This is a genomic window from Streptomyces sp. NPDC086023, from assembly GCF_044540325.1.
In the GTDB taxonomy this organism is placed as follows: domain Bacteria; phylum Actinomycetota; class Actinomycetes; order Streptomycetales; family Streptomycetaceae; genus Streptomyces.
Map to the genome: position 1 here is coordinate 397095 of NZ_JBITRX010000002.1, position 57508 is coordinate 454602.

The window sequence follows — 57508 nt, forward strand, 5'->3', positions numbered from 1 at the left end:
CTTCACCGTCCGCCCCGGAGAGCGGGTCGCCGTCGTCGGCGAGAACGGGTCGGGCAAGTCCACGCTGATCAGGCTCCTCGCCGGCCTCGACGCCCCCGACGAGGGGGAGATCACCGTCCGGGCCGCCGGCGGGATCGCGCACCTCGCCCAGACCTCGGCCCTGCCGCCCACGGCCACCGTCCAGGACGCCGTCGACGCGGCACTCTCCGAACTGCGCGCACTGGAACGCGCCCTGCGCCGCGCCGAGGAGAACCTCGCGGACGCCGGCCCCGCCGAACTCGCCCGCTACGGCGGGCTGCTGGAGGACTTCGGGCGCCGCGGCGGGTACGAGGCGGACGCGCGGATCGCCGCCGCCCTCGACGGCCTCGGGGTCGGCGGCATCGGCCGGGACCGCCCCCTGGACACCCTGTCCGGCGGCGAACGCTCCCGGCTGGACCTCGCCGGCGCCCTCTGCTCGGGTGCCGGGCTGCTGCTCCTGGACGAGCCCACGAACCACCTCGACGGCGACGCCGTGCACTGGCTGCGGCGGCGCCTGGCCGCCCACCGCGGCACCGTCCTGGTCGTCACCCACGACCGGGCGTTCCTGCGGGAGTACGCCACCACCGTCCTGGAGGTCGACGCCGACACCCGCACCGTGCGCCGGTACGGCGACGGCTGGGACGGCTACCGGGCCGCCCGCGAGGCCGAGCGGCGCCGGCTGGCGCAGGAGCACCGCGCGTGGCGGGAGGCGACGGCCCGGGCCGAGGCGCTCGTCGACGCGTCCGGCACCCGGCTCGCGGGGACCGGCAAGAACCCCCGGCAGGGCTTCGGGAAGCACCGCAGGTCCTCGGAGGCCAAGCTGTCCGGCCGGGTACGGGCCGCCCGGGCCCGCCTGGACGACCTGCGGGCCCACCCGGTGCCGCCGCCCCCGGTGCCGCTCCGCTTCACCGCCGAGCTGCGCACGGGGCCCGCGGTGGCTCCTCCCGGCCCGGGTGCGCGGGCGGTGTCCGGTACGTGGGCGGTGCCGGGTGCGGGCGGCAGGTCGGACGCGGGCCGGGTGCCGGAGGGCTTCGCGCCGGGTGCGGTTCAGGCCGGGGAGCCCGGCGTGCCCGGCGCCGAAGGGCCCGTACCGCCCGTGGCCGAGGCCGAGGGCGTGGTGGTCGGGGACCTGCTGCGGGTGCCGGCGCTGCGCGTGCCGCCCGGCGGCCGCCTGCTGGTGTCCGGCGCCAACGGGGCCGGCAAGTCGACCCTGCTGCGGCTGCTGGCCGGCGTACGGCGGGCGGACGCCGGGCGGGTCACGGTCAGGGCGCGGGTCGGCTACCTCCCGCAGGAGCCGGCGGCGCTGCCCGCCGGGCCCGGCGCCACGCTGCTCTCCGGGTACGCGGCCGGGCGCCCCGGTCCGGCGGCGGAGCACGCGGCGGAGCTCCTGGCCATGGGCCTGTTCCGGGCCGAGGACCTGCTGCTCCCGGCCCGGGGCCTGTCGGCGGGCCAGCGGCGCCGGATCGAGCTGGCCCGCCTGGTGTCCCGGCCGGCCGGGCTGCTCGTCCTGGACGAGCCGACGAACCACATCGCCCCGGCGCTGACCGACGAGTTCCAGGAGGCGCTGGCCCGCTACCCGGGCGCGGTCGTCCTCGTGACCCACGACCCGGTGCTGCGGGACGCCTTCCCCGGCGACCGCCTCCACCTGGTCGCGGGCCGCCCCGCAGCACCCTGACGCGGGGTCGGAATCGCGCCACGGTGGCGGAACAGAAGCCTCCACACGCCCTGTTGCGGGGCTCCGGTGCGATGGCATGATCACGATCTGGAGAGCGGAAGGGAGCACCCGTGGGAGAGACCCTGAGCGTGTGCGTGATCGGTGCGGGCCTGTCCGGACTGGCGGCCGCGCACGCGCTGGCGGCCGACGGGACGGCGTTCGTGTGCCTGGAGAAGTCGCCGGGCGTCGGCGGCATCTGGCGCCGTCCCGGAGCCGGGGAGACCGGTCCCGGGTACGCGTCGCTGCACCTCAACACCGCCCGGCAGCTGACCGGTTACACCGACTTCCCGATGCCGGACACGCTCCCGCAGTACCCCCGGCACAGCGATGTCGCCGCCTACCTGCGGTCGTTCGCCGAGTGGGCCGGGCTGCTCGACCGCATCGAGTTCGGCACCGAGGTGCTCTCCGTGCGCCAGGAGCCGGACGCGAGCTGGACCGTGGTCAGCCGGGACGCGTCCGGGGTGCAGGCCTCCCGGAGCTTCCGGCACGTGGTCGTCGCCTCGGGGCACAACGACGTCCCGACCCTGCCGAAGCCCGCGCCGCCGGGCGCCGACTCCTTCGCCGGAACGATCCTGCACGCCCTGGACTACCACGACGGCGCGGACTACCGCGGGCAGCGCGTCGTCGTGGTGGGTCTCGGCGCCTCCGCCGTGGACATCGCCGCCGACCTGTCCCGGCACGCCGCGCGGACCGTGCTCTCGGTGCGCCGCGGGCTGCACATCGTCCCCAAGCAGCTGTACGGCAGATCCGTCGACCAGATGGCCGAGGAGCCCTGGTTCACCGCGATGTCGCTGCCCGAGCAGATCGCCTTCGTCGAGCGGGCCCTGCTCTGTGCCCGGGGCAGGCTCTCGGACTACGGGCTGCCCGAGCCCGACCACCCGATCTTCTCCTCGCCGGTGACCATCTCGGACGAGCTGCTCAGCCGGATCCGGCACGGGGCGGTGACGCCCCGGCCGGCCATCGACCACCTCGACGGGCAGCGGGTCGTCTTCACCGACGGCAGCTCGGAGGAGGCCGACGCGATCGTCTACTGCACGGGCTACCGGATGGACTTCCCGTTCCTGGAGGCGGGCTGCCCGGTCGGGCCGTCCGGTGCGGTCGAGCTGTACCGGCGGGTCGTCGCCCCCGACCGTCCGGGCCTGCACTTCATCGGCCTGGTCCGCCCGGTGGGCGCCATCACCCGCCTCGTCGAGGCCCAGTCGCGCTGGGTCGCCCGCATCGTCGCGGGCACGGCGGACCTGCCCCCGGCCGCGGCGATGCGGGAGGAGATCACCGCGTACCTGACCGGCATCGCCGCCCGCTACGGCACGGCGGAGGGCGGCACGTCGATCCAGGTCGACGTGGGCCCCTACCTGCGGGAGATGGGGTCCCTGCTCGACCGGGCCGCGCAGCGCATGTGAGCGGCGCAGGTCAACCGCCCCCAGGGGGAGGGGAAATCGGCTCGACCCGCAGGCCGGCCGGGTGGCAGGGTGCGGCTCATGACGCCCCAGTACCAGATCCGTGCCGACCACGACGCCCACACGATCGTGGTCTACCAGGCGTACTCGCCTGCCATAGCCGACGCGGCACTGCGGGCGGGCCGTTTCGTCGAGCCGTTCTCGTTCCACCGGATGACGTGGATCAAGCCGTCGTTCGCGTGGCTGATGCACCGCAGCAACTGGGCCCGCAAGCCGGGTCAGGAGCGTGTTCTCGCCGTGCGGATCACCCGGGAGGGCTGGGAGGACGCCCTCTCGCGGGCCGTGCTGACGACCGCCGCCCCGGAGGCCGTCGCCCGGGCGGCCGTACACGTCCAGTGGGACCCGGAACGCTCGCCGCGCGGGGCGGCACTGAACCACTACAGCATCCAGGTCGGCATCGGCCGCCGCCTGATCCGCACGTTCACCGACGACTGGGTCGTCGGTCTCACCGACCTCACCCCGCAGGTCCGCAAGGCCGCGGCGCTGATGCAGGCCGGGCACGCCGCCAGGGCACAACGGCTGTTCCCCGCCGAGCGCCCGTACCTCCTGCCGCAGAAACTGCAGGCTGCCGTCTGCCCGGGCAGATGACGGGGAGCCCGTCCGTCGCTCAGAAGTCCGGGCCGACACCGCGGCTGCGCACGGCGTCGACCCGGCTCACGGGCTGCGCCGGACTACGGGCCGGCAGCCCGCGGACACGGACGCGGACACGGACGCGGTGATGCGTACCGCGTCGTCCCGTTCGATCACGTCCCCGGAGACTCCCACCCCCGACGGACCTACCGCGCCGCGGCGTGCAGGGGCGGGGACGGGGGGCGGACCGCGTACGCCTCCGACGACACGTAGGCCGTGATCCTCGGCGGGCAGCCGCGCTGGTGGGCCAGGGCCAGGTAGGCGATGAGGCCGGTGCCGTCGGTCAGCCGGCGGGCGGTGAGGGCGGAGAGGGCGCGGGCGAGCGGGGCCGGGTCCATGCCGTACCGGCCGAGCAGGGCCTCGGCGCGGGCGAGCGCCTCGGCGTCGTCCCGTACGTGGTCCCGCACCGGGATGTGCAGGGTGAAGCCGCTGGGCAGGCCGGCGCCCGCCTCGGTGAAGGAGTGGCAGGACAGGCCGGGCCGCCGGTCGAGCGGCAGGCTCCAGCCCTGGCCGCCGGCCTCCGCAGCGCCCGCGGAGACGCCGAAGAACTCCTCGACCTCTTCGGGGCCGGGGCCCGGGGCCATCCGGCACAGGCCGCCCGCGTCGGCCGCCGACAGCCCCAGGTGCCTGAGGTAGACCTTCACCCGGGGCGCGGCCCAGTCACCCAGGTCCAGGGCGAGGAACGGATACCCGTCGGCCCCCGGCAGGGACGCGTACGCCCGGTCGTGGCCCAGCCGCCGCAGCGCCTCCCGCACCGTCCCGGCGGAACGTTCCTGCCCGGACGCCGCGGGGTTCAGGTACACCTTCACCCGGGGCACGCCGCCCGGCACCAGCTCCAGCGCGCACCAGAGCGCGAACGGCCCCTGGGGATCCGCCGGGAAGAAGAGGTCGGCCAGGTCGTCCAGCCGGTCGGTGGAGAAGTTCCAGAGGCGGGCCATCTCCCGGACGGCCCGCAGCCCGGCCCGCCCGTTCTCCGCCGGGCTGCCCACACCGCAGCCCGGCTCCAGGAGCACCCGCAGCGCCGGCGTGCCGCCCCGCGTGAACGACAGGGAGAACTCGACCGGCGTGTGGTCGTCGGAGAGGTACGTACGGTTCGGCGGCGGCAGGTCCAGCGGGCGCTCGGCCGCCGGACCCAGCGCCGACACCAGCGTGTGCGCGTACGCCTCCGCGTCGTCCGCACCCAGCCCCGCGACCTCGCACAGCCGCAGCAGCTGCTCCGCCGTGAACCCACCGAGCGTGCCGGCCCCCGGCAGCACCCCGCCGGCGGCCCCCGTCAGGGAACGGGGGCCACAGGACGACACCCGCCGGCGGGGGCGGGTGTCGGGGCGCTGACCGCCACGGTGGGCCGGTATCCAAACGACGTCGGTGGATCTGTGGTCCACGGGAACTCCTCAGCATCGGCGGCATCACGGACAACAACGCGGTGATCATTACCCCGTGTTCGAACCGTCATGCCGCCATCCGGAGGCTGCGGTTCACTCCTGCCTCACTTCACCAGCCACTTGAGGAACTGGCTCCAGCGGCCGCTGCGTTCGCCCTTCGCGGCCGCCCCCGGCTCCTCCTGCGCCGCGGTCCCGCCGGACCCGGTGCCGTCGGCGCGGGGGGGTGCCGAGACGGGGGTGAAACGGGCCGGCAGGGCGGCCAGGGCACGGTTGAACGGGCCCGGACGCCACACCAGGCTGTCCTCCGGGACGGCCAGCTGGACGTCCGGCAGCCGGTTGAACAGGTGCTCGACGGCCGTGACGGTGATGTGCCGCGCCGGGTCCTTCGACGGGCAGCCGTGCGGACCCGCGCTCCACGCCAGGTGGGACCGGTTGCTCCCGGCCTGGCGCGAAGCGGCCAGTGCCGGACCGGTGTTGGCCGCGGCGAAGCTGACCAGCATCAGGTCGCCCGCGCGCACGTGCTGCCCCGCGAACTCCATATCGGCGGCCGGGTAGTGCGGTGCGTAGTTGGCCATGGGCGGGTTGTCCCACAGCGTGTCGTCGAGGGCCTCGCCGATCAGGCCGCCCCCGTCCGCGTACCGGTCGTCGGTCAGCAGCCGGTGCAGGGTGTTGCCGATGAGGTTGCGCAGGGGCTCCGCCCCCGCGCCCAGCAGCAGCGCGAGCTGGTGCACCATCTCCTCGTCCGTCAACCGGGCCTGATGCTGCATCAGCCACGAGGTGACGTCCTCGCCGGGCCGGGCGCGCTTCAGCGCGACCAGCTCGTGCACGGCCTGGAACAGCACCTCGGTCGCCTTCTCGGCGTTGACCCCGTCGAACATCCCGGAGATGCCGAACAGCACGCGGTCGCCCACGTCCGCGGGGCAGCCGAAGAGCTGGTTGAACACGAACAGCGGCAGCTGCCGCGCGTAGTCGCCGAGCAGGTCGGCCGAGCCGCGCGCACCGAACTGCGAGATCAGGTAGTCCGAGATCTGCTCGGTGCTCCTGCTCAGCCGGTTCATGTCGACGCGCGCCATGCTGTCGGTGATCGCCTGACGGAGCCTCAAATGCTCGGCGCCGTCGCTGAACATGCAGTTGGGCCGGTACGCCAGGAGCGGCGCGACCGGGCTGTCCGGCGGGACGAGGCCCTCGTTGAAGGCCCGCCAGCGGCGTGCGTCCTTGCGGAACGAGCCGTTGTCCTGGAGCAGGTGGAGCGCGGTCGGGTAGTCGGTCACCAGGGTGGCCTCGACGCCCGGGGCCAGCTCCACGGGCGCGGTCGGCCCGTAGTGGCGCAGGTAGTCGTAGTACGCCTGCGGGTCCGCCGCGAACTCCGGTCCGTACAGCGGAACCCGGCCGCCCGGAGTGTGGGCGGGGCAGCCGGGCGGCGGGACCGGAGTGGGGGTCTGAGCGTCCATGGGGGGATCAATGCTCCTGTTGGGCACGGTCGAGCAGGTAGCGGACGAGGGTGGTCAGTGCGGCGGCGGACGACCGCTCGTCGCGCGCGTCACAGGTGACGACGGGGGTGTCGTCGAGCAGGTCCAGCGCCTCGCGCAGCGCCGCCTCGTCCCGGACCGGCGTACCGTCGAAGTGGTTGACGGCCACGGCGTAGTCCAGTCCGTACTGCTCGATCAGGTCGACGACCGCGAACGAGTCCGCGAGGCGCTCGGGGTCGACGAGGACCAGCGCACCGAGGGCACCGCGCGCGAGGTCCTCCCACATCTGGACGAACCGCACCTGTCCGGGGGTCCCGAACAGGTACAGCACGATGCGGTCGCTTATGGTCAGGCGCCCGAAGTCCATGGCCACCGTGGTGGTGGTCTTGCTCCGGACCCCCTTGAGGTCGTCGATGTGCTCCGCGGCGCGGGTCATCGTCTCCTCGGTGGACAGCGGCTCGATCTCGGAGATCGCGCCGATGAACGTGGTCTTGCCCACGGCGAAGTGCCCGACGACGAGGATCTTCACCGGGATCTGCGTCGCACCGCCGCGGACGTAGACCTGTTCAGCCAAACTTGGCGCGGAGCCCATTGAGCACCTCCTGGAGGATCTCCTTGTCGGCGAGGGCGGCGCGCTCCACCGGGGGACGGGTGACGAGGTAGCCGCCCTCGGCCAGCGAGGCGAGGACGATCTTCACCACGCCCAGCGGCAGCCGCGTGTGCCCCGCGATCTCGGCCACCGACAGGTAGCCGGCGGAGCAGATGTCCAGCAGCCGCTGCTCCTCGGGGGACAGCCGGGTCGGCCGCTGCCCGCCCTCGGGCGCCGCCGTCACCAGCGTGATCAGGGACAGCTGCTCCTCGTCGGGCAGGCCGCGTCCCTTGGTGATGACGTACGGACGCACTAAATCCGCGGCCTCGGGACCCCACTCCTCGCGGCCCGTCATGAGTACGTGCCGAGGTTCTCGCGCGGCGGCGTGGTCAGCGCCTTGCCGAGCTGGCCGACGAGTTGCTGCATACGGAAGGTGATGTCCGCCATGTCGACGTCCTGCGTGGCGGAGACGCCCAGGTAGGCGCCCTCCCCGGCGGAGATGAGGAAGACCCAGCCGCCGTCGAACTCGACCAGCGTCTGCCGCCACTGCGCCCGCGGGTCCTCACAGAAGAACCCGAGCGAGCGGCTCAGGGACTGCACGCCGCTCATCGCCGCGGCGACCCGGTCGGCGTTGTCCTTGTCGTAGTCCTTCGTACGGGCCATCAGCAGCCCGTCCGCGGAGATCAGGACCGCATGCAGCGCCCCGGGTATCTCCAGGGCGCTGTCGAGCATCCATGACAGATCGTCGTTCACGAAACCTCATGTCCTTCGCTGCTTGGGCCGTGTGTGGTGCTGGTCGGGTCCAGGGCGTCCGGGTCCGTGGCCCGGCCGGACCTCGTCCCCCGCTGGAAGGCGCTCATGATCGCGGCGGTCTCCGCACCGCTGCGGCCGGGGGCAGGTGCGGCGGGCGTGCTGCTCGGCACGATGGACATGGGCCGCTTGCGGCGGCGCTTCGGCAGTCCGTCGGCCGTCGCGGAGACCGCGGGGGCGGGCTCCGGGCCGCTCTGCGGCGGCAGCGAGCCGGCGGCCACGGCGGGCGCGGGCGCCTTCTGCTCGGGCATGCCGGTCAGCAGTTCGTGCGGCAGCAGGAGTACGGCGCGCACACCGCCGTACGGGGAGGAGGAGTCCACCGAGACCTCGAAGCCGAACCGCTCGCACAGCACGCCGATCACGGCGAAGCCGAACTGCGGCGGGTTGCCGAGCCCGGAGACGCCCGAGACGCGGTTGCTGGTCAGCAGCTTCTCGGCGCGGGCCCGCTCCTCGTCGTTCATGCCGACGCCGGCGTCGTCGACGACGATGCAGACGCCCTTGGGAACGGTACGGGTGTTGATCTCGACGACGGTGTCCGGGCTGGAGTAGCTCGTGGCGTTGTCGAGCAGCTCGGCCAGCGCCAGCGCCACCGGTTCCACGGCGCGGCTGGTGATGCCGAAGTCGACCCGGGAGAGGATCTCGACGCGCCGGAAGTGCCGGATCCTGCCCTGGGCGCTGCGGACCACGTCGTACACGGACGCGATGTCGCGGTGCCGGCCCAGCCAGCCGTCGCACAGGACGGCGATGGACTGCGCCCGGCGGCCGAACTGGGAGTTGGCGTGGTCGATCTCCAGCAGGTCCTGGAGCATCGCCGACTCCCCGTACTTGCTCTGCAGCCGCGAGATGATCAGCTGCTGCTCGGCGGCGAGGCCCTGGAGCGTCCGCATCGCGGACTTGAGGACCGTCTTGGTCCCCTCCTCGGCCTCGTCCTGCGCGGCCGCGACGGACTGCGTGTAACGGTTCTCCAGGGCGGAGTAGTGGGTCCTGAGCCCGTCGATCTCGTGCCGCAGGCCCCGCGCGGACCTGCGCTGGCGGACGATGACGGCGATGGCGGCGAGAACGAGGACCAACAGAGCCCAGAGCACAGGGTTCTGCACGTATTCCGTCATAAGACTCTCTTCAGGCGACCGGCGGCCAGTGGCTGATTCCCGCCTCTGCGGGTGGGCCGGCGACCGCCCGCACGGGGAGGCCGCCCGGGCCGCCCCTGAGTCGGCGTGTCGCCTTGCGCTCAGCCGCCTGCCCTGTTTTGCGCGGTGATCGTATCACCGAGCGCTTACATGACAATCCGTCAATAGGTAGGAAGGCGTAAATGATTCGGTCGATCCGGACCCCGTTTCCGGCCCGGAAAGTGGCCCACTTCACGTCGGGTGCGGGGGCGCCGCCGGCGGCGGCCGGACGCCGGGCGGGGGCCGGGTGGTGCGCACCCCCGGCGCATTCGGGCTCGCGTACGAGCGCTCCTTCCCCAGCGGGAAGCACCCCGGTGAAGTTCCCCAACTGGCCGTCCGCGGGCGGAGCGTGCGGTCTAGCGTGGATTCCCGGTGATCAACGCCGGGTCCCCGCGACCCGGTTCCCACGTACCGAACGCACCGAGGACGACGATGTCCGGACTCCGCGACAGCGCGGCCCGCCCCGATCGCGCGGCACGACCCGACCACGCGGCGCGGCCCGACCGCGGCCCGGGACGGGCCGACCGCCGGGACGGCGGCCGCCGTGCCCGCACCCCCGCCCGTCACACCACCTCGCCGCGGACCGCGTCCCCCGGAGCCCCGCGGCGGATCACGCCGCTGCTGGTCCGGGCCGCCGTGCTGCCCACCCTGGCCGCCGGTTCGAGCGGCGCCGCCGCCGTGCTCTCCACCCTCCGGCTGGGCGCCCGGCCGGACGGCCGTCTCTGGCTGGTTCTGAGCGGTTGCGGGCTCCTCTTCGCGGCCGCGCTCACCGCCGCCCTGCTCGGAGCCCACCGCGCCGCACGCGCCGTACGCGACCGCTGCGAGGCCCTGCGCCGGTCCAGCGCGCGCGGGCAGCAGGAGCTGCGGACCGTACTGGACCGGCTGGAGCGGGGCGAGACCGTGCCGGAGCGCCGGGCGGGCGGGGCCCTCACCGGGGGACCGGGCCGGACCCGCGAGCCGGGCCGGGCGGCCGAGCCGGCGGGGCCGGACGAGTTCGCCGCACTCTCCGGGGAGTTGCGGGAGGCCAGGGAGCAGGCGCACGCCGCTCTGGTGCGCGCGGCCGACCTGGCAGGGCGCTCGGACAGCGACCAGAAGGTCGAGGTGTTCGTGAACCTCGCCCGCCGCCTGCAGTCACTGGTCCACCGCGAGATCCAGCTGCTGGACGGCCTGGAGGACACGGTCGAGGACCCGGACCTGCTGAAGGAGCTGTTCCACGTCGACCACCTGGCCACCCGGATCCGCCGCCACGCCGAGAACCTCGCGGTGCTGGGCGGCGCGGCCTCCCGGCGCCAGTGGACCCGGCCGATCGACGTCAGCGAGGTGCTGCGGTCCTCGGTGGCGGAGGTGGAGCAGTACACGCGGGTGAAGGTCGTGCCCCCCGCGGCCGGCAGCGTACGCGGGCACGCCGTCGCGGACGTGGTGCACCTGCTGGCCGAACTCGTCGAGAACGCCACGGTGTTCTCGCCGCCGGACACGGACGTCGTGCTGCGCGCGGAGCGGGTCACGGCCGGCATCGCGATCGAGGTGGAGGACCGGGGCCTGGGCATGCCGGCGGAGGAGCAGCACCGGATGAACGCGCTGCTCGACGACCCGGACCAGGTCAGCGTCCGGCACCTGCTGGCCGACGGCAGGATCGGACTGTTCGTCGTCTCGGCGCTGGCCCGGCGGCACGGCATCGCGGTCGAGCTGAAGTCCAACATCTACGGGGGAGTGCTGGCGGTGCTCGTGCTCCCGCGGGACCTGCTGGGCGCCGACGCGGCCGACGCGACGCGCCCCACCGTCACGGGTACGGGTACGGGCCTGCCCGTGCCGCCGCTGGAACCGGCCAGGGGGCCGGTGCCGGGGCCCGTTGCCTCCGGCGTCGGGGCCGCCGTGGGTGGTGCGGAGTTCCGGGAGGGCCGGGCGGCGGCGGTGGCGGGGGGCGGGGGCTCCGGCGTCTTAGGGGACGCGGGGAGTTCGCGTGCCTGGGGTGCGCGTGCGGTGAGCGGTGCCGGCGCGGGCCGCGAGGAGGCGGGCACGGGCACGGCTGCGGGCACGCGTACGGGCGCCGGTACGGGTGGGCACACGACCACGGCCACGGCAAGGGACGCGGCTCCGGCTCCGGTCACGTCCTCCGCCGACGACGCGGTGCGGCGCACCGCACTGCCCCGCCGGGTCCGCGCTTCGGCAGTGGAACAGGCGGCCATCCCGCAGCAGGCGCGCAGCGCGCCCCGCCCGGCGCCGGGCGGAGACACGACGGCCGGCCCGCGGCACGGTGACCGGCGAGAGGTGAGCGCGTCCGTCCCCGCGCCGGGCGCCGTGGCTCCCGTACCGGGTCCCACGGCTCCCGTACCCGGTCCCGCGGCTCCGGGTCCGACCCCGGGTACCGGTCCGGAGCGCGAGCCACGCCGCACAGACGGGCCCGGTGCCGATGCGGCGCCCGCGCCCGGGTACCTCCCGCAGCCCGGGGCGGGCGTGGAGGCCGCCGCTTCGGGGCCCTCCCTACGGGCGGACGCCGCTGTCGCGCCCGGCGCACCGTGGGGCGCCGCCCCCGATGCCTGGCCCCCCGATGCCTGGACCTCCGCGTCCGGGGCTCCCGGCGAGTCCTGGGCTGCTGCCTCCCCGGACCTCGTCGGCGCCGGTCCCCGGCCGGTCGCGCCCGTGGGTCCCCTGGGCAGCACGACGCGGACCCCGGTCTCCGTGCAGCACGCCGACACCGATCCCGTATCCCCGAAGCCCGGCGGGACCGGGCCGGCGTCCCGGACCCCCGCCCCGGCCGGGGCCCAGCCGCCCGTACGGCCGGCAGGTCCGGTGCCTCCGGAGCCGGAACCCGGGGCGGCTCAGCCGTCCGTGCGGCCCGCGGGCCCGCCGTCCACGGAGCCGGTACCGGACGCCGTCCCGCGTCCCGCGCACGAGCCCGCCGGTGCCGCGGCCCGGCCCGCGCTGCCGCGGCGGCGGGCGCAGGAGCACCTCGCGCCGCAGCTGCGCGACGCGCCGGGGCCGGTCGTACGGGCCGGGGGCGGCGGCGAACAGCCCGTCCACGATCCCCAGCTCATGGCCGCGTTCCGGCGCGGCTTCGGGCTCGCGCAGGCAGCCGCGGAAGAGGACCGGGACCCGGACCCGGACCCGGACTCCTGACGGTCCCGCTCGCCGGGCCCCCGCGGACCCCGGGGCGCCCCATGACCGCAGGGAACCGTCGAACACCGCAGGGAACCGCCGAGCACCGCCGAACACCCGACACAACCGCCGAGAACCGCCGAACACCCCACAGAACCGCCGAGAACCGCCGAGAACGCCGAGAACCGCAAGGAGCACACCCCCCATGCCCAGCGACGTGAAGACCCCCCAGCTGTCCGAACTCGACTGGCTGCTCGGCGGACTCGTGCAGCGCGTCCCCTACACCCGCAGCGCCGTCCTGCTCACCGCCGACGGGCTGGTCACCTGCGTCCACGGCCTCGACGCCGACAGCGCCGACCACATGGCGGCCCTCGCCTCCGGCCTCTACTCCCTCGGCCGCAGCGCCGGCGCCCGTTTCGGCGACGGCGCCGAGGTCCGGCAGGTGGTCGTCGAGCTCGATTCCGCCCTGGTCTTCGTCTCCGCCGCCGGCTCCGGGACCTGCCTGGCCGTGCTCGCCGACCGGGAGGCCGACGCCGGCGTCCTCGGCTACGAGATGGCGATGCTGGTCAAGAGCGTGCGGCCGTACCTCGCCGCCCCGCCCCGGCAGCCCGCAGGGACCCCCGAGTGCGCCCGCCCCGAGCAGTGAGGGCCCCCGCCACGCGCCCCCTCCCGCACGACATGCCCTGGCTCGACGACTCGGCGGGCCGGGTCATGCGCCCGTACACGGCGAGCGGCGGCCGGACCCGGCCCAGCACCCCGCTGGACCTGCTGTCCCTGCTGACCGCGACCGGCGTCCGCCCCGGCGACCGGCTCGGCGCGGACCACGCCCTGGCGCTCCGGCTCTGCGCCGCGCCCGCCGGGCCGGTGTCCGTGGCGGAGGTCGCGGCACAGCTCCGGCTGCCCGCCGTGGTGACCAAGGTCCTGCTGTCCGACCTGCTGGAGTGCGGGGCCGTCACGGCACGGTCCCCGCGCTTCCCGGGGGGCGGCGCGGCCGACGACCAGAACCTGCTGCTGGCGGTGCTCGATGGCCTGCGACGACGACTCTGAGACGCTGCCCGCCACGCTGAAGATCCTGGTCGCGGGGGGCTTCGGCGCGGGCAAGACCACCTTCGTGGGCGCGGTCAGCGAGATCGAGCCGCTCAGCACGGAGGAACTCCTCACCGGTTTCGGAGAATCCACCGATCCGCTCACCGGCGTGGAGGGCAAGACGGCCACCACCGTCGCGCTCGACTTCGGCCGGATCACCCTCGACACCGGCCACGTGCTGTACCTCTTCGGCACGCCGGGCCAGGAGCGCTTCTGGTTCCTGTGGGAGGAGTTGTGCGCGGGCGCGCTCGGCGCGGTCGTGCTCACCGACACCCGCAGGCTGGACGACTGCTTCCCGGCGGTCGACTTCTTCGAGCGCCGGGGCATCGCGTTCGTCGTGGCCGTCAACGAGTTCGACGGCGGCCACCGCTACACCGCGGAGGAGGTGCGGGACGCCGTCGGCCTGGCCCCGGACGTCCCGGTCGTACGGTGCGACGCGCGCCGCGCGGACTCCGGCATCCGCATCCTCGCGGCCCTGGTCGGGCACCTGCTCGCCGCGACCCACGACACCAGCACCACGATGGAGGGGGAACCGCCATGACGTACTACGAGTCCACGGGCCACCTGCTGCTCACGCCGGTGGACCGGGAGGCGCCGGCCCGGGTGGCCCGGCTGCGCGAACTCGGCCTGGGGGAGCGGGCGGACCCCGGGCTCGACGCCTTCGCGCGGCAGGTCGCGGAGACCACCGGGACCCCGTACGCGGCGGTCAACTTCATCGACGAGGAACGCCAGTTCTTCGCCGGCCTGCACCACCGGGCCGACGCCCCGGCCGGCGCCTACACGGGCCGGGTGCTGGCCCGCGACCACGGCTACTGCCCGCACGTGGTGGTGCGCCGCCGGGCCCTCGTCCTGGAGGACGTACGGGACTTCGCACGCTTCGCACCGAACGCGGTGGTCGAGGAGGACGGCGTACGCTCCTACCTCGGCGCTCCCTTGACGGACCGTCAGGGGTTCGTGCTGGGCACGGTCTGCGCGGTGGACCTGGTGCCGCGGCGGTGGGGCCGGGAGGGCCTGGAGACCATCAAGGGCCTGGCGGCGGAGCTGGTGAAGGTCCTGCACGCCCGCGAGGACGCGGCGGGCCTGGACCCGGACCCTGCCTAGAGGGAGGCGGCGGGGGCGAGGAAGGCGGTGATCCGCTCGCGCAGCCCCCGCGCGTCGAGACCGTGCGCCGCCGTGTGCTCCTCCGCCGTCCCGTACTTCCGCAGCTCGGCGCGGCCCACGCCCAGCCCCCGTACCCGGTGCGGCAGGTCGGCGAGCGCGTCGTTGGCCGCGGCCGTCGACGTTCCGGCCAGGTAGGGCTCGACCAGGACCACCTCCGCCCGGTCCTGGCGGGCCGCGGCCGCGCGCAGGGCCGCACCGTCGAAGGGCCGCACGGTGCTCGCGTACAGCACGGTCACGTCCAGGCCGGCCACCGCCGTCAGGACGTCGTCCAGCACCGGTCCGACCGCCACGACCACCCCGGCGGAGCCCTCGCGGACGGTCAGGAAGCGGGCGCCGTCGACCGGCCGGGCGGCCGCGTTCGACAGGTTCGACAGCCGGACGTACACCTTGTCGTCTCCGGCGGCCGCCGCGTGCCGCAGCAGCGCCTCCGCCTCGTCCGGATGTCCCGGGACGTGGACCGTCCAGCCGTCCAGGGTGTCCATCAGCTGCACGTCGCCCGGCGCCATGTGGGTCACGCCGCCCGCGGCCCAGTCGTACGAGGCGTTCGCGCTGACCAGGATCCCGCCCACGCCCTGGTGCCCGAAGTCCAGCTTGACCTGCTCGAAGGGCCGCTCCACCAGGAAGCTCGCGAACGTGTGCATGATCGGCCGCAGCCCCGTCAGGGCCATCCCGGCCCCCGCCCCGACCAGCAGCTGCTCGCGGATGCCGACGTTGACCACGCGGTCCGGGTGCTGCTGCTGGGCGGGCCGGAAGCCGTCCATGGTGATCTCGGCCAGGACCAGGGCGAGCCGCGGGTCCTCGTCCAGGAGGCGGGAGGTGGTGGAGATGAACCGCTCGCGCATGGTGTCCATGAGATGTCTTCCTCGTTCCGCTTCGGTGGATCAGTTCTTGGGCTCGACGCGGGCGACCACCGCGTGCGGGCGGCCCGGGTGGGCCAGGGTGTAGGCGGCCTCCAGGGCCGCGTGGTCGCGGCCGTCGACCGTGACGGCCGACCAGCCGGCCGCCTCGAAGCGGGAGGCGATGCCGCCGGACCAGCCGTGGGTGGCGGACTGGTTGTCGATCACCAGGGTGTGCAGCCGCTCCAGGCCGGCGGCTCCCGCGTAGGCGAGGGCCTCGTGGTTGCTGCCCTCGTCCAGCTCCGCGTCGCCGATCAGCACCCACACGGCGGGATCGGCCAGCCCCTGGGCGCGCAGCCCCAGCGCCGTCCCCACGGCCAGCGGCAGCCCGTGGCCGAGGGAGCCGCTGCCGATCTCGGCGCCGGGCACCAGCAGCCGGTCCGGGTGGTGGCCGAGCGGGGAGTCGTACGAGCCGAAGCCGTCCAGCCACTCCACCGGGAAGAAGCCCTTGGCGGCGAGGATCGCGTAGTACGCCATGGGCCCGTGCCCCTTGGAGAGCAGGAACCGGTCGCGGCCCGGGTCCCCGGCCGTCTCCGGCGCCACCCGCAGCACCCGGTCGTACAGCACCCACAGGGCGTCGAGGGTGGAGGTGGCGGCCGGGCCGTGCTTCTCGGCCCCGGTCATCCGCGCCATCAGGGCGGGGAGGTCCTCGTAACGGAATGCGATGTCCGCTGTCGTCTGCGTCATGACACACACCTTGCAACCTCAAGTTCGCTTGAGGTCAAACCCCGTCCGGAGGCCCCACGGGTCCCGCCCGTCCCGCGCCGCGGAAAGGTGCGCGCGACCACCCCGAGAAGTGCGGTATTGTTCTCGTGCGCGTTCGGCCAGGGGAAACCCGCAGGTCAGCGAGCATCGGGACGTGGCGCAGCTTGGTAGCGCACTTGACTGGGGGTCAAGGGGTCGCAGGTTCAAATCCTGTCGTCCCGACCATGCGGAAACGCAGGTCGGAGGCCGTTCTCTCATCCGTGAGGGGGCGGCCTTTCGTATGTCCGGCGCGTCGCGCGCGTCGCGCCGGAGCCCTGTCACGCTTCGTCGCGGTCGTCTGTCCCAGGGGCGTCACCGGTACCGAGGCCGGTGCCCCGGGTACGGGTGCGGAGGCGGCCGGCTGCTTCGAGCCGGGTCAGGCGCCGCTGCTCCCGCGAGGCCCAGCGCCGCACGCGGTCGGGGTCGAGGGGGGTGCCGTGGCCGACGTGGAGCCGGGCGGGGTCGAGGGCCAGCATGCTCCGCAGGCTGGCGAGGTTGAGCAGCGGGTCGTCGTGGAAGGGCGGGTTGGCCGGGCGGCCGCGGAGCAGGCCGAAGAAGGAGTTGGCGATCAGGTCGCCCGCGACGAGGTCGCCCTGGGCGGTCAGGACGGAGACGGATCCGGCGGTGTGCCCGGGGGTGGGCATGATGCGGGCCGTGATCCCGAAGTCCTCCAGGTCGGTCTCGCCGGTGACGAGGACGTCGGGTTCGAACGGTTCGACCTGCATGTGCAACTTCTCGCTCCGGGCCATGAGGCGGCCCATCGGCCCGGTGGGGAGGTACGGTTCCCGGACCCGGCCGGTGCGGAAGGGGCCGAGGTCCGCGACGTGTCCGGCCACCGGCGCCCCGGTGAGGCGGTGCAGTTCGGCGGCCGAGCCGAAGTGGTCGATGTGGCCGTGTGTGACGACGATCAGCGACACGTCGGCGGGGTCGACGCCGTGGGCGGCGACCTGCTCGCGGATCCTCCGGCCGCTGCCGGGCGTGCCGGCGTCGACGATGACGGGCCGGCGGCCCAGCAGCAGGTAGGCGTTGACGTTGTGCCGGCCCATCACGGGGATCGGGACGACCTTGGTTCGGGACACTCTTCTCTCCTCGGGCATGACGGTCTTCCGCCGCGCGGTGGTTCGCGGGCGGTGGGGAGGGGGGGCCGGACCTACCGGAAGCGGCGCCGGTATTCGGCGGGGGTGGTTCCGAGGCGGCGGCGGAAGGAGCGGTGCAGGGTCTCCACGGAGCCGAGGCCGCTGAGGGCCGCGATCTCGGGCAGGCCGTGGCTGCTGTCCTGGAGCAGCCGCCGCGCGGCCTCCAGCCGGACGGACTCGACGTAGGCGGCGGGAGTGGTGCCGGTGCGCCGCTGGAACAGACGCGAGAGGTGGCGCACGCCGAGGTGCAGCCGCGCGGCCAGGACGTCGGCGGACAGGTCCTCGGTGAGGTGTTCGCCGATCCACGCGCGCAGGTCGCCGATCCGGTTGCCGGGGTCGGCAGGAAGCGCCAGCGGGACGCTGAACTGGCTCTGGCCGCCCGCGCGTTTGACGTACATGACCATCGTGCGGGCGGTGTCCAGGGCGAGTTCGGGGCCGTGGTCCTCGGCGACCATGGCCAGCGCCATGTCCATCCCGGACGCGATGCCGGCGCAGGTCCACAGGCGGCCCTGACGGATGAAGATCGGGTCCGGGTCGACGGTGACCCGCGGGTGGTCGGCGGCCAGCCGCGCGGCGGTGCGCCAGTGGGTCGTCGCCGACAGCCCGTCCAGCAGGCCCGCCGCGGCGAGCAGGTGCGTGCCCGAGCACACGGAGGCAAGCCGGTGGGTGCCGGGTGCCGCCTCCCGCAGCCAGTCGATGATCCCGTCGTCGAGCACCGGCTCGACTCCGCGGTCGTGCACGCGGACGGCCCCCGACACGAGCAGGGTGTCCACGTCGCCGTGCACGTCGTCCAGCGTCAGGTCGGCCATCAGCCGGATGCCGCCGGCGGTGGCCACGGGTTCGCCGCCGGGGGTCGCGATGCGGACGGTGTACCCGGGCCGGCGGGTTCCGGCGACCCGGGTGGCGACCGAGAACACCTCGGCCGGGCCGGTGACGTTGAGCAGTTCGACGCCGGGGAAGGCGGCGATGACGACCCTGTGCGCTGGGAGCATGACCCGATCATGTCGCCCTGCCGGAAGGGCCGCAATGACCATGTTCTGTCACATCCGGACATGGGCTGGGGCGGGCCGGAAGCCGGGGCAGGTGCCGTCCGGCACCTGCCCCGGGTCGCGTCAGGAGACGGTCAGGAACCTGGCGAGGCTCGGTACGCCCTGGGCGTCGAGGGCGAAGAGCATCCAGTTGCCCGGCAGGACGACGCCGGGGTCGGAGGGCAGGGACACCGTGTACGTGCCGGTGCCGGTGCCCGTGGCGGTGGAGGCGAGGGGGACCCGCCGCTGGTCGTTGTCGGTGGAGTGGGTCGCGGCCGCGGCCCGCATGAGGACGAACGACGCCACCGGGCCCGTGGTGGTCACCGAGAGCTGGGCGCCGGGGGCGGCCCGGGGCGGCACGCCTCCGGTGACCACCGGACGCGGCTTCGGCGATCCGTCCGCGTTCAGCAGGTAGGGCGGGGTGAAGACGGCCCCGTCGGCGTGGTTGGTCGCACAGTCGCCGCACAGCCCGCCGCCACCGGAGAAGATCCGGCCGTCCGGCAGCAGGTTGGCCACGCTGTGGTAGTTCCGCGGGATCGCCATGCTGGCGAGGGGGGTGAAGCGCCCGGTCGCCGGGTCCCACAGTTCGGGGGTGAGTACGGACGTCGCGTCGCTGAAGGGCACCGGGTACGACTGCCCGCCGAACACGGCCACCTTGCCGTCGGGCAGGACGACGCTGTTGGCGAAGGCGCGGGCGAAGCCCATGTCGCCGGTGCGGGCGGCCTGGACCTGGCTGCCCGAGACGCCCACCGTGTACGCGCGCCGGGTGGCCGGGGTCTTCTCGTAGGCGGGCGAGCCGCCCAGGGTGAGCAGCCTGCCGATGTCGTAGGCGACGGCGTTGCCGGTCATGGCGTCCTGGCTGTCGGCCCGGGTGCCGGCGGACGTGATGCCGCCGGTGCCGGACGTCGAGATCCAGTTCATCTGCCGGCTCGGGCCCAGCTGGAGCACCTTGCCGCCCGAAGTGGCGTGCAGCCACATGTGGTTGTCGGCGCGGTAGGCGCCGGCCGGGTCGGCCGTCAGCGCCGGGGTGGCGGGCACGCCGGTGAGCGTGCGCCAGGTGCGGGTGGCCGGGTTCCAGACCTCGCCGGCCTTGTCGCCGGTGGCCCCGCTCCAGGAGCCGCCGAGGACGAAGGCCTCGCCGGTGGAGAGCAGCGTCATCGCCTGGTACCCGCGGGCGATGTTCATGTCGGTGGTGGCGGACCACTGGTCCGTCGCGGGGTCGTAGATGCTGGCCTTCTCCGCGTTGCTGCCCCCGGTGACGAGGACGCGGCCGTCGGCCAGCATGGCTATGCCGGGGCAGAACATGTCGTGGCCGGTGTTGTCGACGCGGCGCTGCGTCACCTTCCCGGTCTTCAGGTCCAGGATGGCCGTCTGGGTGTAGCCGTTGCTGCCGCCGAAGCGGTCGACGGCGTACGCGGACCAGGCCAGCAGCTTGTCGCCCGGCAGGACGGCGGTCGCCACCGGCACGAGCGGGAAGCCGGTGACGCGGCCCCAGGAGCCGTGGACGGCGGGGTCGGCCGGCCCGCTCAGGCGTATCTCGGCGGCCGAGCTCCAGGGGCCGCGGCCGCCGGCCTCGCTCAGGGCCGTCAGGCGGACGTACCGGGTGCTCTGCGGCCGGGTGAACGTGGCGGTCTTGACGGTGTCGTCGTCCCGCCAGGTCCCGGACGCGACCGGGGTGCCGAACGCCGTGCCGTCCGTGCTGAGGGTGACGGAGTACCGGCCGATGCGGCCGTTGGGGCCGTTGGAGCGGGGCTGGTAGACGAGTGCGGAGACGGTGGTCGTGCTCTTCAGGTCGAGGGTGATCGTGTGCGGCAGGGGTGCGGCGGTGCCGGACCACCGGCTGTGCCAGATCGTGCCGTCGTCGCCGTCGAGCACGTTGGCCGCCCGGCCGTTCTCGGCTGCGGTCTCCTCGTCCCCGGCGGTCGCCGTCCAGCCCGTACGGGGCAGGTCGACCGTGGCGGCCGGCGTGCCGGGGTCGCCGAGCAGGTTGATCTCGGCGGCGGAGGTCCACGGCCCGCGGCCGCCGGCCTCGGTGAGCGCCGTCAGCCGTACGAACCTGGCCCCCTGCGGGGCGAACCCGAGGGTCTTGGTGCCGGCGTCGTCGGCCAGTGTTCCGGTGGCGACGGGTGCGCCGAAGGTGGTGCCGTCGGTGCTGAGGCTGATGCCGTACTCGCCGATGCGCCCGTTGGGTCCGTCGGTGCGGGGCTGGTAGACCAGGGCGGAGACGACGGTCGTGTTCTTCAGGTCGAGGGTGATGGTGTGCGGCAGGGGCGCGGGGGTGCCGGTCCACCTGCTGTGCCAGATGGTGGCCGCGCTGCCGTCGAGCACGTTGGCCGCGCGGCCGTTCTCGCCGACGGTCTCCTCGTCGCTCGCCGCGGCCGTCCAGCCGGTGCGGTCGAGGACCGGTGCCGTGGGCTCCATCGCGTTCGCCGGCGCCACGCCGTGGTGGGGCGACCGGTCGGCGGGCCGCTGGTCGGCGGGCCCGGGGCGGGGCGCCGGTGCCCGCGCGGCCGCCGCCGGGCCCGCCACCCCGAGCCACGGGATCAGGCCGACGAGCACGGAGCCGAGGCCGAGGACGATGAGCAGGTACGAGCGGCGCAACCGGTGGTGGCGGGTGGAGAAGGGCCGGGACCGCAATCTGACCTCCTGAGGCGAAGGGACTTTTCTCCGGAAGGTAGGTCAGGGGCGGGACAACTCACCTGCACAGCAGGTGAGTTGTCCTGAAATTGCGTACGGCGGACCGGTTGGTGGGGGTTGGGCCGCGCGTCAGGCGGCCGTCGCCACGGACGTCAGCCAGGCGTTCCAGTCGCTCTCGTAGTCGAGCGAGGTGAGGAAGGCGCGGGCGGCGTTCCAGTTGCCGGTGCGGTAGTGGCCGAGCACGGTGGCGACGTCGGCGGGGTGCCGCTCGACCATGTAACGGGCGGCGAGGTAGCCCCAGTTGTAGGTGCGGTTGACGTCGCTGTTGGCGTACGTGGTGTCGAACAGCGTGCGCAGGGAGTACGTGTGCCTGCCGGCCTCGGCCAGGGCGTTGGTGTAGGGGACGCCGCGGTAGGAGTAGGAGATGTACTCGGCGATCCCCTCGCCCCACCAGACGGTCGGGGTGGTCTGGCTCGCGCCGAAGTCGCCGTACAGGTCGAAGCGGCCGTCGAGGTAGTGGGTGTACTCGTGGTTGAGGTTCCATATCTGCCAGCCCGGGCTGACGTCGGTCCGCTCGTAGCAGATGAACCGCGGCTGGTTGCCCGTCCTGGACGGGTCTCCCTCCAGGTACATTCCGCCGTTGTTGGTGTCGATGCCGTAGATCCGGCCCGCGTAGGCCTTGTAGTCGGCGCTGGAGTTGAAGACGTCGACCTCGAGGGTGGTGTTGAGGTCGCCGGCGACCGGCCCCGGGTCCTTGACCACGTTGTGGAAGTAGGCGTCCTGGTTGGCGAGGCTCGCGCACGTCGCCGTCAGCTGGGCGGCGGTCATCTCCTGGGCGCGGATCCGCAGCGTGGGGCTGCAGGTGTGGACGATCGGCAGGATGCGGGACTCCAGCTTGCCGCCGGTGGTCCCGGTCGGGCCGGGGGCGCCCTTCGCGGTGCCGTGGGCCGGGCGCTGCGCCGGATCGGCGAAGACGTGGTCCGGCTTGGGGTGGGCGGGGGCGGCCTGGGCTGCCTGGGCGGGGGAGGCCGCGAACGCGGCTGCGAGCAGGGCTGTGGCGACGGCCATGGCGCGCAAAGTTCACCTCTGGGGATGGAGGAGAGGTCCCGTCGACTGACGGGCTGCGCTGTAAAATTGCACATGTCACATGGCTTTTCAATGGTTCTGACAGGGACGCGTCGAACTCGCCCGCACGGCCCCCTCGGGGCAGGCCTGTGACGGAGGCCACACGCTGTTGCCGTCATGAATCGGAGGGCTGCTCCGCTCAGGTACCGAGAGCCAGCCCACCGACAGGAGCGCCACATGAAGCACCGCATCGTCGTCCTCGGCGCCGGCTACGCCGGCAACCACGTGGCCGGGACCCTGGCCCGCCGCCTTTCCCCCACGGACGCCGGGATCACCGTCGTCAACGCCGAGCCGGACTTCGTCCAGCGGCTGCGGCTGCACCAGCTCGCGGCCGGCCAGGAGATCGAGGCGCCACCGCTCACGGACGTGTTCGCGGGCACGGGCGTCCGGCTTCGCCTGGCCCGGGTCACGGCGGTCGACCCCGAGCGCCACGCGGTCGCCCTGACCGGCGCCGACGGCCCGGCCGAACTCGGCTACGACACGCTGGTCTACGCCCTCGGCAGCCACGCCGCCGACCACGGCGTCCCCGGGGTGGCCGAGCACGCCTTCGACGTCGCCGGCCGCCCCTCCGCCCTGCGCCTGCGCGCACGCCTGGACGACCTGGAGGCACGGGCCGGAGGCGGGAAGGTACTGGTCGTCGGCGACGGGCTCACCGGCATCGAGACCGCCACCGAGATCGCCGAGTCCCGGCCCGGCCTCCCGGTCACGCTGGTCGCCCGCGGCGAACTGGCCGCCCCGCTCTCCGCCGGAGCCCGCGGCCACCTCCGCCGGGCCTGCGAACGGCTCGGCATCACCGTCCTGGAGGGCACCGCGGTCGAGAGCGTCGAGGCGACCCGGGTGCTCTGCGCCGACGGCACGGCCCTGGCCTCGGACGCCACCGTGTGGACGGCGGGCTTCGCGGTCGCCCCGGTCGCCGCCGCCGCGGGGCTCGCGGTCACCGGGGACGGCCGGATCGTCGTCGACCGCACCATGCGCTCCGTCTCGCACCCCGACGTGTACGCCGCCGGCGACTGCGTCCACGCCGTCGGCGACAACGGCCGCCCGCTGCCGATGTCCTGCGCCTCCGCCGGCTACACCGGCGCCCAGGCGGCGGCCGCCATCGTGGGACGTCTGACCGGGGGCCCGGTCCCGGACCGGAAGCTGGAGTACGTGGGCAACCACATCAGCCTCGGGCGGCGCGACGGGATCCTGCAGATGGTCGACGGCGACGGGCGCGCGAAGCCGGGGTACACGGGCGGCAGGAAGGCGGCGCGGATCAAGTCCGGGATCCTCGCGATGTCCCTGTGGGCCAACGCCCACCCCACCTTCGGCCTCCCCAGGCGCCGGCACCGGCTGGCCGCCGCCCCGGTCCGCCCGCGCCCGGTGGACACCCCTGCCTGACCACCGCCGGGCGGGCCCGTCGCAGCCCACCCCTGCCCCGCCCCACCGCACGGAAGCCCGCCGCCCGAGGAGGAACCATGGGTACTCCGGCCCCGCGCACGGCCGCCCGGCCGCCGACGTCCTGGCCGGCGGTGGCCAGGACGGTCGTCCTGCTGACCGCCGTCACCGGGATGCCGACCAGCGCCGACTCGCCCTCGCCGGGCACGATCAGGTCGGCGTCCCGCCCGTCCGCCGGGTCGGCCCCGGCCGCCCCGAACTCCGCTGACCGGACGCCCCGTTAGGGTGGCCGTCGTGGACAGCGCCCCCCATGGACCGATCCGACACCGCCCGGTTCGAGGCCGGCCGTGACCGGCTGGCCTCGCTGGCGTACCGGCTGCTCGGCTCCGCCGCCGACGCCGAGGACGCCGTACAGGACGCGTTCCTGCACTGGCAGGCCGCCGACCGGCGGCGGATCGAGGTGCCGGAGGCCTGGCTGACGAAGGTCGTCACCAACCTGTGCCTCGACCGGCTGCGCTCGGCCCGCGTGCGCCGCGAACGCACCGCCGGTGCCTGGCTGCCCGAACCGCTCCTCGACGGCGACCCGATGCTCGGCCCGGCCGACACCTTCGAGCAGCGCGAATCGGTCTCCCTGGCGGTGCTCACCCTGATGGAGAGCCTGTCGCCCGTCGAGCGGGGCGTGTACGTCCTGCGCGAGGCGTTCTCCTACAGCCACGCCGAGACCGCGGAGATCCTCGGCATCACCGAGTCCGCAAGCCAGCAGCACCTGCACCGGGCCCGGACCCGGATCGCCGCCGGGCGCTCCCGCGGCGCCGGGGCCGACCGGGCAGCCGCCCGCAGGATCGTCGAGGAGTTCCTCGCCGCGGCCTCCTCGGGCCGCACCGACCGGCTCGTGGTGCTGCTCACCGACGACGCGACCGCCGTCTCCGACGGTGCGGGCCTGAGCCGGAAGCTGCTCCGGTTCGACACCGCGCAGGGCGTCGCCGCCGTGGCACGGGCGGGCTTCAAGTCCACCCCGGCGAAGCGGCGGCTGGCCGGCGGCACCCCCGCCGTCCACTACGCGCTGGTCAACGGCGCACCGGCAGCCCTCTTCGTGGTCGGCGGCCGGGTCATCGGGGCCGTCACGTTCGACCTCGCCGACGGCCGGATCGCGACCGTCCGCGGCATCGCGGCCCCCGCCCGCCTGGTCCGCCTCACCGAGGCCTGGCGCCGGCACGGCCCGGACACCCCGCTGATCCCGGAGTGGTGACCCGGCGCCGGGGTCCCCGGGACGCCCGGCCCGCCGTGATGCCGGGCGCGGGCCCACCGTGACGCCCGCCCGGTAAGGCACCGGGCTCGGGCACCGGGCTCGGACATCGGCTTACGGCGTCCCGTGCCCGGTCACGTGCGGGCCTGTGTCGACAGCATCAGGCGGAGGGCCCGGGTCAGAGGGGTGTCCTCGGCGAAGTCCACGCCAGCCGGCACCTCGACCAGCTCGCCGTGCGCCAGGACCAGGACGCCGCAGGAGCCCGGACGGGCGGCACCGCGGCCGGCCAGCCAGTCCCCGTACGCGCCCGAGGTCGTGTCCAGGTGCTCCCGGCTCCGGCGTCCCACCTCCGCCATCAGGTCGCCGACCCCCGTCAGCGCCTCCACCGAGGCGAACGGCACCGTCACCACCGGCTCCCCGACCAGCCGGACCCGCGGCTCCTCCTCCCGGCGCCGCCCCTCCGCCGGCGGCTCCGGCAGCAGGCCGCGGCCGTACCGGGCGTAGTAGAGCAGGCTGTGGGCCGAGTCGATGCCCCCGACGAACGGCCGGTCGAAGGTCGCCTTGCGGGTGCTCGCGACGTACTCGCGCGGGATCCGCGGGTCCTCCGGCTCGGGCCAGTGCACCTCCCCGGACGCCCGGTCCCGCCAGGGCACGTACCGGCGGATGTCGTCGGAGGCCGACAGCGGCAGCAGGTCGATGCCGAACCGGCCGGGGTCCTTCGCCACGATGGAGCCGGGCGTCAGGGAGAAGACCCCGATGCCCGCCGTCGTCCACAGCTTGTCGTGGTGCTGGAGGAACTCGTACGTCGCCAGCGCCTCCGCCTCCGACTCGGTGGGGAAGCCGGTGAACCCCATCATCTGCGCCGCGATGCCGTTGCGCGCCAGCTCCGCCAGCACGTCCGGCACCAGGTCGATCCGCACCCCCTTGTCGATGAGGTCGAGCACCCGCTGCGTGCCCGACTCGTACCCGAAGGAGACCGCGACGCAGCCGGAGGCGGCGAGCAGCTCGCCGACCGCGCGCTCGGGGAAGGTGCGCTCCAGCCGCAGTTCCGCCGCCCACCGCAGGTCGAGGGAGGAGTCGGCGAGGGCCGCGGCGAGAGTGCGCAGGTAGCGGGGGGACATCGCGTCGACGGCGAAGTACAGCGTCCTGCCGTACCGGCTGGCCTCGCGCAGGTCCGCCAGCACCGCCGGGACCGGCCGCTCCCGCGAGGGGGAGGTGGGCCGGTCGGTGTTCAGGCCGTAGTCGCAGAAGGTGCACTTGTTCCAGTAGCAGCCGCGGGTGGGGCTGTAGAGGATCACCGGCTCCGGCGACCAGTACCGCTCCCAGTCCCACACGTCGTACGCGGGACCGGCGAGCCCCGCCACGCTGCCGTACGCGATCTCCGGGACCGGCCGGGTCCGCGTCATCACCCCGCCCACGCCGTCGAAGCCGGTGCCGCCCCGGACCGCCCCGTCCGCCAGCGCGTCCAGGATGCCGACCAGCGCCGACTCGCCCTCGCCGGGCACGATCAGGTCGGCGTCCCGGAAGACCCGCCACGGCGCCCCGGCGTCCGGCGCGTACTTGACCACGTCACCGACCTCGGTGCCGCCGAAGACGATCACCGTGTCCGGCAGCACGGTGCGGATCAGCCGGGCCATCCGCAGGGCGACGGGCAGCTGGCTGGTGTAGTTCACCGACAGGCCGACCAGCGCCCAGGGCCGTTCGCGCAGCCGCGGCACGAACACCTCGGCGAAGTAGCCCTCGAAGGGGCGGGCGACGGCCGCCGCCACCGCCGGGTCGGCCAGGTCCGCCGTACTGCACAGGTTCACGGTGGACTTGGCGCGCATCGAGAACCCGTCGGGTGCCCCCGGCGGCATCTCCAGCGCCAGCAGCTCCCACCACCGGCTCATCACCGCGACGGCCTGGGCGTAGGTGGGCGGGTGGTAGAAGAGCGCGGGGTCGCGGAAGACGCCGATCGCGTCCCGGGCCGCGGTGTCGGTCAGGCCCTCCGCGGCCAGCGTCTGCCGGTAGCGGATCTCGTCGTCCCGGCGCGGTGCGGTGGACCGGGCCTCGATGGCGGCGCGGGTCCGGCGAGCGGCCGCGAGCGCCGCGCCGAAGCGGGCCGGGTCGGCCAGGTACTCGAAGGCGTCGAGGTTGGCGTCCACGCACCCGTACGCCCCGTGCCCGGCCTCGCGCGCGGCGCCCACCAGGTACGGGATGGAGTGGTACGGGGTGGTGGGGTCGGTGACGGGAGGGTTCACCAGCAGGTACGGGACCTCGGCGGCCCCCCGCTCCCGTCCCCGCGGTGCCCCCGGGGCGCCCAACGGAACGAACACGCTCATCGCTGCGACTCCTGACTGCTCTCGTGCCGTGGACGGGGGGAGCTGCCGGCCGGCACGGCGGCCGGGGCCGCGCCGCCCGCCGGTGCCCGGGCCGTGTACTCGGTGCCCGAGCGGTGCGTGCGGAACGCCTTCTGGGTGAGCGCGCACAGCACGGCCAGCGCGATGGCCGCGCCCGCCACCGGGAAGAACGGTGCCGCGCCGAGGTGCCGGACGCCGAAGCCGGCCACCGCGACGGAGATGGGGAACGTGCCCATCACGGCCAGCATCACCAGGCTCATCACCCGGCCGATCAGCGCCGGCGGGGTCCACACCTGGAGCATCGTGACGACGACGATGTTCTGCCAGCCGCTGGCCACCGCGTACACGCACACGCAGACCGCGGCGCCGGCCAGGCCGCCCGCGTACGGGACGGCCGCCAGGGCCACGCCCATCACCACGGCCAGCACGGCGAACAGGTAGGCCGGCGACTCCACCGGCCGGCTGCGGGCCGCCACCACGGAGCCGGCCAGCCCGCCCAGGCTCAGGCAGGTGAGCAGCACGCCGTAGCCGGTGGCGCCCATGCCCTGGTGGGCCAGTTCCGGCAGGGCGACCTCGATGGTGCCGTTGAAGGCCAGGTTGCAGACCAGGGCGACGACCAGGATGACGTGCAACAGCCTGCCGTGGCGCAGCAGTTCACCGAACGACGGCCCCCGGGTCGAGCTCGCCCCGGGTGCGTCGTCCTCGCCGGCGGTCTCCCCGTCGGATGTCCCGGACGGCTCGGGGGCCGCGTCCGCGCGGGTGCGGATCCGGGCCAGCACCACCGCCGACACCGCGAAGGACGTGGCGTCGACCGCGAGGGCCGGGCCCGCGCCGAAGGCGGCGACCAGGGCGCCGCCGGCCGTCGGTCCGAGGAGCCCGCCGACCTGGTTGACCATCGTGGACAGGGCGTTGCCCCGGCCGAGGTCCTCCTTGGTCAGCAGGGCGGGCAGCAGGGTGTACGAGGCGGGGATGAAGATGCCCGAACTCGCGCCCAGCACCACCGCGATGGGCGCCAGCTGGGCAAGCGTGGGCGTCCCGGTGGCCGCCATCACCGCCAGGACGCCGACGGCCACGGCCCGCACCACGTCGGCCACCAGCATCACCGGCCGCCCGCCGAACCGGTCGGCGATCACACCGCCCAGCGGGATGGTGACGACGCGGGGGATGCCGTAGCAGGCCAGGACCGTGCCCAGCAGGACCGGCCCGCCGTCGCCGGACAGGATCAGCCACGGCAGGGCGACGGCGTAGCAGTAGTCGCCCACCGTGGACGAGAGCTGTCCGGCCAGCAGCAGCCGGAAGCCGCGCGCCGCCATCGGCCCGCTCGCGAGTGCCGTACGGAACCTCTGCCCGGCTGCGGCCACGTCTCCTCCTTCTCCGTCTGTGCTGGGGAATCCGCCCGGTCCGGGCACCGGGTGCGGTCGCTCCGGACCGTCACACCCGGGGCGGGGCGACCGGCAGGCGCAGGAACTCGCCGACGACCGCGGCCACCGTGGCGGGCGGCGGCAGCCCGAGGTTCTTCCGCACGTCCCGGGTCGAGATCTGCCAGGCCTCCGCCGGCACCGGGTCCACCACGGCGTGGCCGTCCGCCCGCAGCAGGTCCACGTTGCGGCGCACCGGAGGCCGCTCCCACATCCGGCTGTTCATGCTCGGGAAGAACAGCACCGGGTCCGCGTGGGCCAGCAGCGCCGAGCTGAGCAGTCCGGAGGCGAGTCCGTGCGCCGCCTGGCCGAGCATGTTGGCCGTGGCCGGCAGCACGACGAACCGCTCTGCCCAGTCCGCCAGGGACACATGACCGACCGTCAGCTCGTCCTGGCCGTCGCAGTACACCTCCCCGGCCACCAGCCGCAGGGTGGCGGGCGGCACGATCGCGGCCGCGGAACGCGTCATGACCGTCCGGATCTCCACGGCGGTGCCGAGGCCGGTGCGCAGCGCCATCAGGTACTGCGGCAGCGCCAGTACGTTCCCCGAGCCGCAGACCCCGAGGAGGAGCCGACGGGACGGAGCGTCCCCGCCGGCGTCCCCGCCGGCGTCCCCGGGCGTCACCGGACCCCGGCGGGCTCACCGGCCGCGGGGCTCAGCCCGCACTGGGCCGCGACCAGGTCCAGCCGCTCCTGGAAGTTGAACTTGTAGCCGGGGCACGGCGGATGGCCCTCCTGCCAGGCCTTGGGGCAGGACCCGCCGCAGGTCGGCATGAAGACGCAGTCCCGGCACCAGGTCGCACCCCTGCCGATCTCGTCGTTCCAGTCGTCGAAGGGTCCCCGCGGCCGTACGGGCTCGGGGCCCGCGCGGTCGATGTGCGTCAGGGCGAGGGTCCGCTCGGCGTCCGGCACGAGCGGGTACTCGCTGCACGAGAAGATGTTGCCCGTACTGCTGATGATCTCCGCCGAGACGGTCGTCGCGGGGCACACCACCTTCTTCGCGGTGTTCGGCAGCAGCCGCGCGGCCAGTCCGTGCCGCAGCAGCAGCCGGAACCACTCCACCTCGCGGGCGGCGAAGGCCTGCCTGGACACCTCGATCGCCGACACGTCGTTGCCCCACGAGTGCACGGGAACGATGGAGAAGGAGACATTCGGATGTGCGAAACCGAGTTCCGCCATCAGCTCGACATAGCGCGGAACGGAGTCCTGATTGTGCGCGTCCACATTCGTGCGGAACGTGAAATGAGCAGACTGTAATTCAGGTGTGTCGATGACGGAACGGACGGTGCGCACGATTTTCCAGAAAGAACCGCGGCCGCTCTTCAGTGGCCGGTGCGCGTCGTGAATTTCCGGCGGTCCGTCGACCGTGATCTCGAAATGGTCGACGCCGCACGACCGGATCAGCGTGTCCGCCTTCGCCGGCGTGAGCAGCGAGCCGTTCGTGACGAGCACGGACGAGTACGCCGCGCCCCGCTCGGCCGCGGCCGCCACGAACCGGGGTGCCAGGTCGCGGATCACCGCGTACCCCATCATCGGCTCGGCCCCGAACCAGTCGATGCGTACGCTCCGCGTCTGCGGCGCGTTCACGGCGCGCAGCACCCGGTCGCGGACCCGGCTGCGGTGGGTGTGCGTCAGGCCGCCGCGCGTGTGCTCCTGTCCGCAGTAGGCGCAGCCCATGTTGCAGTAGGAGGTCGGCAGCAGGGCGAGGTGGACCGCCGAGCGGTCCGCGGAGGCCCGCCGGTTGCGGTCCAGTACGGCGGACAGCTCGTCCTCTCCGTCCGGTACGAGCACCTCGGCGGCGCGCAGCGCGGACGCCCAGGCGGGCGTGAGCGCGGCCGGGTCGCCGGCCTCCAGGGCGCGGGCCGTGGCGAGGTCGACGGCCATGGCGCCGGCGGTGCGGGTGCTGTACGCCAGGCGCACGCGGACGCCCGAGGCGTCGGCGTACGTACGGTCGCTCAGCACCAGGTATCTGCTGACCCGTTCCATCCCAACCTTCCCGCTGTGTGTCCGGGCAGACGGCGGCCGGCGCGCTGCCGCGTCCGGTCCGGCGGCCGGGGCCGCCGGACCGGACGCGCACGCCGGGCTCGGATCAGCAGACGACGTTCGTGTTGGAGTCGGCCCGCTGGCCCTCGACGGCGGCCGACACGGCGCTCAGCCGCGCCTGGATCGAGCCCAGGACGGCGACCTCGTCGGGGCTCAGGGCGGCGAAGACCTCGCGCTCGGACTCGGACAGCAGGTCGACCGGGGTGCCGGCGCGGCGCAGGGCTTCCAGGGGCTCGTGGGACATGTGTCGCTCCTTCGACGAGGGGATCACCGGTTGGTGCACCCCAGAAGGCTGCTCCGGCGCCCGCCGGGTTCCTATCCCTCAATCGACTATGGATCCGGGGCCGGGCCGGGCGTCCCGGGGCGCGATCGGCCGGTCCTGATCGCTCCGTGCGGGAGGAGGGCGGAAATCGGCCACGCGAAAGACCTCAAAAGGGGCAGAGTGGCGCCGCCGGTGACCGAAAACTTTCATCGAGATTTCTTGGATATCCCCTTCTTGTCCGGAACATGGCCCACGGCTACTCTGGCTGCGTGGGTGACGAATTCCGCATGCAGGTCCACGCTTCGAACACCGCATTAGCGGCAAGGGATTTGACCGGACGCGAGATACGGATCGCCTCTCTCGTGGCGGCCGGATCGTCCAACCGGCACATCGCCAAAGATCTCTGCATCAGCCCGCACACCGTGGCTGCGCATTTGTGCAACATGCTCCGGAGGACGGGCGCGTCGAACCGCACGGAAATGATTGCGCGACTGTACGCCCAGGGCGTTCTCGTCCAGGGGACCTGGCCGCCGCTGCCGGCGGAGGAACGGGAGCCGCAGCAGGCCCCCGGGTCCCTCGGCGCCGTCCCCGGGGCGGCAGCCGCGGACCGCTCGATCGGACCGGTCGGCGTCACGTTCGACTGGCCGCACTACGGGAACGAGGTGCCGGTAGCCATGACCTTCGATGCCTTGAACGCGCTGCGCGAGGCCGGACATCCGGTGGACCTGCTGGCCGTAGAACAGCGGTCGGTGCTCTCCGAACTCAGCGAGGCGGAGGTCCAGGTCCTCAACAAGGTCAAGGGACGCCTGGAGGCGGTGGCCGCGGACGTGGAGGGTCAGGACCTCAAGCTCCTGTGAACGGTGGGACGCGGTGCGGCAGTTGCCGCACCCCGGCGCCGGCAGGGGCCCGGTTCTGCCCGGAGTGCGGTACGCCGCTCGGCGGGGCGGCGCCGGCGGCCGACAGTCGCAGAATCGTCACTGCGGTCTTCATCGACCTGGTCGGCTCCACCGTGCTCGCCGAGACGCTCGACCCCGAGGCCCTGCGGCGCACCATGGACCGCTACTACACGGCGTGCACCACGGCCGTCACCGAACGCGGGGGCGTGGTCGAGAAGTTCATCGGCGACGCCGTGATGGCCGTCTTCGGGGCGTTCGTCAGCCACGAGGACGACGCCCTGCACGCGGTCCAGGCGGCGTACGCGGTACGCGAGGCCGTGGCCGGTCTGGCCGGCGGCGCGGCGCGGCTCGACATCCACTGCGGGATCGCCTCCGGCGAGGCCGTGGTGGCCGGGGCGCTCGGCGGCGCCGCCCGCGTGGTGGGCGACGTCGTGCACACCGCCGCCCGGCTCCAGTCGCACGCGGAGGCGCACGAGATCCTCATCGGCGACGAGACCGCCCGGCTGGTGGGCAGCGGGGTCCGCCTGGAGTCCGTCGCGCCGCTCAGCCTGAAGGGCAAGCGGGACCCCGTACCCGCCTGGCGGGTGCTGGGGCTGCTGGACCGCGCGAGCCGGCAGGACCTGGTGCCGCTGGTCGGCCGCGACGCCGAACTCGGGGTGCTGCGGGCGGACTTCCGTGCGGTGCGGCGCGAGCGGCGCAGCCGCCTCGTCAACGTCATCGGCCCCGCGGGCATCGGCAAGTCCCGCCTGGTCCGGGAGTTCCTGGCGGCGGCCCCCGGCCCGGTCCGGGCCGGCCCCGGCCCCCGCGCCGACACGCCTCCCGGCCCCCGTTCCGCGGACCCCGCGGAGACCGTGGTGCTGCGCGGCACCTGCCAGCCGTACGGTACCGGGCTCGCGTACCGGCCGCTGGCCGAGGCCGTCCGGTCCCTGCCCGGCGGCTGGGAGCAGGCCACCGGCGCGCTGGCCGCCCTCCGGCCCAGCGCCGACCGCGCCGTCGCCGCCCTCGCCGTCGCCCTGGGCCTCCGCACCGAGAGCGGCCTCCCGGTGAGCGTCGACGAGATCGGCTGGGCCTTCCGGCGCCTGCTGGAGGCCCTGGGCCGGCGCGCCCCGACGGTCCTGGTGCTGGAGGACTGCCAGTGGGCCCGGCCCACCCTCCTCGGCACGATCGGCGAACTGGCCGACGGCGTACGGGACACCGAGCTGCTGGTCGTCTGCGCGACCCGCGCGGAGCCGGACCCGGCCGGGGCCGGGGCGGACCGGGACGGGGCGGCCTCCCGCGCGGAGCCGGCCCGGGCGGGCGGCGTCGCGGCCGCAGGTCCCGCGGGCTCCCGCACGGCCGCGGACCCGAGCGGATCCCGCACCGGCACGGGCCCGGCGGCCGGCCGGCCGGGCGCGGACCGGGAGGGATCCTCCACCGGCGCGGGCCCCGCGGGCTCCCGCTCGGCCGCGGACCCGAAGGGGTCCCGCACCGGCGCGGGCCAGGCGGGCTCCCGGGCGGGGGCCCTGGCAGGCGCGGGCCCCGCAGCCGGCCGCACGGGCGCAGACCCGACCGGCTCCGTCCCCGCCCCCTCGCCGCCCGGCACCCCCGACCGGACCCCCTCCCCGCAGCCGCCCGCCGCAGGCTCCCGGACCCTGCGGCTCGAACCCCTGCGCCGGGCCGACACCGAACGGCTGGTCGGCCTCCTCGCGGACCGCACCGAGGTCGCCGCCCAGGACGGGGCCTGCACGGACGAGGCGCTGGCCCGGGTCGTCCGCGAGTGCGACGGCAACCCGCTCTTCGCCGAACTCCTCCTGGAGAACCTCGCCGGCCACCGCCCCGTCGCCCGGGGAGTCCCCACCACGATCCGGGTGCTGCTGACCGCCTGGCTGGACCGGCTGCCGGCCACCGACCGCGCCGTACTGGAACGCGCGGCCGGCGTGGGCGGAGCGTTCACCGCCGAGGACGTACGAGCCCTCGCCGCCGACGCGCCGACGCTGACCGGCGAGGCCGTGGACGACGCCCTCGCCCGCCTCCTCACCACCCGCGTCGTCCACCCGTACGGGCCGCCCGGCGCCTACCGGTTCACCCGCATGCTGGCCCGCGACACCCTGTACGAGATGACCTCCAAGGCCCGGCGCGCCGCCTGGCACACCGTCCTCGCGGACCGGCTGGAGGCCCCGCCGCCCGGCGCCCCCGCCCCCGGCCCGGACGCGGAGGGCGACCTCGCCCACCACCTGGAGTCCGCCTGCCGGCTGCTCTCCGAGGCGGACCCGGGCGACCCCCGGCTGCCCGCCCTGACCGGCCGCGCGGCCCGCGCCCTGGTGGCCACCGGCTACCGGGCCCTGCACCGCCGCGACCTGCCCGCCGCCGTCTCGCTCATGGAGCGCGGCCGCGCGCTGACCCCGGACGGGGACCCCCAGCACCGGATCCTCGCCGTTCGCATCACCGACGCGTACGCCTCGCTGGGCCGGTGGGACAGCGCTCGCGAAGCCGTCGCCGAGGCAGAGCGCAGGAGCGTGGGGGACGTCCCGACCAGGGACACCTGTGCCGTGCTGCGGCAGCTGGTGGCCCTCCGCTCGGGCGGCCCGGCCGATGCTGCGCCCGGCCCGGCCGACGCGCACCCCCCGGGCCCGGCCCCCGCGCCGGACGACGACCTGACCTGGTGCCGGCTCCACCAGCTGTCCTCCTTGCGCAGCTTCGCCGAGGGCCGGATCGGCGCCGCGGAGTCCGCCATGCGCGAGGCGCTCGCGCGGGCCCGCGGGCTGGGCGACGCGTACGAGGAGAACCGCATCCTCGTGTCGATCTGCGAGCTGACCCAGTGGTCGCCCACCCCCCTCACCCGGGCCCTCGCCCTCTGCGAGGAGCTGGCCCGGCGCTTCGACGGCGACCGCGGCCTGCTCGTGCCCATCCTGCTGACCCGGGCCCGGCACCTCGCCCTGTCGGGCCGGGTGGACCGGGCCCGCACGGACGTGGCACTGGCCCGCCGGCACTCCGCCGACCTGGGCCTGACCCTCGGCGGCATCGCCGCCGACCAGACCGCGGGACTGGTCGAGTCGCTGGCCGGAGCGCACCCGGAGGCCGCGGGCCACTACGACGCCGCGGCGGCCGGGCTCGGCGCCCTGGGCCAGGCCACCACGGCGGGCACGCTGCGCCTGTACGCGACCCGGGAGCGGTTCCGCGCCGGCGAGGGGGCCGACGCCGCCGTCCTCGCGGAGCCGGACGGCGGCCGGCCGCAGGAGACCCGCGCCCAGGCCGTCCGCCTCGCGCTGCTGGCCCGGGTCCGGGCCGCGGCCGGGGACGCCGGCGGGACGGTCGATGCCGTGGACCGAGCGCTGGCCACCCTGGACCGCACCGACGACCCCTGCCTGACCGGCGACGTGTGGTTCGAGGCCGCCCGGGCCCTGGACGACGCCGGTCACCCCGTACGCGCCCGGGCGGCGGCCGGCCGGGCGCTGGCCGCGATGACCGAGAAGGAGGCCGTCCTGCCCGCCGGGACGGTGCGCGCCTGGCTGGCCGAGCGAGAGGAGCACCGATGACCGACCCGCCGTGGAGACGGACGGCGAAGGCCTACACCCCCGGGGTGCCGGCCTGGGGGGCGATGACCAGGGCGGGCGCGCTGGAGGAGTTCGCGGCCGTGCCGATGGACGCGGTCTCGCCGGACTGGGCCTGGGGCGGGGCCGACGGCTCCGGCGTCCGCGTCTGCGTCGTCGACAGCGGCATCGAGGGCGGCCATCCGCTGGTCGGCGCGGTCGACCGGGCGGTGACCGCCGTCGAGGACGCCGACGGTGCGGTGGACATGGCGGAATGCGACCCCACGGACCACGCCGGGCACGGCACGGCCTGCGCCGGGGTGATCCGCTCGCTGGCCCCCGGCGTCTCCCTCACCTCCGTCCAGGTGCTCACCGACGGAAAGACGGGCAGCGGCCCGGCGCTGATCGCCGGACTGTCCTGGGCCATCGACCAGAACTTCGACGTGATCAACCTGAGCCTGGCGACGACCCGGCCCGCCCTCACGGCGCAGCTGCACGAGCTGGTCGACCGCGCCTACTTCCGCCGCTGCACGCTCGTGGTCTCCGCCCACAACCGGCCCGTGCCCAGCTACCCCTGGTCGTTCTCCTCCGTGATCTCCGTCGCGAGCCACGACGAGGACGACCCGATGACCTACTACTACAACCCCTCGCCGCCCGTGGAGTTCCACGCCCGCGGGCTGCGCGTCCCCGTGGCCTGGCCCGGCGGCGGCACCATCAGGTCGACCGGCAACAGCTTCGCCGCTCCGCACATCTCGGGGCTGTGCGCGCTGATCCTCGGCAAGCACCCCTGGCTCACCCCGTTCCAGCTCAAGACGGTCCTGTTCCTCTGCGCCGGGAACATGGCCGGTCGACTTGGAGGTGCGCATGACACTGCCCGCTGACGCCGAGACGCCCACGGAGCGCCGCCTGCTCCAGTCCATCGTCGAGGTCGCGCGCCACGCCTTCGGCGCTGCCGCCTCCTCCATCTTCCTCGTCGACCCCGAGGCCGGGGACCTGGTCTTCGAGGCCGTGGCGGGGGAGGGCGACGACCACCTGATCGGCTCGCGCTTCCCCGCGGGCACCGGCATCGCCGGGTGGGTGGCCGCCTCCGGGCAGTCGATGCTCGTCGACGACCTCCGCGACTCCAAGCACTTCTCCGGCGAGGCGGCCGAGTCCACCGGCTACGTGCCCAACAGCATCATGGCCGCGCCCCTGTTCAGTGACGACGCCTGCATCGGGGTACTGGAGGTGCTCGACCGCGGGGCCGGCGGGGCGCGCGAGATGGCCGACGTGGAACTGCTCGACCTGCTCGCCGACCAGGCCGCCATCGGCCTGGAACTGCTGACCAGGCTGCGCGCCACCGGGCCCAGCCAGCGCTCCGACACGGCGCTGCGGCTGCTGGAGATGGCCGAGTCCCTGCTGGCGAGATCCCATGGCTGAGCGCTGCGTCCTGCTGCTCAGCAGACGCGGCGACCGCGAGGCCGGCGAGATGACCGCCCTGCTGCGCAGGATCGGCGTGCCGGTCCACCGCCTCGACGCGGACGGCCTGGCCGGCGTCGGGGCGGTGGTCGGACCCGACGGGGAGCTGACCCTCGGCGGCCGCCGCCTGGCCCCCACCGTCACCTGGCTGCGGCACTTCTCGCTGCGGTCGGCGCCGGCCGGCGGTCCGGCCTCCGCAGGCGGGATGCCGGGCGGTGGTCAGGACGAGGTGCCGGGCGGTGGTCCGGGCGGGGTGCCGGGCCCCGGTGCCGGCGGCGGCGGGGCCGGCGGGCGGATGGTCTACTGCGACGCGTGGACCGCCCTCGCCCGGCAGATCACCCTCGCCTCCCCGGCCGCCATCGGCGCCACCGACCCCGGCCAGCTGACCCAGCGGGCCCGGGCCCGCGCCCTCGGCCTGCGCACCCCGCGGAGCCTTGTCACCACCGACCCGGCGGCCGCCGCCGCCCTGCTCCCGGCCCCGCGCTACGTACTGAAGGTCCTCGACCGGCACGTCGTGGAGCCCGAGCCCGGCCGGCTCGCCTGGTACCTGCCGCGCGTGCTGGACCACGGCTCCCTCGCGGCCGGCCTGCCCGGGCTGCCGCCCGGCACGCCCCTCGTGCTCCAGGAGTACGTCCCGCACGACACCGAGCTGCGGGTGTACCTCGCCGGGCGGGAGCTGCACGCCTTCGAGGTCGCCAAAGACGACCCGCGGGACATCTGGGCCCGTCCCGACGCGGTCGGCGTGCGGCACGTCCCGGCCCCGCCCGCCGTGGCCGCCGCCGCCCGCGCCCTGGCCGACTCCTGGGGCCTGGTCTACGGCGCCTTCGACTTCCTCTCCGACCGCGGCGAGCCGGTGTTCCTGGAGGTGAACGCACACGGCGACTGGCACTGGTTCGAGCGCAAGGCCGGCGTGGACGCCGTCACCCGGGCCGCCGTGCGCGCTGTTCGGGACCTGCACCGGAGCGCGCTGGGCAGCGCCCGGCCCGGCCCCGTCGACCTGCTCTCCTTCCTCGGCGCCGGCGCCCCGGCCGGCCCGTCCCCGGCCTGACCCGCCGGGCCGGGTGTGCCGATTCGGTGTGACTCACGCTCGAATCGAGCGTCAAAGCCTCCTCTTGCCACCGAATCGATCGCATGTTTCGATGGTCCGGCAGCCCTGCACCAGAGGAGGTGGCACCGTGGACGACACCGACCGCGCGATCCTGCGGGAACTCCAGACCGACGGGCGGATCCCGTACGCCGAGCTGGGCCCCAAGGTGGGCCTCTCGCCCTCCGCCGCCCGGCAGCGGCTCCAGCGGCTGATCGACACCAAGGTCGTGCAGGTCGTCGGCGTCACCGACCCCATGGCCAGGGGACGCCAGGCCATGGCGCTGCTCGGGGTCCGCGTCGACGGCGACCCCCGCGCCGTCGCGGACGCGCTCGCACGGCACGACGAGATCGTCTACACCGTGCTGACCGCCGGGACCTACGACCTCTTCGCGGAGCTGGTGTGCCGCCGCCCGCAGGACGTACTGGACTTCGTCAACGACGTCGTACGCCCCGTCGAGGGCGTCGCGCAGGTGGACAGCTTCCCGTACTTCGGCATCCACACCCACCGCTTCCTCTGGGACGTCGACTGACGGCACCGCCCACGCCGGCCGCCCCCGCCCCCGGCCCCCGCCACTCCGCTCCGCGCCCGTGTCCCGCCCCGCGACAGTCCAGGAATCCGGCATGACGCACGCCTCGTCCACCTCCCCGGACGCCCCGTCCACCTCCACCGTCGATTTCTTCGCCCACGAGGCCCTGCCCGCACCCCGGGTGACGGCGGGCCAGGCGCAGCGCGCCGCCGCGGACCGCTTCGGCGTGACCGCCCGCGCCGAGCCCCTGGGCAGCCAGCAGGACGCCAACTTCCTGCTCCGCCACGCCGACGGCACCCCCCTCGCCGTCCTCAAGGCCGCCAACGCCGCCTTCGGCGCCGCCGAGCTCGACGCCCAGGACACCGCCGCCGACCTGATCGCCGCCACCCGCGCCGACCTGCGGGTGGCCACCGTCCTGCGCGACAGCCACGGAAACCGGCGGACCACCACCCTCGACACCCCCGACGGCCCGGTCACGGCCCGGCTGCTCCGCCACCTGCCGGGCGGCACCCTCTCCGGCCGCCGCCACCTCTCCCCGTCCACCGTCGCGGCCATGGGCCGCGTGGCCGGCCGGGTCGGCACCGCCCTGCGGGCCTTCCGGCACCCGGGCCTGGACCGCGTCCTCCAGTGGGACCCGCAGTACGCCGACCGGGTCGTCGCCCTGCTCGCGCCCCACGTCCCGGACCCGGAGCGGCGCCGGGCCGTCGAGGAGGCCACCCGGGAGGCCTGGGCCGACGTGCAGGAGGTGGCCGGCCGGCTGCCGCGCCAGGCCGTCCACCTCGACCTCACCGACGACAACCTCGTCCGCGCCCCCGGGCACCCCGTACCCCTCCCCGACGGCATCATCGACTTCGGCGACCTGACCACGAGCTGGGCCGTCGCCGAACTGGCCGTCACCCTCTCCTCGCTGCTCCACCACGACGGCATGGAGCCCCACCACGTGCTGCCCGCCGTCCGCGCCTTCCACGAGGTCCGCCCGCTGTCCGCCGAGGAGGCCGCCGCCCTGTGGCCCCTCGTCGTCCTGCGCGCCGCCGTCCTCGTCGTGAGCGGGCGGCAGCAGGCCGCCGTCGACCCCGGCAACGCCTACGCGCTGGCCGCCCTCGACCGCGAGTGGCGCATCTTCGAGCAGGCCACGGCCCTGCCGTCGGCGGTGATGACGGGACTGGTCAAGGCCGCCCTCGGTCTCGCGGACACGTCGGCTCCGGCCCCCTGCCCCGCCCCGGCCGGCCCCCTCGTCGCGTACCCGGACACGCCGGGCACCGTCCTGCTCGACCTCTCCCCGGAGGCCGACGCCATGGACCACGGCGCCTGGCTGGAGGAGGGCGCCGAGGACCGGCTGGCCGCCGCCCTGCTCGCCGCCGGCGCCCCCGCCGTCGCCACCCCGTACGGGCTGCCCCGGCTCAGCCGCACCCCGGTGCTCGCCGCGGTGTCGCCCGCCACCGTGCCGACCGGCACCGACCTCTGGCTCGCCGACCCCGCCGTACTCCGGGCCCCCTGCGACGCCGAGACGCTCCGCGCCGTGCCCGGCCGCCTCGAACTCGCCTGCGGCAGCCACGTCCTGAGGCTGGTGCTGCCCGGCACGGTCCGGCCCGCGCCCGCCCCGGGCTCGCAGGTGCGCGCCGGGGACCTCCTCGCGGCCCTCCCCGCCGGCGCGCGGATCCACCTGAGCCTGACCCGGACCGGCGCCCCCGAGGTCCCGGCCCTGGTCCGGCCCGAGTACGCGGCCGGCTGGCTCGCCCTCACCGCCGACCCGGCACCCCTCCTCGGCCCGGCCGCCCCCGACGGGGACGGCGGCCCGAACCCGCTCGCCGCGGGCCCGGACGGCGGCCGGGACCTGCTCGCCCGGCGCGGCGCCGCCTTCGCCGAGGTCCAGGAGCACTACTACGACGCGCCGCCGCGCATCGAACGCGGCTGGCGGCACCACCTGGTGTCCACCGACGGCCGCGCCTACCTGGACATGGTCAACAACGTCACCCCGCTCGGCCACGCCCACCCCGGCGTCGAACGGGCCGTCGCCCGCCAGCTCCGCCGGCTCAACACCAACTCCCGCTTCCACTACGCCTCCGTGGTGGAGTTCGCGGAACGGCTCGCCGCGCTGCTGCCGGACCCCCTCGACACCGTGTTCCTCGTCAACTCCGGCTCCGAGGCCGTGGACCTGGCCCTGCGGCTGGCCACCGGAGCCGCCGGCCGGCCCGACGTGGTCGCCCTGCGCGAGGCCTACCACGGCTGGACCTACGCCTCCGACGCCGTGTCCACCTCCCTCCAGGACAACCCCAACGCCCTGGACAGCCGCCCCGACTGGGTGCACACCGTGGACTCGCCCAACCCCTACCGCGGACGCCACCGCGGCGCCGCCTCGGCCGCGTACGCCCCCGAGGCGGTCCGCGTCATCGACGGACTGGCCGCCGCCGGCCGGGCGCCCGCCGCCTTCCTCAGCGAGACCTACTACGGCAACGCGGGCGGCGTCGCCCTCCCCGACGGCTACCTCGCCCAGGTGTACGCCGCCGTGCGCCGGCACGGCGGACTGGCCGTCGCCGACGAGATCCAGGTCGGCTACGGGCGCCTGGGCCACTGGTTCTGGGGCTTCGAGCAGCAGGGCGTCGTGCCGGACGTGGTGTGCGTGGCCAAGGCCATGGGCAACGGCCACCCCCTCGGCGCCGTGATCACCTCGAAGGCCGTTGCCGCCCGCTACCGCGACCAGGGCTACTTCTTCTCCTCCACCGGCGGCAGTCCCGTGTCCAGCGTCGCCGGCCTCACCGTCCTGAACGCCCTGCGCGACGAGGACCTCCAGGGCAACGCGGTGCGCACCGGGTCCCGCCTGAAGGACGGGATGCGCGCCCTCGCGGCCCGTCACCCCGCCATCGGTGCCGTCCACGGCTCGGGCCTCTACCTCGGGCTGGAACTCGTCCGCGACCGCGACACGCTGGAGCCCGCCACCGAGGCGACCGCCGAGCTGTGCGACCGCATGCTCGAACTCGGGGTCGTCGTCCAGCCCACCGGCGACCACCTCAACATCCTCAAGATCAAGCCGCCCTTGTGCATCGACGCGCCCGCGGCCGACTTCTTCCTGGACACCCTCGACCGCGCCCTCGCCGAACTCGGGAACCGGGAGGACTGAGGCCGGGGGACCGCCTCCGGGCGGACGCCCGGCACGTGCGCGGATCGACCGGGCGAGGTGGGCCGGGGCGGCTCTCCGCAGGGGTGGACCGGCCGCGGCAGGGCCGGCCCGGCTCTCCGTACGGGTGGACCGGGGCGCGGCGGGTGCATCCGGGGAGCGGGTACCGGAAGAAGTACGGGTGCCCAGTTCATCGGCTCCCGGGCGCGGCGGAAGGCCCGGCGGGAGCCCGTCGCCAGGAAGCGGTGCCATGAGCGTCTCGGTCGTGCTGTTCACCTCGGACCTGCGGGTCCACGACCACCCGCCGCTGCGGGCCGCGCTGAGCTCCGCGGACGAGGTCGTGCCGCTCTTCGTACGGGACCCCGCGGTGGACCGGGCCGGCTTCGCCGCCCCCAACCGGCTCGCCTTCCTCGCGGACTGCCTGACCGACCTCGACGCCGGACTCCGCAGCCGCGGCGGCCGGCTCGTGGTGCGCTCCGGCGACACGGCGGCCGAGGTGCGCGCCGTGGTGCGGCGGACCGGCGCGGCCGAGGTGCACATGGCCGCCGGATACACCGCCTTCGCCCGGCGCAGGGAGGAGGAGCTGCGCCACGTCCTGGCGGACGAGGACTGCCGGCTCTGCGTCCACGAGGGCGTCTCCTCCGTGCTGCCGCCGGGCGAGGTGACGCCGCAGGGTTCCGACCACTTCGCCGTGTTCACCCCGTACCACCGCCGCTGGGAGGCCACCCGGCCCCGCGAGCCGCTCGCCGCCCCCCGGGCGGTACGGGTGCCGGACGGCCTGGACGGCGACGCCGTGCCCGTCCGCTCCGCCGTGGCCTCCGTGTCCGAGGGGCTCGCCGCGGGGGGTGAGAGCGAGGGCCGCAAGCGCCTCACCGGCTGGCTGTCCCGGCACGCCGACGAGTACGAGGACCGGCACGACGACCTCGCCGGCGACGCCACGTCCCGGCTCTCCCCGTACCTGCACTTCGGCGCGGTGTCGGCGGCCGAGGCCGTGCACCGGGCCCGGGCGCGCGGGGGCGCCGGCGCCGAGGCCTTCGTACGGCAGCTGTGCTGGCGGGACTTCCACCTCCAGGTGCTGGCCGCCCGGCCGGACACCGCCACGGCGGACTACCGGCCGCGCCACGACCGGTGGCGCAGCGGGAAGCGGGCGGAGGAGGACCTGACCGCCTGGCGGGAGGGCCGCACCGGGTACCCGGTGGTGGACGCGGCGATGCGGCAGCTCGCCCACGAGGGCTGGATGCACAACCGCGGCCGGCTGATCGCCGCCTCCTTCCTCACCAAGACCCTCTACCTGGACTGGCGGGAGGGCGCCCGGCACTTCCTCGGCCTGCTCGCCGACGGCGACGTCGCGGAGAACCAGCTGAACTGGCAGTGGGTGGCCGGCACCGGCACCGACACCCGCCCCCACCGGGTGCTCAACCCCGTCCTCCAGGGCAAGAAGTACGACCGGTACGGCGCGTACGTACGGCGCTGGGTGCCCGAACTGGCCGACGTACCGGTGTCGCTGGTCCACGAGCCGTGGCGCCTGGACCCGTCGGACCGGGTGGACCGCGGCTACCCCGAGCCGATCGTCACCCTGGCGGACGGACTGGCCCGCTTCCGGGAGGCCCGGGGACGGGACTGACGGCTTCGGCCCTGCGAAACGCTGCACGATCGACGCGGCTGGTGGGGCGCAGGGCGCAGCCCGGAGCCTGGAGGTGCCGGGGGCAGGTCCTCCGGCGGCATCCACCCGGGAGGAAGGCCGCCCACGCCATGGCCGTGCGACATTCCGATCACGCCGTCGACGCGGGGGCGCGGGCTCCTGTGGCCCTCGCCCCGGACCCCGCCGGGCCCGCGTCCTCCGACGAGGACATCGGCCGGGGGCTGCGCGGCGGGGACGAGCGGTGTCTCGCCGAGGCCTACCGGCGCTGGGGCGGTCTCGTGCACGCCCTGGCGGCCCGGGTCCTGGGCGACGCCCGGGAGGCCGAGGACGTGACCCAGCAGGTCTTCCTGGCCGCGTGGCGCGGCCGCACCGGGTACCGGCCGGAGCGCGGGCCCGTCGCCGGCTGGCTGGTGGGCATCGCCCGGCACACCACTGCCGACGCGCTGACCGCCCGTGCCCGGCGCCGCGAACTGGTCGCCGCGGCCGGCGCCGCGCTGCCGCCCGGTGAGGGCGTGCCCGAGGGGCCGGAGCAGGTGCTGGACCGGCTGCTGGTCACCCGCGAACTGGCCCGGCTGCCGTACGACCAGCGGGCCGTCCTCGCCCTCGCGTACTTCGGCGACCTCACGCAGGCCCAGATCGCCCACCGGACGGGCCTGCCGCTGGGCACGGTCAAGAGCCACGCCCGCCGCGGCCTCCACCGCCTCCGCAGCCGCCTGCCGGCCACGGATGCCTGACCCCGGGCCAGCCGCGGGAGGCCGGCCCGCGGGTCAGGTACAGAGGCCGGTGAGGAGGGCCAGCGCCTCGCGCAGGGAGTTCGGACGGGCCAGGCCGGGGCCGGGGGCGCGGCCCGCCCAGCCCGGGCCGGCCAGCGCGACCAGGGGGCGGGTCCTGGCGCCCCGTACCCCGAAGGCGGTGCCGGCGACGTGCCGGGCCAGGGCGTGGCTCGCGGTGGACCTGGCCTGGGACCACAGCACCACCGCGGCGGGGCCGGTACGCCGTACCGCCGCGTCCAGCGCCTCGGGCGGCACGGCCGCGCCGAGCATCCGGACCGGCAGCCCCCGCGCCGCGAGCCCGGCGGCGAGGGCCTCCAGGGGGAGGGTGTGCTGCTCGGCCGGCACACAGGCCAGCAGCACCGGCGGTGCGCCGGGTGCGGCGGCGGGTACGGGGGCGCCCCCGGCGGGCAGCGCGCGGCGCAGGGCGGTCGACACGTGCCAGGACAGCAGGTGCTCGACCTCGACGTAACGGTCCCCGGACGACTCCCACCTGCGCCCCACCGCGTGCAGGGCGGGCACCATCACCTCCTCCCAGGCGGCGACGAGCCCGTGCCGGCTCACGAAGTCGCCGAGCAGGGCGTCGAGCGCGGGCCCGTCGAGCCGTACGGCCGCCCTGGCCAGCCCGCGCAGCTGCCGCCGGGCGTCCTCGGCGGAAGTGGGGGGTGCGGTGTCCGGGTCGGGCGGGGCGCCGGGTCCGGACCCGGCGGAGCCCGGCGCGGGCTCCGCCGCGGCGCGGGCGGCCCGGGCCGCCTCCGCGGGGGGCACCCCCGAGGCCGTCAGCCGGCACATCTCCGCCAGCATCGCGATGTCGGCCGGGGCCCACCGGCGGTGCCGCCCGTCCTCGCGGGCGGCCGGGCCCAGCCCGTACCGGCGGTCCCAGGAGCGCAGTGTGGTGGGGGAGACGCCGAGGCGCCGGGCCACCGCCCCGGTGGTGAGACCGGGCGCCGGGCCGGGCGCGGGCGTCGCGTCGGACGTACCGGACATGCGGCCGAGTCTACGGCGGCGAACGGTGCACGAACGGTGCGCGGAGATGCCCGCCCCGGCCCAGGGGCGGTCAGGGCCCGCCCGGCCGTGCCGTCCCACCCCTTGGGCGGGGCAAGGGGTGATGCGCGCGGGCCGTGGTCCAGGATCCTCGACCGGATCTCAGGCCGGGCCACTGTCGAGAGGGGGCCGATCACGAGATATCTTGATGTCAAGCAATGTTGCAGACGCAGAACGCAGACGTGGAGCGGAGCACCCTGGTGACTGACTCGACCATCATCTACACCCACACCGACGAGGCCCCGGCCCTGGCGACGTACTCGTTCCTGCCGGTGGTCCAGGCGTACGCCTCGACGGCCGGTGTGACGGTGGAGACGCGCGACATCTCCCTGGCGGGCCGGATCATCGCCAGCTTCCCCGAGCGTCTCGAGGAGGGCCAGCGCATCGCCGACGCGCTCGCCGAGCTCGGCGAGCTGGCGAAGACCCCCGAGGCCAACATCATCAAGCTGCCGAACATCTCGGCCTCGATCCCGCAGCTGAAGGCCGCGATCGCGGAGCTCCAGGGCCAGGGCTACGCGCTGCCGGACTACCCGGACGACCCGAAGACCGACGAGGAGCGCGACGTCCGCGCCCGCTACGACAAGGTCAAGGGCAGCGCCGTCAACCCGGTCCTGCGCGAGGGCAACTCCGACCGCCGCGCGCCCGGCTCGGTCAAGAACTACGCCAAGACCCACCCGCACCGCATGGGTGCCTGGTCGGCCGACTCCAAGACCGAAGTCGCCACCATGGGCGTGAACGACTTCCGCTCCACCGAGAAGTCCTCCGTCATCGCCGCCGACGGCAAGCTGCGCATCGAGCACGTCGCCGCCGACGGCGCCGTGACCGTGCTGCGCGAGTCCGTCCCGGTCCTCGCCGGCGAGGTCGTCGACGCGTCCGTCATGCGCGTCGCCGCCCTCCGCGAGTTCCTGACCGCGCAGGTCGCCCGCGCCAAGGCCGAGGGCGTGCTGTTCTCCGTACACCTCAAGGCCACGATGATGAAGGTCTCCGACCCGATCGTCTTCGGCCACGTGGTCCGCGCCTTCTTCCCGGCGACCTTCGCCAAGTACGGCGAGGTCCTGGCCGGCGCCGGCCTCTCCCCGAACGACGGCCTCGGCGCCATCCTGGGCGGCCTCGCCTCGCTGCCCCAGGGCGACGAGATCAAGGCCTCCTTCGACGCCGAGATCGCCGCGGGCCCGGCCCTCGCGATGGTCGACTCCGACAAGGGCATCACCAACCTGCACGTGCCGTCCGACGTCATCGTCGACGCCTCGATGCCGGCCATGATCCGCACCTCCGGCCACATGTGGGGCCCGGACGGCCAGGAGGCCGACACCCTCGCCGTCCTGCCGGACAGCTCCTACGCGGGCGTCTACCAGGCCGTCATCGAGGACTGCAAGGCGCACGGCGCCTTCGACCCGTCCACCATGGGCTCCGTCCCGAACGTCGGCCTGATGGCGCAGAAGGCCGAGGAGTACGGCTCCCACGACAAGACCTTCGAGATCGCCGCCGCCGGCACCGTCCGCGTCGTCGACGCCGAGGGCAACACCGTCCTGGAGCAGGAGGTCGCCGAGGGCGACATCTTCCGCGCCTGCCAGACCAAGGACCTGCCGATCCAGGACTGGGTCAAGCTCGCCGTCACCCGCGCCCGCGCCACCGGCGACCCGGCCGTGTTCTGGCTGGACGAGACCCGCGCCCACGACGCGCAGCTGATCGAGAAGGTCAACGCGTACCTCCCGCAGCACGACACCGAGGGCCTGACCATCAAGGTCCTGTCCCCGGTCGAGGCCACCAAGTTCTCCCTGGAGCGCATCCGCCGCGGCGAGAACACCATCTCCGTCACCGGCAACGTGCTGCGCGACTACCTGACCGACCTCTTCCCGATCCTGGAGCTGGGCACCAGCGCCAAGATGCTGTCGGTCGTCCCGCTGATGGCGGGCGGCGGCCTCTTCGAGACGGGCGCCGGCGGCTCCGCCCCGAAGCACGTCCAGCAGCTCGTCAAGGAGAACTACCTGCGCTGGGACTCGCTCGGCGAGTTCTTCGCCCTGGCGGCCTCCTTCGAGCACCTGGCCACCACCACGGGCAACGCCCGCGCCCAGGTCCTGGCCGACACCCTCGACCGCGCCACCGGCACCTTCCTCAACGAGGACAAGTCGCCGACCCGTCGCGTCGGCGGCATCGACAACCGCGGCAGCCACTTCTACCTGGCCACCTACTGGGCCCAGGAGCTGGCCAGGCAGACCGACGACGCCCAGCTCGCCGAGGCCTTCGCCCCGCTGGCGAAGACCCTCGCCGAGTCCGAGCAGACCATCGTCGAGGAGCTGAACTCGGTCCAGGGCTCCCCGGCCGAGATCGGCGGCTACTACCAGCCCGACCCGGCCAAGGCGGCGGCCGTGATGCGCCCGTCGGCCACCTTCAACCAGGCGATCGCCTCGCTCGCCTGAGTCTGAGGACTCCGCGTCCCGCCCCGGTCGGCCCCGTGCCGGCCGGGGCGGACCCGCGTCGGGGCCGGACCGTATCCGCTCCGGTCCCGCACCGGGCCGTTCCGGACCGCCCCGAGCGGTTAACGCCCATTAACCAACAGAACCGGTCAATTGGGCCCCCATCGCAGGTCGGAGCCGGTCCGAAGGGCCTCCGGAGAGGGGAAGGTCACACGCGCGGCCTCTCATGGCACTGAGTGCCTTTCCCCTAGCATCCAGGGCATGACGGTTCTGCCCGATGACGGGCTCTCGCTCGCAGCCGAGTTCCCGGACGCCACCCACGACGAGTGGCAGCGCCTGGTCGAAGGCGTGCTGCGCAAGGCGGGCAAGGACGTGTCCGGCGACGCCGCCGAGCAGGCACTGGCGACCCCGCTGGACGACGGCCTCACCGCCCGCCCCCTCTACACGCCCCGCGACACCGCACCCGCCACCGGATACCCGGGCTTCGCGCCGTTCGTCCGCGGCGGCCGGCCCGTCGGCGGCTGGGACGTGCGCCAGCGCCACGACCGCCCCGAGCCCGGCCCCGCCAACGAGGCGGTCCTCGCCGACCTCGAGAACGGCGTGACCTCCCTCTGGCTCACCCTCGGCGGCGCGCACCTCCCGGTCTCCGCGCTCCCCGCGGTCCTGGACGGCGTCTACCTCGACCTCGCCCCCGTGGTGCTGGACGCCGGCGCCGAGACCCCGGCCGCCGCGGCCGCGCTGCTCGCCCTGTACGAGGCCCGCGGCGTCGCCCGCGAAGCCGCCCGGGGCAACCTCGGCGCCGACCCGCTCGGCCTGGCCGCCCGTACCGGCGGCACGCCCGACCCCACCGCCGCCGTGGCGCTCGCCGGGCGTTGCCACGAGGAGTACCCGGGCCTGCGCGCCCTCACCGTCGACGCCCTGCCGTACCACGAGGCCGGCGCCTCCGCCGCCCAGGAGCTCGGCGCCTCCCTCGCCACCGGCGTCGCCTACCTCCGCCACCTCACGGAGGCCGGACTGCCGGCCGAAGCGGCCCTGCGCCAGCTGGAGTTCCGCTACGCTGCCACCGCCGACCAGTTCCTCACCATCGCCAAGCTGCGCGCCGCCCGCCGCCTGTGGGCCCGCGTCGCCGAGGTCTGCGGTGCCCGCTCCGGGGACGCCGGCGCCCAGCGCCAGCACGCGGTCACCTCGCCGGTGATGATGACCCGCCGCGACCCGTACGTGAACATGCTCCGCACCACGATCGCCACCCTCGGCGCCGGCGTGGGCGGCGCCGACTCCGTGACCGTGCTGCCCTTCGACCACGAACTGGGCCTGCCGGACGCCTTCGCCCGCCGCATCGCCCGCAACACCTCCGCCATCCTCCTGGAGGAGTCGCACCTGGGCCGCGTCGCCGACCCGGCCGGCGGCTCCTGGTACGTGGAGCGGCTCACCGACGAACTCGCCGAGGCCGCCTGGGCGTTCTTCCAGGAGCTGGAGGCCGCCGGCGGCCAGGCCGCCGCCCTCGCCTCCGGCCTGCTCGGCGACCGCATCGCCGCCACCTGGGCCGCCCGCACCCGCAAGCTCGCCACCCGGCGCGAACCCGTCACCGGTGTCAGCGAGTTCCCGCACCTCGCCGAGAAGCCCGTCGAGCGCGACCCCGCGCCCCGCCCGCTCTCCGGCGGCCTGCCGCGGGTCCGCCGCGACGAGGCGTACGAGGCCCTGCGCGCCCGCTCGGACGCCCACCTGGCCGCCACCGGCAGCCGCCCGAAGGTGTTCATCGCCGCCCTCGGCCCGGCCTCCGCGCACACCGCCCGCGCCACCTTCGCCGCCAACCTCTTCCAGGCCGGCGGCATCGAGCCGGTCCACGACCCGGCCTCCGTCGACGCGGAGACCGCCGGCGCGGCCTTCGCCGCCTCCGGCGCCGAGATCGCCTGCCTGTGCTCCAGCGACGCCCTCTACGAGGAGCAGGCCGCCGCGGTCGCGGGCGCCCTCAAGGCCGCCGGCGCACGCGAGGTGCACCTCGCGGGCCGCGGCGAGCACGCGGACGTCGACGCCCGGATCTTCGCGGGCTGCGACGCCGTGGCCGTCCTGTCCTCCATCCTCGACCGCTTGGGAGTTGCGGCATGATGCAGATCCCCGACTTCTCGCAGGTGCCGCTCGGCGACGGCGCACCCGCCGAGGTCACCGAGGAGCAGTGGTCGGCCGCCGTCAAGGAGACCACCGGCTCCAGCGCCTCGGACCTGCTCTGGGAGACCCCGGAGGGCATCGGCGTCAAGCCGCTGTACACCGGACGCGACCTGGAGGGCCTGGACTTCCTCGGCACCTACCCGGGCGCGGCCCCGTACCTGCGCGGCCCCTACCCGACGATGTACGTCAACCAGCCGTGGACCATCCGCCAGTACGCGGGCTTCTCCACGGCCGAGGAGTCCAACGCCTTCTACCGGCGCAACCTCGCGGCCGGCCAGAAGGGCCTCTCCGTCGCCTTCGACCTGCCCACGCACCGCGGGTACGACAGCGACCACCCGCGCGTCACCGGCGACGTCGGCATGGCGGGCGTGGCCATCGACTCCATCTACGACATGCGGCAGCTCTTCGACGGCATCCCGCTCGACAAGATGACCGTGTCGATGACGATGAACGGCGCCGTGCTGCCGATCCTCGCCCTCTACATCGTCGCCGCCGAGGAGCAGGGCGTACCGCCCGAGAAGCTGGCCGGGACCATCCAGAACGACATCCTCAAGGAGTTCATGGTCCGCAACACCTACATCTACCCGCCCCGGCCCTCGATGCGGATCATCTCCGACATCTTCGCGTACACCTCGCAGAAGATGCCGCGCTACAACTCGATCTCCATCTCCGGCTACCACATCCAGGAGGCCGGGGCCACGGCCGACCTGGAGCTGGCCTACACCCTCGCCGACGGCGTCGAGTACCTGCGCGCCGGCCGCGGCGCCGGCCTCGACGTGGACGCCTTCGCACCCCGCCTGTCGTTCTTCTGGGCGATCGGCATGAACTTCTTCATGGAGGTCGCCAAGCTCCGCGCGGCCCGCCTCCTGTGGGCCAAGCTGGTCCGCCAGTTCGACCCGAAGAACCCCAAGTCGCTGTCCCTGCGCACCCACTCGCAGACCTCCGGCTGGTCCCTCACCGCGCAGGACGTGTTCAACAACGTCACCCGCACCATGGTCGAGGCCATGGCCGCCACCCAGGGCCACACCCAGTCGCTGCACACCAACGCCCTCGACGAGGCCCTCGCACTGCCCACCGACTTCTCCGCGCGCATCGCCCGCAACACCCAGCTCCTGCTCCAGCAGGAGTCGGGCACCTGCCGGGTCATCGACCCCTGGGGCGGCAGCGCGTACGTCGAGAAGCTCACGTACGACCTCGCGCGCCGCGCCTGGCAGCACATCCAGGAGGTCGAGGCGGCCGGCGGCATGGCCCAGGCCATCGACGCCGGGATCCCCAAGCTCCGCGTCGAGGAGGCCGCCGCCCGCACCCAGGCCCGGATCGACTCCGGACGCCAGCCGGTGATCGGCGTCAACACGTACCGCGTCGAGAACGACGAGCAGATCGAGGTCCTCAAGGTCGACAACTCCTCCGTGCGCGCGCAGCAGATCGCGAAGCTGCGCCGGCTGCGCGAGGAGCGCGACGAGCGGGCCTGCCAGGACGCCCTCACCGCGCTGACCGAGGCCGCCGGCCGCGGGTCCGGCACCGGCCTGGAGTCCAACCTCCTCGCCCTCGCCGTCAACGCGGCCCGCGCCAAGGCCACCGTCGGCGAGATCTCCGACGCCCTGGAGAAGGTGTACGGCCGCCACGCCGGCCAGATCCGTACGATCTCCGGCGTGTACCGCAACGAGGCAGGGGAGTCGCCGCACGTGGACCGCACCCGCGCCCTGGTCGACCGCTTCGAGGAGTCCGAGGGCCGCCGCCCCCGCATCCTCGTCGCGAAGATGGGCCAGGACGGACACGACCGGGGCCAGAAGGTGATCGCCACCGCCTTCGCCGACCTGGGCTTCGACGTCGACGTCGGCCCCCTCTTCCAGACGCCGGCCGAGGTGGCCCGGCAGGCGGTCGAGGCGGACGTCCACATCGTGGGCGTCTCGTCCCTGGCCGCCGGCCACCTGACCCTCGTACCGGCGCTCCGCGAGGAGCTGGCCGCCGAGGGGCGCGACGACATCATGGTCGTCGTCGGCGGGGTGATCCCCCCTCAGGACGTCCCCACGCTGCTGGAGATGGGCGCCGCCGCGGTCTTCCCGCCCGGCACCGTCATCCCCGACGCGGCGTACGACCTGGTGACGCGGCTCGGCGCGGCACTGGGCCACGACGAGCTGTAGGCGCGGCGCGTGGCCATCGACCTCGACGCCTACGTCAAGGGCGTGCTCGACGGCAAGCGGGCGTTCATCGCCCGCGCCGTCACCCTCGTCGAGTCCACCCGGCCCGACCACCGGGTGCTGGCCCAGCGGCTCCTCACCGAGCTGCTGCCGCACACCGGCCGGGCCCGGCGGATCGGCATCAGCGGCGTACCCGGCGTCGGCAAGTCGACCTTCATCGACGCCTTCGGCACCCTGCTCACCGGGCTGGGCCACCGGGTCGCCGTGCTCGCCGTCGACCCGTCCTCGACCCGCACCGGCGGCTCCATCCTCGGCGACAAGACGCGGATGGAGCGGCTCGCCGTCGACCCCGCCGCCTTCGTCCGGCCCTCGCCGAGCGCGGGCACGCTCGGCGGGGTCGCCAAGGCCACCCGCGAGTCCATGGTGGTCATGGAGGCGGCAGGGTACGACGTGGTCCTCGTCGAGACCGTCGGCGTGGGCCAGTCCGAGACCACCGTCGCCAACATGGTCGACACCTTCCTGCTGCTCACCCTCGCCCGCACCGGCGACCAGCTCCAGGGCATCAAGAAGGGCGTCCTGGAACTCGCCGACGTGATCGCGGTGAACAAGGCGGACGGCCCGCACGAGCGCGACGCGAGGGCCGCGGCCCGCGAACTCGCGGGCGCGCTGCGGCTGATGCACCCGGCCGACGCCGCCTGGACCCCGCCGGTGCTCAGCTGCAGCGCCCGCGAGTCCACCGGCCTCGACGTGGTCTGGGAGCGCCTCGAACAGCACCGCAAGGTGCTGGACGCGGGCGGCCGGCTCGACGCCAAGCGCAGCGCGCAGCAGGTGGACTGGGCCTGGGCGATGGTCCAGGACGAACTGCTCGGCCGGCTGCGCGCCCACCCGGCCGTCCGCGCCCTCGCCCCCGACCTCGAACGGCGGCTCAGGGACGGGGAGCTGACGGCCACTCTGGCCGCCGAGGGCATCCTCGACGCCTTCGGCGGCGGCCGGGACTGAACCTGCGGGGCAGCGGGGGCCGGCACCGTACCGGCCCGCCCCCGCTGCGCCCGGCGGACCGGCCCTCGGACCGGCCCCCTGGGGCCGCCCCCGGGGCTCAGGCCACCAGCCGGCGCAGCAGCTCCGGCAGGGCTTCCCCGATCGGCTCGCGGATCACCTCGTCGGCCAGCGGGTCGTACGGCGTCGGCTCGCCGTTGACGATCAGCAGCCGGGCCCCGTGCTCCGCGGCCACTCCGGCGAGGGACGCCGCCGGCTGCACCTGGAGCGAGCTGCCCACCGCCACGAACACGGTGCAGCCCTTGGCGATCGCCAGCGCCTGCCCCAGCACCACCGGGTCCAGGGCCTGCCCGAACATCACCGTCGCCGCCTTGAGGATCCCGCCGCACGACCGGCAGGCCGGGTCCTCCTCACCCGCCTCGATCCGCCCCAGCGCCTCGTCCATCGAGGACCGTGCGTTGCACCGCGTACAGGTCACCGCCCGTGCGGTGCCGTGGAGTTCGAGCACCTTCCGCTCGGACAGCCCCGCCCGCTGGTGCAGCCCGTCGACGTTCTGGGTGAGCACCCGCACCGCGGTGCCGCTGCGCTCCAGCTCCGCGATCGCCAGGTGCGCCGCGTTGGGCTCCGCCCCGAGCGCGCCGATCTCCTGACGCATCCGCCACGACCTGCGGCGCACGTCCGGATCGCTCATGTAGCTGTCGTACGTGACCAGTTGCTCCGCTCCCGGCTCCCGGCGCCACAGGCCGTTGGGACCCCGGTAGTCGGGGATCCCGGAGTCCGTGGAGATGCCGGCACCGGTCAGGATCGCGATCAGAGGCTTGCCCATGGCGCCGACCCTACGCACGGATCCCGACATCGGACGAAGTGTTTTCCGGGCGCACCCCGCCCGGGGCCGGTCCGTGCCGGATCGTCGCGCGGCTGGGCGCGGGCGGCATGGGCCGGGTGTACCCCGGCCGGTCGCCGGCGGGACGTACCGGGGCTGCCGCTCGCGGCGGCGGTGGACGCGTACGGCCCCTGGCCCGCCGGACCGGTCCTCGCGCTCGGCGCCGAGCCGGCGGAGGCACTGGGCGCCATCCACGGGCCGGGGTGGCGCACCGCGACCTCAAACCCGGGGACGTCCTGCTGTCCGCCGACGCGCCCCGCGTGATCGCCTTCGGCTTCATGGCCTCCGAGCCGGTGCCGGCCGGCGCGATCGGGCCGGCGGCCGACGTGCTCTCGCTGGGCGCGGTGCCGGCCTGGACCGCCATTGGGACGGGCCCCCCTTCGGCACCGGCTCCGCCCACGCCGGAGGCGGTGGCGGGGGAGGCGGTGGCGGGTCGCACGGGTTCACGGCCGCGCCGTCCCGGGATTCCGAGCGGCTCGGCACAGTCCGATCCTGAACGGGGACGACCGGGCCCTCGCGGCAGACGGCTCGGTCCTCCCCGACTGCCCCGACGTCAGCCCACGTACTCGGTGAGGTCGATCTCGTAGACGTGCAGGGCGTGGGCGTAGGCGGGGTGTACGGTTTCACGCTGCAATGTCATACCGAGCTTGCGCATCACGTTCTCCGAGGCGCGGTTCCCGGGCTGGCAGATGCTGACCACCCGGTCCAGGCCGCGGTCCTGCAAGGCGAACTCCAGGGCGGCGTGCGCGGCCTCGGAGGCGTACCCCTGGCCCCAGAACGGCCGGCCCAGCCGCCAGCCGATCTCCACGGCGGGCAGCACCTCCGGCAGGAAGTCCGGGACCGACAGCCCGGTGAACCCGATCAGCTCACCGGAGCCGAGCAGCTCCACGGCGAACAGCCCGAAGCCCTCGTCGTCCCACTCCTCCTCCCACCGCTCGATCGCGTCCGCCGTCTGCTCCAGGTCGCGCGTCGAGCCGTCCGCGATCCACCGCATGACCTCGGGGTCTGCGTGGATCTCGGACATGGGGACGAGGTCGTCCTCCTGCCAGCGGCGCAGGAGGAGACGGGGGGTGCGGATCTCGGTCATGCCCTCCATCCTGCCGTACGCCGGCGGGCGGCCCCACCCGGCTAGCGGGCGCTGCTGTACGGGGCGTACAGGTCCAGCAGCCGCACGCGTGCCACCTGGAGGCGGTGGGCCAGGACCCGGCCGACCCAGTGGCCGATGGCGGAGCCGAAGGCGGGGTCCGCGTCCATCAGCATGCGGACCGCCACCCCGTCGAAGGCATGGGTGCGGACCGGGGTCATCGCCTCGGCGCCGAGCTGCCAGACGTACGGCGGGAAGAGCCAGGACCAGCCCACCAGCTCGCCCGGTCCCAGACTCTCGATCTGGGCGGGGCGGCGGCCGGGGACGTTCATCTCCAGGGTGACCGTGCCGGACCGGACGATCCAGAACTGGTCGGCCGGGGTCCCCTCGTCGAAGATCCGGGCGCCCGCGGGGAAGTTCACCTCGCGGGCCAGGGCCATCAGGCGCTCGCGGTGTTCGGGGGAGAGGACGGCGGCTATGCGGAAGGGGGACGGTGTGCTCATGGCGGCCTCCGGTGTCGAGCCTCTTCCAGTGTCCCCGAGGAGCCGCAAAGGGCCAGGTGTACGCACCGCCCCGGCGATTTCCCGGGCCCGAACGACCCCGTCGTCACTCCGGGTGACCGTCTGGGTGCTGGGTCGCCCCCGTTCCGTGGGTCGGCCGTCCGGGGCGGGGGTCAGGGTGGCCGACGAGCATGATCGCGTTTTCGGCGGGGGGTCCGTGAGCCCTGCGACCGGCGACGGGTGCCAGCGTCCTCCGGGCTCCGAAGCCGCCGTCCTGCGCGAGATCAGGAGCAGGTGCCCGTCGCCGCCGGCAGGGTGATCAGTCCCGAGTTCCGCCCCCTGGGAGGTGCCGCCGCCGTGCTCGGCGCACTGGAGGAGGCCGTCATCCGGGTCGACCCGGACCTCGGGTTCCGGCTGTTCCTGGGGACCCTGCGACTCCTGCGACTCCTGCGACTGCCGTCGGGTGCGCTGCACCAGGTGGCCGATCGACAAGAGGAGGTGGTCCTCGCCGTGGTCGAAGAGGGTGGCGAGGGCGTCGTACCGCGCGTACTGCTCTTCGGTGAGGTTCCCCCACGCTCCGGCGAGCCGGTCCGAACACCCGCTTCGGGTAACGGAGTTGGTGGCGTGCGTCACGGTCGCGGGGCGGGGGAGCGGGGGACTGTCGCGGCGGGATGGCAGTCGTGTGACCCGAGTGTGAAAAGGCGTCAACTTCCTTGCCCCGCCTCACCCGATGGGCGACGGTGACGATCACGCCGCGACCGGAGGCATCCGGCTCGCGGCCGACTGTGCGACCCCGCACGACCCACCCCCACCAGCGCCGCCCCGCACACGGGTGTGCGCCGCCCATGAGGAGGACCCCTCGTAATGGCACTCCCCCGCAGCACCAAGACACGCATCGCCGTGGCCGTCACGACCGCCGCCGCCACGGCCCTGCTGGGCACCCTGACCACGCTGCCCGCGCAGGCCGCCCCCACGGCCGCCGGCACCGTGCTCGGGGCCGGCTCGCCGGACGCGGTCCCCGGCAGCTACATCGTCACCCTCAAGCCGGGCGCGGGCTTCACCCCCGCCTCCGACCGGGGCCACCGGCTGATATCCGGGCACGGCGGCCAGGTGCGCAAGACCTTCCGCGCGGCGCTGAACGGGTACGCCGTCACCCTCGGCGCCGCCCAGGCCCGGAAGCTGGCCGCGGACCCCGCGGTCGCCTCCGTCGAGCAGAACCGCATCGTCAGGGCCGACGCCACGCAGACCGGCGCCCCCTGGGGCCTCGACCGGATCGACCAGCCGAACCTGCCGCTGTCCGGCACGTACACCTACCCCGACAGCGCCGGCTCCGGCGTGACCGCGTACGTCATCGACACCGGCGTCCGCATCTCGCACCAGGAGCTCGCCGGCCGGGCGGTCAACGGCTACGACGCCGTCGAGGGCGACTCCGTCGCGCAGGACGGCAACGGCCACGGCACCCACGTGGCCACCACGATCGCCGGAACCACGTACGGCGTGGCGAAGAAGGCGAAGGTCGTGGCCGTCCGCGTGCTGGACGACAACGGCTCCGGCACCACCGCGGGCGTCATCGCCGGCATCGACTGGGTCACCGCGAACCATGCCGCGGGCGCCCCGGCCGTCGCCAACCTCTCGCTCGGCGGCGGCGCTTCCACCGCGCTCGACAACGCGGTGCGCAACTCCATCGCGGACGGCGTCACCTACGCGGTCGCGGCGGGCAACTCGGGTGTCAACGCGCGCAACTCCTCGCCCGCCCGGGTCACCGAGGCCCTCACCGTCGGTGCCACCAACAGCTCCGACGCGAAGGCCTCCTGGTCCAACTACGGTGCCGTACTGGACCTGTTCGCCCCCGGTGTCTCGATCACGGCCGGCTGGAACACCGGCGACACCGCGACGAACACCATCTCCGGCACCTCGATGGCCGCCCCGCACGTCGCGGGCGCCGCGGCCGTCTACCTCGCCGGGCACGCCTCCGCCACCCCGGCGCAGGTCGCCACGGTCCTGGTGAACGGCGCCACCACCGGCAAGGTCACCAGCCCCGGCACCGGTTCCCCGAACCGACTGCTCCGGCTGGTCCCGTAGGACCGGGCCGGCCGCGGGCAGGACCGCGGGGCTCCCGGAGGCGGCGACGGCGCCCCCGGGCCCCGGCGTGTCGCGGCCGGACCTCCGGAACTCGCCCGGGTCGCCCGTACCTTGGACCACGACCAGCGGTCCGCGCAGTACAACGGTACGGTCGCCCGGGCGGGGCCGGTCCGTCCGGGCCCCGGAACCTGAAGGGGTAAGAACATGCACTACGCAGTCCTCGGCACCGGGAGCGTCGGCCGGACCCTCGCCGCCCGCCTCGTCTCCCTCGGCCACGACGTGGTCGTCGGCACCCGGGACCCGGAGGCCACCCTCGCCCGCACCGAACCCGACGGGCGCGGCCTCGCCCCCTTCGCGCAGTGG

Annotated in this window: 46 protein-coding genes, 1 tRNA gene and 2 pseudogenes (2 of these 49 only partly in view); 28 read left to right on the top strand and 21 right to left on the bottom strand. The window is 74.8% G+C overall.

Features of this window, described 5'->3' with window-relative positions; all coding sequences use genetic code 11:
• The 3 genes from ACIF6F_RS05110 to ACIF6F_RS05120 all read left to right on the top strand — a co-directional run.
• Positions 1-1693, top strand: partial view of an ABC-F family ATP-binding cassette domain-containing protein gene (locus ACIF6F_RS05110; RefSeq protein WP_399941378.1) — the 3' portion only. 221 nt of this gene lie to the left of the window's left edge; 1693 of the gene's 1914 nt are visible here — the last part of the coding sequence; the start codon falls outside the window, past its left edge; its stop codon occupies positions 1691-1693.
• A gap of 122 nt (positions 1694-1815) precedes the next feature.
• Entirely contained in the window at positions 1816-3132 is a 1317-nt protein-coding gene (locus ACIF6F_RS05115; protein ID WP_399942169.1) for a flavin-containing monooxygenase, read from the top strand.
• Positions 3133-3210: 78 nt separating this feature from the next.
• Positions 3211-3777, top strand: a complete 567-nt coding sequence (locus tag ACIF6F_RS05120; protein WP_399941381.1) for a DUF4291 domain-containing protein — start codon at positions 3211-3213, stop codon at positions 3775-3777.
• A 188-nt stretch (positions 3778-3965) separates the two neighbouring features.
• Here the strand turns inward: ACIF6F_RS05120 and ACIF6F_RS05125 are convergent, their stop codons facing one another.
• From ACIF6F_RS05125 to ACIF6F_RS05150, 6 genes are all read right to left on the bottom strand, one after another.
• The gene (locus ACIF6F_RS05125) at positions 3966-5201 is read right to left on the bottom strand and encodes a tryptophan dimethylallyltransferase family protein (protein ID WP_399941384.1); all 1236 of its coding nucleotides are present in this window, start codon (positions 5199-5201) and stop codon (positions 3966-3968) included.
• Between the two features lie 104 nt (positions 5202-5305).
• The gene (locus ACIF6F_RS05130) at positions 5306-6652 is read right to left on the bottom strand and encodes a cytochrome P450 (protein WP_399941387.1); all 1347 of its coding nucleotides are present in this window, start codon (positions 6650-6652) and stop codon (positions 5306-5308) included.
• 7 nt (positions 6653-6659) lie between these two features.
• The gene (locus ACIF6F_RS05135) at positions 6660-7262 is read right to left on the bottom strand and encodes a GTP-binding protein (RefSeq protein ID WP_399941390.1); all 603 of its coding nucleotides are present in this window, start codon (positions 7260-7262) and stop codon (positions 6660-6662) included.
• A complete protein-coding gene (locus tag ACIF6F_RS05140; RefSeq protein ID WP_399941392.1) occupies positions 7237-7614 on the bottom strand; it encodes a DUF742 domain-containing protein in 378 nt (125 codons plus the stop codon). The genes ACIF6F_RS05135 and ACIF6F_RS05140 overlap by 26 nt, the downstream gene beginning before the upstream one ends.
• A complete protein-coding gene (locus ACIF6F_RS05145) occupies positions 7611-8012 on the bottom strand; it encodes a roadblock/LC7 domain-containing protein (RefSeq protein ID WP_399941395.1) in 402 nt (133 codons plus the stop codon). Before ACIF6F_RS05145 ends, ACIF6F_RS05140 begins: the two co-directional genes overlap by 4 nt.
• Positions 8009-9178: an ATP-binding protein gene (locus ACIF6F_RS05150; protein ID WP_399941398.1), complete on the bottom strand. Its 1170-nt coding sequence runs from the start codon at positions 9176-9178 to the stop codon at positions 8009-8011. The genes ACIF6F_RS05145 and ACIF6F_RS05150 overlap by 4 nt, the downstream gene beginning before the upstream one ends.
• A 489-nt stretch (positions 9179-9667) precedes the next feature.
• On the opposite strand from ACIF6F_RS05150, the gene ACIF6F_RS05155 reads away from it, so the two are divergent.
• The 5 genes from ACIF6F_RS05155 (at position 9668) to ACIF6F_RS05175 (ending at position 14518) form a co-directional block, all read left to right on the top strand.
• Positions 9668-12352 carry an ATP-binding protein gene (locus ACIF6F_RS05155; protein ID WP_399941401.1) on the top strand — a complete coding sequence of 895 codons (2685 nt, stop codon included), beginning with the start codon at positions 9668-9670 and terminating at the stop codon, positions 12350-12352.
• A 184-nt stretch (positions 12353-12536) separates the two neighbouring features.
• Positions 12537-12977: a roadblock/LC7 domain-containing protein gene (locus tag ACIF6F_RS05160; RefSeq protein WP_399941404.1), complete on the top strand. Its 441-nt coding sequence runs from the start codon at positions 12537-12539 to the stop codon at positions 12975-12977.
• Positions 12978-13009: 32 nt separating this feature from the next.
• Complete coding sequence (locus tag ACIF6F_RS05165) at positions 13010-13378, top strand: DUF742 domain-containing protein (protein WP_399941406.1); 369 nt, start codon at positions 13010-13012, stop codon at positions 13376-13378.
• On the top strand, positions 13356-13958 hold the full coding sequence (locus ACIF6F_RS05170) for a GTP-binding protein (protein WP_399941409.1): 603 nt from the start codon (positions 13356-13358) through the stop codon (positions 13956-13958). Before ACIF6F_RS05165 ends, ACIF6F_RS05170 begins: the two co-directional genes overlap by 23 nt.
• Positions 13955-14518: a GAF domain-containing protein gene (locus tag ACIF6F_RS05175; RefSeq protein WP_399941411.1), complete on the top strand. Its 564-nt coding sequence runs from the start codon at positions 13955-13957 to the stop codon at positions 14516-14518. Before ACIF6F_RS05170 ends, ACIF6F_RS05175 begins: the two co-directional genes overlap by 4 nt.
• Here ACIF6F_RS05175 and ACIF6F_RS05180 read toward each other — a convergent pair.
• Both ACIF6F_RS05180 and ACIF6F_RS05185 read right to left on the bottom strand, forming a co-directional pair.
• Positions 14515-15429: a transketolase family protein gene (locus ACIF6F_RS05180; protein ID WP_399941414.1), complete on the bottom strand. Its 915-nt coding sequence runs from the start codon at positions 15427-15429 to the stop codon at positions 14515-14517. The genes ACIF6F_RS05175 and ACIF6F_RS05180 overlap by 4 nt on opposite strands.
• 30 nt (positions 15430-15459) lie before the next feature.
• Positions 15460-16161 (bottom strand): transketolase, encoded by a 702-nt coding sequence (locus ACIF6F_RS05185; RefSeq protein WP_399941416.1) that lies wholly within the window; start codon positions 16159-16161, stop codon positions 15460-15462.
• Between the two features lie 166 nt (positions 16162-16327).
• Between ACIF6F_RS05185 and ACIF6F_RS05190 the strand changes: the two genes are divergently transcribed.
• Positions 16328-16404 (top strand) — tRNA-Pro (locus ACIF6F_RS05190).
• 92 nt (positions 16405-16496) lie between these two features.
• Here ACIF6F_RS05190 and ACIF6F_RS05195 read toward each other — a convergent pair.
• The 4 genes and pseudogenes from ACIF6F_RS05195 to ACIF6F_RS05210 all read right to left on the bottom strand — a co-directional run.
• The gene (locus tag ACIF6F_RS05195) at positions 16497-17297 is read right to left on the bottom strand and encodes an MBL fold metallo-hydrolase (protein WP_399941419.1); all 801 of its coding nucleotides are present in this window, start codon (positions 17295-17297) and stop codon (positions 16497-16499) included.
• Positions 17298-17368: 71 nt separating this feature from the next.
• Positions 17369-18346: a GlxA family transcriptional regulator gene (locus ACIF6F_RS05200; protein ID WP_399941421.1), complete on the bottom strand. Its 978-nt coding sequence runs from the start codon at positions 18344-18346 to the stop codon at positions 17369-17371.
• A gap of 120 nt (positions 18347-18466) precedes the next feature.
• Positions 18467-21019, bottom strand: coding sequence for a discoidin domain-containing protein (locus ACIF6F_RS05205; protein WP_399941424.1), 2553 nt, complete (start codon positions 21017-21019; stop codon positions 18467-18469).
• Positions 21020-21160: 141 nt separating this feature from the next.
• Positions 21161-21916: pseudogene (locus ACIF6F_RS05210) on the bottom strand (collagenase); the annotation flags it as partial.
• Positions 21917-22321: 405 nt separating this feature from the next.
• Here ACIF6F_RS05210 and ACIF6F_RS05215 point away from each other — a divergent pair.
• From ACIF6F_RS05215 to ACIF6F_RS05225, 3 genes are all read left to right on the top strand, one after another.
• Complete coding sequence (locus ACIF6F_RS05215; RefSeq protein ID WP_399941426.1) at positions 22322-23524, top strand: NAD(P)/FAD-dependent oxidoreductase; 1203 nt, start codon at positions 22322-22324, stop codon at positions 23522-23524.
• A gap of 77 nt (positions 23525-23601) precedes the next feature.
• On the top strand, positions 23602-23805 hold the full coding sequence (locus ACIF6F_RS05220) for a hypothetical protein (protein WP_399941429.1): 204 nt from the start codon (positions 23602-23604) through the stop codon (positions 23803-23805).
• Positions 23806-23831: 26 nt separating this feature from the next.
• Positions 23832-24770, top strand: a complete 939-nt coding sequence (locus ACIF6F_RS05225; protein ID WP_399941432.1) for a sigma-70 family RNA polymerase sigma factor — start codon at positions 23832-23834, stop codon at positions 24768-24770.
• 131 nt (positions 24771-24901) lie between these two features.
• Here ACIF6F_RS05225 and ACIF6F_RS05230 read toward each other — a convergent pair whose 3' ends face one another.
• From ACIF6F_RS05230 to ACIF6F_RS05250, 5 genes are all read right to left on the bottom strand, one after another.
• Positions 24902-27088, bottom strand: coding sequence for a B12-binding domain-containing radical SAM protein (locus tag ACIF6F_RS05230; protein WP_399941434.1), 2187 nt, complete (start codon positions 27086-27088; stop codon positions 24902-24904).
• Positions 27085-28467 carry an MFS transporter gene (locus tag ACIF6F_RS05235; RefSeq protein ID WP_399941437.1) on the bottom strand — a complete coding sequence of 461 codons (1383 nt, stop codon included), beginning with the start codon at positions 28465-28467 and terminating at the stop codon, positions 27085-27087. Before ACIF6F_RS05235 ends, ACIF6F_RS05230 begins: the two co-directional genes overlap by 4 nt.
• Before the next feature lie 70 nt (positions 28468-28537).
• The gene (locus ACIF6F_RS05240; RefSeq protein ID WP_399941439.1) at positions 28538-29149 is read right to left on the bottom strand and encodes a flavoprotein; all 612 of its coding nucleotides are present in this window, start codon (positions 29147-29149) and stop codon (positions 28538-28540) included.
• Positions 29146-30510: a radical SAM protein gene (locus tag ACIF6F_RS05245; protein WP_399941442.1), complete on the bottom strand. Its 1365-nt coding sequence runs from the start codon at positions 30508-30510 to the stop codon at positions 29146-29148. The genes ACIF6F_RS05240 and ACIF6F_RS05245 overlap by 4 nt, the downstream gene beginning before the upstream one ends.
• A 103-nt stretch (positions 30511-30613) precedes the next feature.
• Entirely contained in the window at positions 30614-30811 is a 198-nt protein-coding gene (locus tag ACIF6F_RS05250; protein WP_399941445.1) for an aroma-sacti cluster domain-containing protein, read from the bottom strand.
• Between the two features lie 305 nt (positions 30812-31116).
• Between ACIF6F_RS05250 and ACIF6F_RS05255 the strand changes: the two are divergent.
• From ACIF6F_RS05255 to ACIF6F_RS05300, 10 genes and pseudogenes are all read left to right on the top strand, one after another.
• Positions 31117-31302: pseudogene (locus ACIF6F_RS05255) on the top strand (response regulator transcription factor); the annotation flags it as partial.
• A 6-nt stretch (positions 31303-31308) separates the two neighbouring features.
• Entirely contained in the window at positions 31309-31686 is a 378-nt protein-coding gene (locus ACIF6F_RS05260; protein ID WP_399942171.1) for an aroma-sacti cluster domain-containing protein, read from the top strand.
• Positions 31683-35240 (top strand): AAA family ATPase, encoded by a 3558-nt coding sequence (locus ACIF6F_RS05265; RefSeq protein ID WP_399941448.1) that lies wholly within the window; start codon positions 31683-31685, stop codon positions 35238-35240. Before ACIF6F_RS05260 ends, ACIF6F_RS05265 begins: the two co-directional genes overlap by 4 nt.
• The gene (locus tag ACIF6F_RS05270; protein WP_399941451.1) at positions 35237-36115 is read left to right on the top strand and encodes a S8 family serine peptidase; all 879 of its coding nucleotides are present in this window, start codon (positions 35237-35239) and stop codon (positions 36113-36115) included. Before ACIF6F_RS05265 ends, ACIF6F_RS05270 begins: the two co-directional genes overlap by 4 nt.
• Positions 36099-36653 (top strand): GAF domain-containing protein, encoded by a 555-nt coding sequence (locus ACIF6F_RS05275; RefSeq protein WP_399941454.1) that lies wholly within the window; start codon positions 36099-36101, stop codon positions 36651-36653. Before ACIF6F_RS05270 ends, ACIF6F_RS05275 begins: the two co-directional genes overlap by 17 nt.
• Positions 36646-37740, top strand: coding sequence for a hypothetical protein (locus tag ACIF6F_RS05280; RefSeq protein WP_399941456.1), 1095 nt, complete (start codon positions 36646-36648; stop codon positions 37738-37740). Before ACIF6F_RS05275 ends, ACIF6F_RS05280 begins: the two co-directional genes overlap by 8 nt.
• 127 nt (positions 37741-37867) lie before the next feature.
• Entirely contained in the window at positions 37868-38308 is a 441-nt protein-coding gene (locus ACIF6F_RS05285) for an Lrp/AsnC family transcriptional regulator (protein WP_399941459.1), read from the top strand.
• Positions 38309-38399: 91 nt separating this feature from the next.
• Positions 38400-41423 (top strand): aminotransferase, encoded by a 3024-nt coding sequence (locus ACIF6F_RS05290; protein ID WP_399941462.1) that lies wholly within the window; start codon positions 38400-38402, stop codon positions 41421-41423.
• Between the two features lie 247 nt (positions 41424-41670).
• Positions 41671-43044, top strand: a complete 1374-nt coding sequence (locus ACIF6F_RS05295; protein WP_399941464.1) for a cryptochrome/photolyase family protein — start codon at positions 41671-41673, stop codon at positions 43042-43044.
• Between the two features lie 128 nt (positions 43045-43172).
• A complete protein-coding gene (locus ACIF6F_RS05300) occupies positions 43173-43796 on the top strand; it encodes an RNA polymerase sigma factor (protein WP_399941468.1) in 624 nt (207 codons plus the stop codon).
• A 33-nt stretch (positions 43797-43829) separates the two neighbouring features.
• Here ACIF6F_RS05300 and ACIF6F_RS05305 read toward each other — a convergent pair whose 3' ends face one another.
• On the bottom strand, positions 43830-44819 hold the full coding sequence (locus tag ACIF6F_RS05305) for a MerR family transcriptional regulator (protein ID WP_399941471.1): 990 nt from the start codon (positions 44817-44819) through the stop codon (positions 43830-43832).
• A 257-nt stretch (positions 44820-45076) separates the two neighbouring features.
• Here ACIF6F_RS05305 and ACIF6F_RS05310 point away from each other — a divergent pair, with 257 nt between their 5' ends.
• The 4 genes from ACIF6F_RS05310 (at position 45077) to meaB (ending at position 52599) form a co-directional block, all read left to right on the top strand.
• Positions 45077-47296 (top strand): NADP-dependent isocitrate dehydrogenase, encoded by a 2220-nt coding sequence (locus tag ACIF6F_RS05310; protein WP_399941473.1) that lies wholly within the window; start codon positions 45077-45079, stop codon positions 47294-47296.
• Positions 47297-47554: 258 nt separating this feature from the next.
• Complete coding sequence (gene mutA / locus ACIF6F_RS05315) at positions 47555-49399, top strand: methylmalonyl-CoA mutase small subunit (RefSeq protein WP_399941475.1); 1845 nt, start codon at positions 47555-47557, stop codon at positions 49397-49399.
• Complete coding sequence (gene scpA, locus ACIF6F_RS05320; RefSeq protein WP_399942173.1) at positions 49399-51603, top strand: methylmalonyl-CoA mutase; 2205 nt, start codon at positions 49399-49401, stop codon at positions 51601-51603. The genes mutA and scpA overlap by 1 nt, the downstream gene beginning before the upstream one ends.
• Before the next feature lie 9 nt (positions 51604-51612).
• A complete protein-coding gene (meaB, locus tag ACIF6F_RS05325) occupies positions 51613-52599 on the top strand; it encodes a methylmalonyl Co-A mutase-associated GTPase MeaB (RefSeq protein ID WP_399941478.1) in 987 nt (328 codons plus the stop codon).
• Positions 52600-52696: 97 nt separating this feature from the next.
• On the opposite strand, the gene ACIF6F_RS05330 is transcribed toward meaB, so the two are convergent.
• From ACIF6F_RS05330 to ACIF6F_RS05340, 3 genes are all read right to left on the bottom strand, one after another.
• Positions 52697-53422, bottom strand: a complete 726-nt coding sequence (locus tag ACIF6F_RS05330; protein WP_399941480.1) for an SIR2 family NAD-dependent protein deacylase — start codon at positions 53420-53422, stop codon at positions 52697-52699.
• 610 nt (positions 53423-54032) lie between these two features.
• Entirely contained in the window at positions 54033-54566 is a 534-nt protein-coding gene (locus ACIF6F_RS05335; RefSeq protein WP_399941482.1) for a GNAT family N-acetyltransferase, read from the bottom strand.
• A 41-nt stretch (positions 54567-54607) separates the two neighbouring features.
• On the bottom strand, positions 54608-55066 hold the full coding sequence (locus tag ACIF6F_RS05340) for a cyclic nucleotide-binding domain-containing protein (RefSeq protein ID WP_399941484.1): 459 nt from the start codon (positions 55064-55066) through the stop codon (positions 54608-54610).
• Positions 55067-55927: 861 nt separating this feature from the next.
• Between ACIF6F_RS05340 and ACIF6F_RS05345 the strand changes: the two genes are divergently transcribed.
• Both ACIF6F_RS05345 and ACIF6F_RS05350 read left to right on the top strand, forming a co-directional pair.
• A complete protein-coding gene (locus ACIF6F_RS05345; RefSeq protein WP_399941486.1) occupies positions 55928-57145 on the top strand; it encodes a S8 family peptidase in 1218 nt (405 codons plus the stop codon).
• 204 nt (positions 57146-57349) lie between these two features.
• A protein-coding gene (locus tag ACIF6F_RS05350) for an NADPH-dependent F420 reductase (RefSeq protein WP_399941489.1) crosses the window boundary here: on the top strand, positions 57350-57508 show its 5' end (the start). It continues 528 nt past the right edge of the window; the window shows 159 of its 687 coding nt (coding positions 1-159); its start codon is at positions 57350-57352; the stop codon falls past the right edge of the window.

Coding starts and splice junctions, on each gene's coding strand:
- ACIF6F_RS05120 (WP_399941381.1), top strand. CDS start 3,211: ATGACGCCCCAGTACCAGATCCGTGCCGACCACGACGCCCACACGATC.
- ACIF6F_RS05130 (WP_399941387.1), bottom strand. CDS start 6,652: ATGGACGCTCAGACCCCCACTCCGGTCCCGCCGCCCGGCTGCCCCGCC.
- ACIF6F_RS05135 (WP_399941390.1), bottom strand. CDS start 7,262: ATGGGCTCCGCGCCAAGTTTGGCTGAACAGGTCTACGTCCGCGGCGGT.
- ACIF6F_RS05140 (WP_399941392.1), bottom strand. CDS start 7,614: ATGACGGGCCGCGAGGAGTGGGGTCCCGAGGCCGCGGATTTAGTGCGT.
- ACIF6F_RS05150 (WP_399941398.1), bottom strand. CDS start 9,178: ATGACGGAATACGTGCAGAACCCTGTGCTCTGGGCTCTGTTGGTCCTC.
- ACIF6F_RS05155 (WP_399941401.1), top strand. CDS start 9,668: ATGTCCGGACTCCGCGACAGCGCGGCCCGCCCCGATCGCGCGGCACGA.
- ACIF6F_RS05160 (WP_399941404.1), top strand. CDS start 12,537: ATGCCCAGCGACGTGAAGACCCCCCAGCTGTCCGAACTCGACTGGCTG.
- ACIF6F_RS05165 (WP_399941406.1), top strand. CDS start 13,010: ATGCCCTGGCTCGACGACTCGGCGGGCCGGGTCATGCGCCCGTACACG.
- ACIF6F_RS05170 (WP_399941409.1), top strand. CDS start 13,356: ATGGCCTGCGACGACGACTCTGAGACGCTGCCCGCCACGCTGAAGATC.
- ACIF6F_RS05175 (WP_399941411.1), top strand. CDS start 13,955: ATGACGTACTACGAGTCCACGGGCCACCTGCTGCTCACGCCGGTGGAC.
- ACIF6F_RS05180 (WP_399941414.1), bottom strand. CDS start 15,429: ATGGACACCATGCGCGAGCGGTTCATCTCCACCACCTCCCGCCTCCTG.
- ACIF6F_RS05185 (WP_399941416.1), bottom strand. CDS start 16,161: ATGACGCAGACGACAGCGGACATCGCATTCCGTTACGAGGACCTCCCC.
- ACIF6F_RS05200 (WP_399941421.1), bottom strand. CDS start 18,346: ATGCTCCCAGCGCACAGGGTCGTCATCGCCGCCTTCCCCGGCGTCGAA.
- ACIF6F_RS05215 (WP_399941426.1), top strand. CDS start 22,322: ATGAAGCACCGCATCGTCGTCCTCGGCGCCGGCTACGCCGGCAACCAC.
- ACIF6F_RS05220 (WP_399941429.1), top strand. CDS start 23,602: ATGGGTACTCCGGCCCCGCGCACGGCCGCCCGGCCGCCGACGTCCTGG.
- ACIF6F_RS05225 (WP_399941432.1), top strand. CDS start 23,832: ATGGACCGATCCGACACCGCCCGGTTCGAGGCCGGCCGTGACCGGCTG.
- ACIF6F_RS05230 (WP_399941434.1), bottom strand. CDS start 27,088: ATGAGCGTGTTCGTTCCGTTGGGCGCCCCGGGGGCACCGCGGGGACGG.
- ACIF6F_RS05245 (WP_399941442.1), bottom strand. CDS start 30,510: ATGGAACGGGTCAGCAGATACCTGGTGCTGAGCGACCGTACGTACGCC.
- ACIF6F_RS05250 (WP_399941445.1), bottom strand. CDS start 30,811: ATGTCCCACGAGCCCCTGGAAGCCCTGCGCCGCGCCGGCACCCCGGTC.
- ACIF6F_RS05260 (WP_399942171.1), top strand. CDS start 31,309: ATGATTGCGCGACTGTACGCCCAGGGCGTTCTCGTCCAGGGGACCTGG.
- ACIF6F_RS05270 (WP_399941451.1), top strand. CDS start 35,237: ATGACCGACCCGCCGTGGAGACGGACGGCGAAGGCCTACACCCCCGGG.
- ACIF6F_RS05275 (WP_399941454.1), top strand. CDS start 36,099: ATGACACTGCCCGCTGACGCCGAGACGCCCACGGAGCGCCGCCTGCTC.
- ACIF6F_RS05280 (WP_399941456.1), top strand. CDS start 36,646: ATGGCTGAGCGCTGCGTCCTGCTGCTCAGCAGACGCGGCGACCGCGAG.
- ACIF6F_RS05290 (WP_399941462.1), top strand. CDS start 38,400: ATGACGCACGCCTCGTCCACCTCCCCGGACGCCCCGTCCACCTCCACC.
- ACIF6F_RS05295 (WP_399941464.1), top strand. CDS start 41,671: ATGAGCGTCTCGGTCGTGCTGTTCACCTCGGACCTGCGGGTCCACGAC.
- ACIF6F_RS05300 (WP_399941468.1), top strand. CDS start 43,173: ATGGCCGTGCGACATTCCGATCACGCCGTCGACGCGGGGGCGCGGGCT.
- ACIF6F_RS05305 (WP_399941471.1), bottom strand. CDS start 44,819: ATGTCCGGTACGTCCGACGCGACGCCCGCGCCCGGCCCGGCGCCCGGT.
- mutA (WP_399941475.1), top strand. CDS start 47,555: ATGACGGTTCTGCCCGATGACGGGCTCTCGCTCGCAGCCGAGTTCCCG.
- scpA (WP_399942173.1), top strand. CDS start 49,399: ATGCAGATCCCCGACTTCTCGCAGGTGCCGCTCGGCGACGGCGCACCC.
- ACIF6F_RS05330 (WP_399941480.1), bottom strand. CDS start 53,422: ATGGGCAAGCCTCTGATCGCGATCCTGACCGGTGCCGGCATCTCCACG.
- ACIF6F_RS05335 (WP_399941482.1), bottom strand. CDS start 54,566: ATGACCGAGATCCGCACCCCCCGTCTCCTCCTGCGCCGCTGGCAGGAG.
- ACIF6F_RS05340 (WP_399941484.1), bottom strand. CDS start 55,066: ATGAGCACACCGTCCCCCTTCCGCATAGCCGCCGTCCTCTCCCCCGAA.
- ACIF6F_RS05345 (WP_399941486.1), top strand. CDS start 55,928: ATGGCACTCCCCCGCAGCACCAAGACACGCATCGCCGTGGCCGTCACG.